The following is a 49921-nucleotide window of genomic DNA, read 5'->3' on the forward strand; positions in this document are numbered from 1 at the left end:
GGGTGGGGTCGGTGTCCTCGTCGAGCATGGTGGTTTCGTCGAAGGGGCGCTGGCCGGTGAGGACCGCGCGGGCCTGTTCGCGGTCGAACTCGCCGGTCCAGGTGCCGACCAGGACGGTGGCGACCGCGTTGCCGGCGAAGTTGGTCAGTGCCCGCGCCTCGGACATGAACCGGTCGATGCCGACGATCAGCCCGACCCCGTCGAGCAGGTCCGGTCGGTGCGACTGGAGGCCGCCGGCCAGGGTGGCGAGCCCGGCGCCGGTGACCCCGGCCGCCCCCTTGGACGCGATGATCATGAACAGCAGCAGGCCGACCTGCTCCCCGATCGACATCGGCTTGCCCATCGCGTCGGCCACGAACAGCGCCGCCATGGTCAGGTAGATCGCCGTGCCGTCCAAATTGAACGAGTAGCCGGTCGGCACGGTGATCCCGACGACCGGCTTGCTGATCCCGAAGTGCTCCATCTTGGCGATCAGCCGGGGCAGCGCCGACTCCGACGACGAGGTGGAGACGATGAGCAGGAACTCCCGCCCGAGGTAGCGGATGAGCGTGAAGATGTTCACCCGGGCGACGAGCCAGAGCAGCGCGCCGAGCACCACCACGACGAAGAGCAGGCAGGTGAGGTAGAAGCCGAGCATGATCTGGGCGAGGCTGGTCAACGCGTCGACGCCGGTCGCACCCACCACCGCCGCCATGGCCCCGAAGGCACCGATCGGGGCAACCCACATGATCATGGCGAGGACCTTGAAGACCAGCCGCTGGATGACGCCGATCGCGCGCAGCACCGGCTCACCTCGGGTACCGAGGCCCTGCACCGCGAAGCCGACCAGCAGCGCGACCAGCAGCGTCTGCAGCACCTCGCCCCCGGTGAGGGCAGAGAGCAGCGAGGTCGGGATGACACCGAGCAGGAAGTCGACCGTCCCGGCGCTCTCCCCACTGGCCGCGGCCTGGCCGGCACCGGCCGTGCCGGCGTCCAGGTTCAGGCCGGAACCGGGCTGGATGATGTTGCCGACCACCAGGCCGATGCCCAGCGCGACGGTCGACATGAGCAGGAAGTAGCCGAGCGCCAACCCGCCGACCTTGCCCACCTTCGCCGCCTGCCGGACGGAGCCGACACCGAGCACGATGGTGCAGAAGATCACCGGGCTGATCATCATCTTGATCAGGGCGATGAATCCGGTGCCGAGGGGCTTCAGCGTCGTACCGAACTCAGGGGCGGTGAGACCGACGACGACGCCGGCGATCGCGGCGCCGATCACCGCCAGGTAGAGGTAGCGGGTGGGGTCCCGACGCGCGGAGCGGGCCGGCGTCGCTGCGGTGGCGGGGGTGGTGGTGTCCATGCCGACAATGTGACCTGCGCCTCATCCAGCCACAGCCTTGTGGTCATACTGGTCATCCCCGCGACCCACGGGCGATACCGCTCCGACCCGCGCGCGACACTGGCCACCGACGCGGACGAGGAACGGGAGCGGTGGTGGCGGCGCGACGGCAGTGGAGCATTGCGGGGCAGCTCTTCGCCCTCCAGGCCACGGTGATCGTCCTGCTGGTGGCGGTGGCGGCGGGCGGAGCGTTCTGGCTGGCCCGTACGGACACCGAGCAGGCCGCCCGGGAGGAGGTGCTCGCGGTGGCGAAGACCGTGGCCGGCTCCCCCGACGTACGCGCCGCGCTGCGCTCGGCCGACCCGTCGGCCATCCTCCAGCCGTACGCCGAGGCGACCCGGGTGGAGACCGGCACGGACTTCGTGGTGGTGATGGCACCGGACCGGACCCGCTACTCCCATCCCAGCCCGGAACAGATCGGCCAGAAGTTCCTCGGCGAGATCGAACCCGCGTTGGCCGGCCGGGCCTTCACCACCACAAACGTCGGCACGCTCGGCGAGTCGGTGCGGGCGGTCGCCCCGATACGCGACGGCGACGGGCGGGTCGTCGGGCTGGTCTCGGTCGGCCTCACCACCCGGGTGATCAACCGGCGGTTGGAGAAGCAGGTGCCGCTGCTGCTCGGCGCCGCCGGACCGTCCCTCGCGGTCGCCGGCTTCGGGGCCTGGCTGCTCAACCGTCGCCTGCGCCGGCAGACCCGCGGCCTCGGACCGGCCCAGATGACCCGGATGTACGAGTACTACGACGCGGTCCTGCACTCGGTGCGGGAGGGGTTGGTGGTGCTCACCACCGATCGGCGGGTGGCGTTGGTCAACGACGAGGGCCGCCGGCTGCTCCGGCTGGGCGCGGAACCGGACCTGGTCGACCGGCCGGTGGCCGGGCTCGACCTGCCGCCCGCGGTGACCGACCTGCTGACCACCGGCCGGGACGCGTACGACGAGCCGGTGCTCGCCGGTGACCGGGTGCTGGTGGCCAACCAGCGCCAGGCACGCTTCGAGGGCGACCTCGTGGGTACCGTGTTGACCCTGCGGGACCAGACCGACCTGCGTGCCCTGACCAGCGAACTCGATTCGGTCCGGGCGTTGACCGACGCACTCCAGGCACAGATGCACGAGTCGGCGAATCGCCTGCACACGATGCTGACGCTGGTGGAACTGGGGCGTACCGCGGAGGCGGTGGAGCTGGCCACCCGCGACCTGGCGCTGGCGCAGCAGCTCACCGACCGGGTGGTCGGCGCGGTCGCCGATCCCGCGCTGGCGGCCCTGCTGCTCGGCAAGTCCGCCCAGGCCGCCGAACGCGGCGTCGACCTGGTGATCGAGCCGGAATGCCGGCTCGACAGCAGCCCGTTGCCCACCACCGACCTGCTCACCGTGGTCGGCAACCTGGTCGACAACGCCCTGGAGGCGGTCGCCGGTACCGCTCCGCCGCGCCGGGTCCAGGTCTTCGTCGGTGTGGTCGGCGGCGACCTGGTGGTCCGGGTCTCCGACAGCGGCCCGGGTTTGGCGGCTGACCGGGTGGCCGACGCGTTCCGCCGGGGCTGGTCGACCAAGAGCACCGGCCGCGGTCTCGGCCTGGCCCTGGTCGGTCAGGTGGTCGACCGCCACGGCGGTGACACCGAGGTGGGCCCCGCCGAGGGCGGCGGCACCCGGTTCGCCGTCCGGCTGCCGATCCCGGAGGAGGTCGGGTGACCGCGATCCGGGTGCTGGTGGTCGAGGACGAGCCGCTGCTGGCCGAGGCGCACCGGGCGTACGCCGAACGGGTGCCGGGCTTCGTGGTGGTCGACGTGGCGCACACCGCGCGGCAGGCGATGGCCGTGCTGCGCCGCAACGGCGGCGCGGACGTCGACCTGGTGCTGCTCGACTTCCGGCTGCCCGACCTGCCCGGGCTGGAGGTGTGCCGGGCGTTGCGGGCGGCCGGCAGCAACGTGGACGTGTTGGCCGTGACCTCCGCCCGCGACCTGGCCGCAGTCCGCACGGCGGTCGCTCTGGGGGTGACCCACTACCTGCTCAAGCCGTTCACCTTCGCGGCGTTCCGCGACAAACTGGAGCGGTACGCCGACTACCGGCGGCAGGCCCTCGCGGCCGGCGAGGTGGCCGCGCAGCACGAGGTGGACCGGATGTTCGCCACGCTGCGCGGCACCAGCGGGCAGACCCTGCCCAAGGGGCTGGACGAGCAGACGCTGCACTCGGTGCTCGGCGCGCTCACCACCGACGCGGGCCGCTCCGCGAACGAGGTGGCCCACCGGACCGGAGTTTCCCGGGTGACCGCCCGGCGGTATCTGGAGTACCTGGTGACGGTCGAGCGGGCCCGACGGACGCCGCGCTACGGTACGCCCGGCCGCCCGGAGATGGAGTACCGCGCGATCTGACCGGGCGCCGGGCGGTCCGACCGGCCGCCCGGATCAGCTGACGTTGGCCGGGCCGAAGACGCTCTTCAGGTCGGCCATCAGGGCGGTGGTCGCCGCCACCCGCACCGGACCGAGCCGCCAGGTGGTGGTCCGGCTGCCGTTGAGCAGCTTGACGTGCACCTCGGCGTCGCCCGGGTGCAGCACCAGGGTCTCCTTGAGCCGTTCCACCAGCGGCGGGGTGCACCGGGTCACCGGGATGGTGAGGGTGACCGGCTTGTTGGCCGCACTGGTGCTGACGTCGGGCAGCGACATGTCCATCGCCATGATGCGGGGGGTGTCGTCGCGCCGGTCGACCCGCCCCTTGACCACCACGATCGCGTCCTCGGCGATGTACTGCCCGATCACCTCGTAGGTGTTCGGGAAGAACAGGGTCTCCACCCCACCGGCCAGGTCCTCCAGGGTGGCCGAAGCCCACGCCCGGCCCTGCTTGGTGACCCGCCGCTGCACGCCGGAGAGGATGCCGGCGAGGGTGACCACCGCGCCGTCGGGCACGGTGCCCTCCTCGGACAGGGCGGCGATGGTGCAGTCGGCCGCCGCGCCGAGGACGTGTTCCAGGCCGAACAGCGGGTGGTCGGAGACGTACAGACCGAGCATCTCGCGTTCGAAGGCGAGCTTGTCCCGCTTGTCCCACTCCCCCTCGCCGATGGTCGGCATGACGGTGCTGTTGGACGCGGTCTCGGTCTCGCCGAAGCCCGCGCCGAACAGGTCGTACTGACCGACGGCCTCCTTGCGTTTGACGTCGGCGTACGCGTCGATGGCGTCGGCGTGCACCGCAAGCAGCCCCTTGCGGGGGTGTCGCATCACGTCGAAGGCGCCGGCCTTGATCAGGGATTCGATGGTCTTCTTGTTGCAGACCACCGCGTCCACCTTGGACAGGAAGTCGTAGAAGTCGGCGTACTCGCCCTTCTCGTCGCGGCACCGCATGATCGCGGCGACCACGTTCGCGCCGACGTTGCGGATCGCGCCGAGACCGAAGCGGATCTCCTTGCCGACCGGGGTGAACGGCCCGGCCGAGGTGTTCACGTCCGGCGGCAGCACCTGGATGCCCATCCGCCGGCACTCCGACAGGTACATGGCCATCTTGTCCTTGTCGTCGCCGACCGAGGTCAGCAGCGCCGCCATGTACTCGGCCGGGTAGTGCGCCTTCAGGTACGCCGTCCAGTACGACACCAGCCCGTACGCGGCCGAGTGCGCCTTGTTGAAGGCGTACCCGGCGAACGGGACCAGCACGTCCCAGACCTTCTGGATGGCCTCGTCGGAGTAGCCGTGTTCGCGGCAGCCGTCCCGGAACGGGCCGAACTCCTTGTCGAGGATCTCCTTCTTCTTCTTGCCCATCGCCCGGCGCAGCAGGTCGGCCTGGCCGAGCGTGTATCCGGCGAGGATCTGCGCGGCGCGCTGCACCTGCTCCTGGTAGACGATCAGGCCGTAGGTGGGGGCGAGGATCTCCCGCAGCGGTTCCTCCAGCTCCGGGTGGATCGGGGTGATCTCCTGGAGCTTGTTCTTGCGCAACGCGTAGTTGGTGTGCGAATCCACGCCCATCGGGCCGGGACGGTACAGAGCGAGGACGGCCGAGATGTCCTCGAAGTTGTCCGGCTTCATCATCCGCAGCAGGGACCGCATCGGCCCGCCGTCGAGCTGGAACACGCCCAGGGTGTCGCCCCGGGACAGCAGCTCGTACGCGGGCTTGTCGTCCAGCGGCAACGCCAGCAGGTCCAGCTCCTTGCCGTGGTTGAGCTGGATGTTCTTCACCGCGTCATCGATGATGGTCAGGTTGCGCAGGCCGAGGAAGTCCATCTTCAACAGCCCGAGCGACTCGCACGTCGGGTAGTCGAACTGGGTGATGATGACCCCGTCGGAGTCCCGGCGCATCAGCGGGATGTGCTCGATGATCGGCTCGGCGGACATGATCACGCCGGCGGCGTGCACACCGGTCTGCCGGATCAGCCCCTCGATGCCCCGGGCGGTGTCGATGACCTTCTTGACGTCGGCCTCGGACTCGTACATGCCCCGGATCTCGCCGGCCTCGGCGTACCGGGGGTGCTTCGGGTCGAAGATGCCTTCGAGGGGGATGTCCTTGCCCATCACGGCTGGCGGCATGGCCTTGGTGATCCGGTCGCCCACCGCGTACGGGTAGCCGAGCACCCGCGCCGAGTCCTTGATCGCGGCCTTCGCCTTGATGGTGCCGAAGGTGGCGATCTGCGCGACCTTGTCCTCGCCCCACTTGTCGGTGACGTATTTGATCACCTCACCGCGCCGACGCTCGTCGAAGTCGATGTCGACATCCGGCATGGAGACGCGCTCGGGGTTGAGGAACCGCTCGAAGATCAGCCCGTGCGGGATCGGGTCCAGGTCGGTGATGCCCAGGGCGTACGCGACCAGCGAACCGGCCGCCGAGCCACGGCCCGGACCGACCGCGATGCCCTGGTTCTTGGCCCACTGGATGAAGTCGGCGACCACGAGGAAGTACGACGGGAAGCCCATCTGGATGATGACGCCCAGTTCGTACTCGGCCTGCACCACGTGCCCCTCGGGGATGCCCTGCGGGTAGCGGCGGGCCAGGCCGGCGAAGGTCTCCTTGCGGAACCAGGACTCCTCGGTCTCCCCCTCGGGCACCGGGAAGCGCGGCATCAGGTTGTGGAACTCGAACATGCCGGCCGGGTCGACCCGCTCGGCCACCAGCAGCGTGTTGCGGCAGCCCTCCAGCCAGACGTCGGAGCCGTCCACGCCGCGCATCTCGTCGGCGGACTTGATGTAGTAGCCGCTGCCGCCGAACTTGAACCGGTTCGGATCGGCGACGTTGCTGCCGGTCTGCACGCACAGCAACACGTCGTGCGCCTCGGACTGCGCCTCGTGCGTGTAGTGCGAGTCGTTGGTGACCACCGGCCGGATGTCCAGCTTGCGGCCGATCTCCAGCAGCCCGTCCCGGACCCGCTTCTCGATGTCCAGGCCGTGGTCCATCAGCTCCAGGAAGTAGTTCTCCTTGCCGAAGATGTCCTGGTACTTCGCGGCGGCTTCGAGGGCCTGCGCGTCGTGGCCGAGCCGCAGCCGGGTCTGCACCTCGCCGGACGGGCAACCAGTGGTGGCCATCAGGCCGTCGGCGTACTCGGCGAGCAGTTCGGTGTCCATCCGGGGCCACTTGACGAAGTAGCCGTCGGTGTACGCCTTCGAGGTGAGCGTGAAGAGGTTGTGCAGACCGGTCTTGTTGCGCGCCCAGATCGTCTTGTGCGTGTAGCCACCGCTACCGGAGACGTCGTCGCTCTTCTGTTCCGGCCGACCCCAGCGCACCCGCTTCTTGTGGAACCGCGACTCCGGCGCCACGTACGCCTCGATGCCGAGGATCGGGGTGACGCCGGCCGCCATCGCCTGCTTGTAGAAGTCGTTCGCGCCGTGCATGTTGCCGTGGTCGGTCATCGCCACCGCCGGCATTCCCTGCCGCTTGACCTCGGCGAACAGGTCCTTGAGGCGGGCTGCTCCGTCGAGCATCGAATACTCCGTGTGCACGTGCAGATGCGCGAACGAATCGCCCATGCGGAGGCCCCCCGGGTCGGCTGATCGAGTCGGTCGACCCACCCTATCGCCGCCGCCGGAGCCGGCTCCAGCGTGCCGCGCGGCGACACCGACGAGGTGTCGCGGATCATGCGTACGCCGGCCGGAACGCGCGGCCGCCGGACGAACGTTCACTCGGCTTCACCACCTCCCGGCTGCCGGCGTGCCCGTACCGGCGGGAGATCCACCGCATGAAGCGGACATTCATCGCGGCCAGGTCGGGCGCGAGCCCAAGTTTGATCATGTCTTCTTCGGCTTCGCGCATCGCGGTCACCAGGTAGAAGATGAGGGCGAGAGTGTGGCCAGCGTACTCGCGGAGGAGCCCGAGCTTGGCGGGCTGGCACGGCCAGTGGGCACCGCACGCGCGACAGCGCCAGTGCGGTCGGCCCGGCAGGTGCGGGCGCGTCGTGCTCACCGCCGGCGCCGCCCTTCTGAATGTGCCGCGCGGGCCGCCTGGGCCGGCGTGAGGTTGCCAGCACGGCCCGGCCCTGGCACGAGAGGCGGCAGGATTACCCGACGCGGGTCGGGCATGATCGGGCGCAGGACGCGCGTCGGCTCGTTCCAGGCGAGCGGCACCTCCCCTGCCGATGCCTGCCGGGCGCTGCGCCAGAACCGGATCCGCACTGGCCGACCTCCTTCGCGGATGCTGGGAGGGGGCCGCCGCGGATGCTCGCCCAGAGCGGCCCCCAGTACGAACGCGGCCAGCGGGCTCCTGCACCTCCACCGGCTCACGCCGTCTACCAGCCACCATTCCGAGGGTTGCCGGACAATCACACAGCGTTGTCTAATCTCTTTCGGACAGTTGTTTTGTTCTGGGGAGGCGCAGGCATGAATCACGCATTTGTCGCCGCGCTCGCTGAGGCTGGTCACACCGCCGAGAGCCTGGCCGATCAGCTCCGTGTGCACCCGAAGACCGTGGCCCGATGGGCAAACCCCGGACACATCCCGCAGAGCCGCCATCGCGCCACCGTCGCAAACCTGCTCGGGAAAGATGTCGATGCTCTCTGGCCGGACACAATCAAGCGGCGAGAGCCGGTCTGGTTCCGGCCCTGGGTCGACATCGAACGCGAGGCGCTCACCCTGCGCGCCTTTCAGCTCGCCTGGATACCCGGCCTACTCCAGACCGATGCGTACGCGCGGGCGACGTTGGTGGGTGGAGTGCTTACGGCCAACGCAGTAGACGAGTTGGTCGCCGCACGAATCAGTCGACAGGCGATCCTCAGCCGCGAAGGCGGGCCGCTGCTTGTCGCCGTGCTGGACGAAGGCGTCCTCCGCAGGGCGGTGGGAGGGAGCCGAGCGCTCATGGCAGCCCAACTTGCGCACCTCCTCGCGTGCGCCGATCTGCCGAACGTGCAACTGCATGTCGTCCCGATCGACGCGCCTAGCTACCCGGGACTGGACGGGCCGTTCACCATCGCCGATATGCCCGGCGGCACTCGCGTCGCGCACGTCGACAGCCAGACGCAGGCGCAAATCGTGGACCAGGTATCGGAGATTGCTACGCTCGAACGGAGTTGGGAACGCATCCGGGGCGAGGCACTCCCTCGCGGGCGAACCCTGGACCTCCTGAAAGAAGCGGCACGATCATGGACCTGAGCGGCGCGCAGTGGCGGAAGAGCACCAGAAGTGGCGGCAATGGAGGTGACTGCGTCGAGGTCGCCGACAACCTGCCCGGCGTCGTCCTCGTCCGCGACACCAAGAACCGCGACGGTGGGACGCTGACCTTCGCGCCGACTTCCTGGGCGAACTTCGTCAGCTTGGCGAGGGTGATCGGTTCACGCCCCTGACCACGCAAAACAGAAGCCCCCGGCACAACTGGCCGGGGGCTTTCGCGTGCGCGTACGGCCGCCAGCTACGGACCCACGTGGACGGCCTGCAGCGTCGCCTCCTGGCGGGCCCACTCGTCGCCGCTGACGGTGTGCAGCACCTTCTCCCGGTGAACAACACCGCGACCAGAGCAAGGAACGCGATCGGCGCACCGCTCCAGGCGGGAGATCTTGGACAGTTACCGTTCTCGCGGAACGGAAACTGTCCAAGATCTGGACCAGGTGTAGTCGGAGATGCCGACAATCTGCCCAGCGTCGTCCTCGCTCCCCGCGACACAACGAGAACCGCGACGGCGGACGGCGACCTTCGCGCCGACTTCCTGGGCGGACTTCGTCAGCCTGACCAAGGAGACCGGCCCACGCGCCTGACCCACGCCATACGCACCACACCCGTCAAGGGCAGCCGTACACCCAGTATCTCGATGCCCCCGCTCCGAGCAGCCGCTCCATTTGATCGGTTAGCGCCGATCACCAGCGGCTTGCGTGCGGTCCTTGGGTTGTGCGGCACGCGGTGAGGACAGTCCGGGATCCTGGGTGGCTGCTGCGGCGGAACGCCGGCTGAGCAGGGCTGGTGCTGCGGCAAGGGTCGCCAGGACCGTGCCGAGGCCGGCCACCAGAAGGCTCGTGGCTCCGCCGAGGAGGACGACCGCCGGGCCGCCGAGCGCCGTACCCGAGAGATTGGCGCCGTTGAGGACTGCCGACGCGGACGCGAAGGCACGACCGCGTACCTCGGCGGGCACCTCGGCGTGGACGAGGTTCCTGATGGCCAGGCTCTGCATGGCGTTGGCGACCCCGGTGAGCACGAAGCCGACGAGCGCCACGGCCAGGACGGGGATGGTGGCGACCACCGTCAGCGCGAGGCCCATGAGGAGTCCGGCTCCCGCCAGTACGCGGGGCTGCGCGGCCACCGGCACGCGAGGTGCGAGGAGGACCGACGCCGCGACCATCCCGACGGCATGGGCCGTCACCACCAGCCCGTAGCCGATGTTCGTCGTGCCGAGGTCCTCGCGGGCGAAGAACACCCGGGCGACGCCCATGGTCGCGGTGAAGACGACGGCGGCGGCCAACGCCGAGATGGCGGTGGCCAGCAGGCGGTTGCGGCCGAGCACGGTGACGCCTTCCCGCACCTGCTGCGACCAGCGTGGGCGGGCGGCGGGGACTGGTTCCCGGCGTACCGCCACGACGGCGAGCACCACGGCCGTCAGCACGAACGTCCCCGCGTCGGCCAGCAGGGCGACCCGGCTGCCGAACGCTGCCACCAGCACCCCGGCCAGAGCCGGCCCGACGGCGTTCCCGACCGCCCGGAAGGCTTCCATGCGCCCGTACCCGTGGGCCACCCGCTCTTCGCCGGTGATTGCCGGCACCAGGAGCAACAGCGCCGGCGAGACGATGGCGAGCCCCGCACCCAGCGCCGCCACGAGCACCAGCGTGACGGCGACGTGGTCGGTGAGCGCGATCACCACCACGACGAGGGCCTGCGCCAGGGTGGCGACCATGATCAGGCGCCGGCTCTCCATGCGGTCGATCAGGGGCGCGGCGAGTGGACCGATCACCACGACCGGTAGCACCCCCGCCACGACCAGGGCGGATATCAGGATGCCCGAGGCGCCATGCTCGTAGAACCGCAGGGTCAACGCCACCAGCGCGATCTGGTCGCCCATCGAGGAGACCGCATAGGCGAGGGCGACCGCGGTGAGCGCTGGACCACCTCGACCCGACATACGGCGATGTTGGCACGGACGACGTCGGCAGTTCGCGGCGGCGGCGTTCGGCGTCAGGTGGAGCTATCCGCCTGCCTGCTGGGCGACGGGGGCAGGGCTCCTGGAACCGACGACGCGGGGCGCCCGGGTGGCCGGGTGCCCCGCGTCGGGTGCGGTCAGTGGGCGGAGGTCAGCGTGGCCTCCTGGCGGGCCCGCTCGTCGCCGCTGACGGTGTGCAGCGGCTTCTCCCGGATGAACAGCACCGTGAGCAGGGCGAGGAACGCGATCGGCGCGCCGATGAGGAACAGCTCCGAGGTGGCGGCGGCGTACGCGTCCTGCACGATCCGCAGCACCGGCTCGGGCAGCGCGGCCAGGTCGGGCACCTCGGTGGTACCGCCGTCGGTGGCTCCGGCGGCCGGTCCGAGCTGCTCGGTCATCAGTCTGGTGACCCGGTTGGCCAGCACGGCGCCGAGGGCGCTGACGCCGATCGCGCCGCCCATGCTGCGGAAGAAGGTCAGCACGGAGGTGGCCGCGCCCAGCTCGTGGGCGGGCACGTCGTTCTGTGCCGCCAGCACCAGGTTCTGCATGAGCATGCCGACGCCGATGCCGAGCACCGCCATGTAGCTGAACAGCAGCGGCATCGGGGTGCCGGCGTCGATGGTGCCCAGCAGCAGCATGCCGACGGTCATCACGGCGGCCCCGGCCACCAGGTACGCCTTCCACCGGCCGTACTTCGTGATGAGCTGGCCGGCGACCGTGGACGAGACCAGCAGGCCGAGGATCATCGGCAGGCTCATCAGGCCGGCGATGGTCGGCGACTTGCCCAGCGAGGTCTGGAAGTACTGGGACAGGAACACCGTGCCGCCGAAGAGGGCGACGCCGACCAGCACGCTGGCGATGGTGGTCAGCGCGACGGTGCGGCTGCGGAAGATCTTCAGCGGGATGATCGGCTCGGGCACCCGCGCCTCGACCCAGACGGCGGCCACCAGCAGCGCCAGGCCGCCGATGACCATCAGGGCGGTCCAGCCGGAGGCCCAGGCGAACTTGTGTCCGGCCAGCGACGACCAGACCAGCAGGGTGGACACCCCGGCGATGATCAGCGCCGCGCCGGCCCAGTCGATGCGTACCTTGCGGCGGATGACCGGCAGGTGCAGGGTGCGCTGGAGCAGGACGATCGACAGGATGCTGAACGGCACCCCGATCAGGAAGCACCAGCGCCAGCCCAGCCAGGAGGTGTCCACCAGGACGCCGCCGATGAGCGGGCCGGCGATGGTGCCGACGCCGAAGACGGCGCCGAAGATGCCGGCGTAGCGGCCCAGTTCGCGCGGCGGGATCATCGCCGCCATCACGATCATCGCCAGGGCGGTCATGCCGCCGGCGCCGATGCCCTGCACGACCCGGCTGAACAGCAGCACCTCGACGTTCGGGGTGAGCCCGGCGATCAGCGAGCCGACCACGAACAGGCCGAGGGAGAGCTGGATGAGCAGCTTCTTGCTGTAGAGGTCGGCCATCTTGCCCCACAGCGGCACGGTGGCGGTCATGGCCAGCAGTTCGGTGGTGACGATCCAGGTGTAGACGGTCTGGCTGCCGTGCAGGTCGGCGATGATGCGGGGCAGCGCGTTCGCCACCACGGTCGAGGCGAGAATCGCCACGAACATGCCCACCATCAGCCCCGAGAGGGCCTGGAGGACCTCCCGGCGGGACATCCGGTCGGCGGCCGCCTCGGGCGCGTCGATCGGCTCGGTCATTGCGGTCATGGAACGCATTCCTCACGGGTGGTTCTGCCCTCGGCGCGGTCGCGCCAGGGTTTGTGGGACGGAGTCGGTGGCGGTGGCGCGCGGCTCGGGTGGCCCCGAATCGCGCGGTGGTCAGCCGGTGCGGGGGTCGGGCAGGCCGGCGGCGACGGCGGCGAACGCCTCGTCGAGCAGCGCGCCGAGGGAGCGGCCGCCGTCGCTGGCCGCCCATCGGACCATCGCGGTACGCAGGGCCGCCCCGGCGACGGCCACGACGAGGGTGGGGTACGCGTCGTCGGGCGGCAGGCCGGTACGCGCGGCGACGGCCTCGACCAGCGCCTGTTCGGTGGCGGCGTTGCCGGAGACCAGGCGGGCCAGCAGCACGGGGTGCTGCATCACCACGCGCATCCGCAGCAGCCACAGCTCGGCGTCGCCCTGCACTTCGTCGACCACCTCGGCGAGGGCTCGCCGGAGCGCCTCCAGCGCGGGTTGCTCGGTGGGCACGGCGGCGAGGGCGCGCAGCACCCCGTCCCGGTCGGCCTCGGTGTCGCCCACCAGGGCGTCGTCCTTCGTCGGGAAGTAGTTGAAGAACGTCCGCGCGGAGACGTCGGCTGCCTCGCTGATCTCCTCGACCGTCACCTGGTCGAGGCCGCGTTCGGCGACCAGGCGCAGCGCGGCGGTGGCGAGGGCGGCGCGGGTCTGCCGCTTCTTCCGGTCCCGCCGGCCCAGCGTCGTGTCGTCCGAGGTCACGGAGGAACCCTAGGGCTAAAGGTGCAGTCTCTGCAAAGTTTTAGTCTGTGACGTGAAGCTCTGCGGCCGACACTATGTCGGGTGGCAGACACTATTGCGCGCTAGACAATAGTGTGTGGCGCACAGTATCGTGTGACACATGGGCAGCGACGACGTCCTCCGGACACACCTCCAGGAACTACGCCGCGGCACGGTGGTGGTGGCCAGCCTGGTCGCCCTGCGCCGACCCGACTACGGCTACGCACTGCTGCAACGGCTCACCGGGCACGGCTTCCCGGTCGACGCCAACACCCTCTACCCACTGCTGCGGCGGCTGGAGGAGCAAGGGCTCCTGACCAGTGAGTGGAACACCGAGGAGAGCCGGCCGCGCAAGTTCTACCGCACCAGCGAGGCCGGCGAGCAGGCACTCGACCGGATGCTCGACGACCTCGCCGCCGTACAGACCTCCCTGGCCACGTTGATCGAAGGAGCCCCCCGATGACGACCTCCCTGACCGATCGCTACCTCACCGCGACGCTGCGCTCCGTGCCGGCCCCCCGCCGCGAGGAGATCGCCACCGAGCTGCGCGCCTCGATCGCGGACATGATCGAGGGCCGGACCGCCGATGGGCAGGACGCCGCAGGGGCCGAACGCGAGGTGCTCAACGAGCTGGGCGACCCGGCCCAGCTCGCCGCCCGGTATGCCGACCGTCGTCTCCAGCTCATCGGCCCCGCCTACTACCTGGTCTGGCAGCGCCTGCTGATCGTGCTGCTCAGCATCGTCCCCGCCATCGTCGGCGTGGTGGTGGGGGTGGTCACCGCCACCACCAGCGACAACCCGGGCAATGCCATCGGCGCGGGCGTGAGCACGGCCTTCAACGTCGCGGTGCAGATCGCCTTCTGGGTGACGGCGGTCTTCGCGGTGATGGAACGGCTGGGCACCCCGCTGAACCTGCCTGAGTGGAACGTCGACCAACTCCCCGACGAGCCCGTCGAACGGGACATCAAGCTCATCGATGCCTGCGCCTCGATCGTGTTCCTGGTGCTGACCATCGCGTTCCTGCCGTGGCAACAGTTCCAGACGGTGATCGGCGACGGCGACCGGTTGCCGATCCTCGACCCGGCGCTCTGGGCGTCCTGGATTCCGGTGTTCCTCGCCGTCCTGGTCGCCAGCATCGGCCTGGAGATCGCCAAGTATCGGGCCCACCGGTGGACCTGGCCGCTGGTCGGTGTCAACGCCCTACTCAACCTGGCCTTCGCCGTGCCGGCGATCTGGCTGCTGCGGGACGACCGGCTGCTCAACCCCGCGTTCGTCGACCGGTTCGCCTGGCTGCGCGACGGCGGTCTCGACATCGTCGCCAGGATCAGCGTCGTAGTGATCATCGTGGTCACGGTCTGGGACGTGATCGACAGCGTGATCAAGGCGCGCCGGGCCGCGCGCTGACCGAGGCCGGCATCGTGGGCGGGACGCACGGGGGTCCCGCCCACGCCCCGCTGTCCGGCACCCCCGGCGGCGTACCCGACCTCGGGCGGCGTACCGAGGATGGGCAGGTCTGGACGGGTGAACGTACGATCGTCGGCGGCAGATCCGACGCCTAACGAGGGAGCGGCCGTGGAACTGATCATCGGATTGTTGTGTCTGGTGTTGATCGTCGTGGCGGTACTCGGCTTCGGCGTCTCGATCTACAACGGGCTGGTCCGGGCCCGCAACGGCTACCGCAACGCGTTCGCCCAGATCGACGTGCAACTGGTCCGCCGGCACGATCTCATCCCCAACCTGGTCGAGACCGCCAAGGGCTACCTCAAGCACGAGCGGGAGACGCTGGAGGCGGTGATCTCCGCCCGGACCGCCGCCGTCAACGCGCAGGCCGCCGCCGCGGCAGCCCCCGGCGACCCGGCCGCCATGCAGCAGCTCAGCGGCGCGGAGAACATGCTCACCGCCACGCTGGGCCGGCTGTTCGCGCTCTCCGAGGCGTACCCGGACCTCAAGGCCAACCAGAACATGATGCAGCTGTCGGAGGAACTGACCTCGACGGAGAACCGGGTCGCGTTCGCCCGGCAGGCGTACAACGACGCGGTGATGGCCTACAACAACAAGCGCGAGGTCTTCCCGTCCAGCATGGTCGCGGGGATGTTCTCGTTCGGGCCGGCGGCGCTGTTCCAGCCGGACGACCCGCAGCAGCGCCAGGCCCCGCAGGTCTCGTTCTGAGGCTCGAGCGCAGATGAACTTCTTCGAACGGCAGCGCCAGGTACGCCGGCTGTCGACCCGGCTGGTGCTGCTGTTCGTGCTGGCCGTGGTCGGCATCGTGGTGGTGGTGAACCTCGCGGCGGTGTTCGCGTTCAACGCCACCTCCGGCAACCCGCCACAGCTCGCCGGATTCGTGGCCCTGGTCACCGTGGCCACCGTCGTGGCGATCGGGCTGGCCGCGCTGGTGCGTACCCTGACGCTGCGCGGCGGGGGTGGGAAGGTGGCCCGTGAGCTGGGCGGGGTGCCGGTGCCGGCGGACACCACCGACCCGGAGCTGCGCCGGCTGCGCAACGTGGTCGAGGAGATGGCGCTGGCCTCCGGCGTACCCGTCCCCGAGGTCTACCTCCTGCCGGAGGAGACCGCGATCAACGCCTTCGCCGCCGGCTGGAGCCCGTCCGACGCCGCCGTCGCGGTCACCCGGGGCGCGTTGCAGCGGCTCAACCGCGACGAACTCCAGGGGGTCATCGCCCACGAGTTCGCCCACGTGGTGAACGGGGACATGCGACTCAACATTCGGCTGATGGGCCTGCTGTTCGGCATCCTGTTCCTGACCGTGATCGGCCGGGGGATGGCCCGCGTCGGCCTCCTCGGCGGCGGGCGGCAACGCAGCAACAACAACAGCGGCGGCGGCATCAACCCGCTGATGCTGGTGGGGCTGGCGCTGCTGGTGGCCGGGTACGTCGGGGTCCTCGCCGGGCGCCTCATCCAGGCCTCGGTGTCCCGCCAACGGGAGTACCTCGCCGACGCCTCGGCCGTGCAGTACACCCGCCAGACCCGGGGCATCGCCGGGGCGCTGAAGAAGATCGGCGGCCTGACCGACGGCTCCGAACTGAAGTCGCCGAAGCGCGACGAGGTGGGGCACATGCTCTTCGGCGAGGCGGCCCGGGCGTCCTGGTTCGCCACCCATCCCCCGCTGGCCGACCGGATCCGGGCACTGGAGCCGTCGTTCGATCCGGCCGAGCTGCAGCGACTGTCCCAGCAGTGGGCGGCGGCACCGCCGTCGGGCCGGCAGGAGGACGTCGCGCTCGGCCTGGCACCGCCCGCGCCCGGTCAGCCCGCGCCGCCGGTGTCCGGCCGGCCGGCGCTTCCGGAGCACGATGCCCGGGTACGCGTCGCGCCGACCGAGGTGCTGGGCCGGGTGGCCGCCCCGACCGAGACCGCCTACACCCACGCCGCGGCGATCCTCGACCGGATCCCGGACCCGCTGCTCGACCGGGCCCGCAACCGGGACGCGGCCGTACCGCTGCTGCTCGGCCTGCTGCTCAGCGCCGAACCGGAGATCCGGCAGCACCAGTACGCCGCGCTCGCCGACCGGCACGGCCGCGACCTGGCCGACGCCGCCCTGCGGGAGGCGGACGACCTGGCCGGGCTGCACCCCACGCTCCGGCTGCCGCTGGCCGAGCTGACCTTCCCGGCGCTGCGCGCCCGCCCGGGTCCGGAGCTGGAGTCGCTGATGGCGGCCGTGTTCACCCTGATCCACGCCGACGGCGCGATCGACGTGTCCGAGTACTGCCTCTCCCGGCTGCTGCTGGCCGAGCTTCAGGAGGCGCTACGGCCGGACTCCCGCTGGCGTACCGACCGGCGCTCGCTCACCGATGCCCGCTCGGCGGCGGCCTTCCTGCTGGCCACGCTCGCCCAGGTGGGTCACGCCGATCGGGCCGCCGCCGAACAGGCGTTCCAGGCCGGCATCGCCACGCTGCTGCCCGGCACCACCCTGCCGTACGCGCCGCCGGAGAACGGCGTGCTGGCCCTGGAGACCGCCTGGCCGGTGCTGGACGGGCTGCGCCCGGGCGACAAGGAACGGCTGGTGGCGGCCACCGTGGCGGTGATCAGCCACGACGGGATGATGACCGTGCCCGAGATCGAGCTGCTGCGGACGATCTGCGGTCTGCTGCACTGCCCGCTGCCGCCGATGGCCGGCCACGGCATCGGCTGACCACCGCCCGCCACGACTCGATCGCCGTGCCCGCCCGGTCGCCCCGGGCGGGCACCGGACGGTCAGCGGGCGGGCACCGGACGGTCAGCGGGCGGTCAGCGGGCCCGCCAGTCCCGGGCCAGCATCGCGTAGATCACCTCGTCGGCCCATTCGCCCTTGACGAACTCGTTCTCCCGCAGGTGTGCCTCGCGCCGCATCCCCAACCGTTCCAGGACCCGGGCCGAGGCGGTGTTCCGGGCGTCCAGCCGGCCGACCACGCGGTGCAGGTCGAACCGGTCGAAGGCGAGCGCCAGCATTGCCGTCGCCGCCTCGGTGGCGTACCCGTGCCCCCGGTGGTCGGGGTGCAGCAGGTAGCCGATCTCGCCCTGCCGGTGCTCCGGTTCGGCCCAGGCCAGCACCACGTCGCCGACGAGTTGCCCGGTCCGCCGCAGCACCGCCGCCAGTTGGATCGCGTCGCCCTTGTCCCGCAGGGCGGTCCGCTCCTGCCGCCGGGCCAGCACCGCCCGGGTGCCGTCGAGATCCGCCGGGGCCTCGCTGTAGAGGTAGCGGTGCGCGGCGGGATCGGCGAAGTAGCCGTGCAGGTCGGCCAGGTCCGACGGCCGGAACGGCCGCAGCTCCAGCCGCTCGGTCTTGAGCGGGAGGTCGGGCGTCAACACCAGGGCAGGGTACCCAGCACGGCCCACCAGCCGGACCGGGCCACGATGCGGGACTCCCCTGTGTCACTGGACACGTCGGGACGCCGCCACCCCGAGTTGCCGTTAGGGCACCGAGCAACGGGATGACATCGTAGCCAGGGTGACCACCGAGACCCCCGACGACTGGCGGCGGACCGGGCCCACACCCGAACAGCAGCGCCTGGACCTCTACGCCGGGCTCGCCGCGACGGCGCTGGCCCTGCTCAGCCTCACGCTGGCCCGCAGCACCGGGACGTTCCTGCTGGGGCCACCGCCGTCCGGCCTCGAACAGGTCCTCTGGACCGTCGCGGTGCCCCTGCCGCTGATCTGGCGGCGCCGCTTCCCCGCCGCCACCGCGTTGGTCGTGTCGGCCGCGTTCATCGGGTCGCAGGCACGTGCCGTCCCCGAGTGGCAGCTCTCCCAGTGGGCCTTGTTCGCCGCCATCTACACCCTGGGCGCCTGGGGTCGGGACCGCCGGCTGTCCCGGCGGCTGCGGATCGGCCTGATCGCCGGCATGTTCGTCTGGCTCGGGGTCTCCTACGTGATCAGCTTCGGCACCCTCACCGCGGACGCCTTCGCGGACGCGATCGGGCCGGTGCCGCCGCTGCTCGCCGCGATCGTCACCGGCGTACTGATCAACACGCTGTTCTTCGGGTTCGCGTACTTCTTCGGGGAGACCGCGTGGATCGCCGCCCGCCGGCAGCACGAGCTGGCGGAGCAGGCAGAGCGGCTGCGCCGGTCGCAGGCCGAGGTCCGGGAGCACGCGGTGGTCGGCGAGCGGGTCCGGATCGCCCGGGAACTGCACGACGTGGTCGCCCACCACGTGTCGGTGATGGGGGTGCAGGCGTCGGCCTGCCGCCGGGTCTTCGACAAGGACCCGGCGAAGGCCCGGGTGGCGTTGACCGCGATCGAGGAGACCGCCCGCACCGCGGTCGACGAGCTGCGCCGGATGCTCGGCGTGCTGCGCGCCCGCGACGGCGCCCCGGACCACGCGGAGCAGCCCGCCGGGATCGACCAGGTGGACGCCGTGGTCGACCGGGCCCGCGAGGCCGGGCTGCGGGCGACCCTCGGGGTGTACGGGGACCCCACGCCGCTGCCGGAGTCGCTCTCCCAGGCCGCGTACCGGGTGGTGCAGGAGGCCGCCACGAACGTGTTGAAGCACGCCACCGGGGCGACCGTGATCGACGTGCGAATTCGCTATCTGGAACACGAGGTGGAGGTCGACGTGACCGATGACGGCCGGGCCACCCGACCGGCGAACGCCGACGGGCTGGGGCTGATCGGGATGCGCGAACGGATCGCCGCGCACGGCGGCGCCCTGGAGGTCGGCCGGCGGACCGGCGGCGGCTGGCGGGTGCGGGCCCGCTTCCCGCTGCCGCTGACCGTGGGGACTCCGGCATGAGTGAGTCGGTGCCGCCGATCCGGGTGCTGCTCGCCGACGACCAGCATCTGGTCCGTACCGGCTTTCGGGTCATCCTCGAGGTGGAGGACGACATCGAGGTGGTCGGCGAGGCCGCGGACGGCGAGCGGGCGGTCGGCATGGCTCGGGCGCTGCGCCCGGACGTGGTGCTGATGGACGTGGAGATGCCGGGGGTCGACGGGCTGGCGGCCACCCGGCGAATCACCTCGGAAGCGGCCGAGCCCGGCGACCCGGCCGTGCTGATCCTGACCACCTTCGACCGGGACGACTACCTGTTCGCCGCGCTGGCGGCCGGGGCCAGCGGCTTCCTGCTCAAGAACGGCACGCCGGAGGCGCTGGTCGAGGCGATCCGGGTGATGGCCCGCGGCGAGGGACTGCTCGCCCCGGAACTCACCCGGCGGGTGATCGCCACCTTCGCCCGGCCCGGCGCCCCGACGACCGGCGCTGGCACCGCACCGGAGGTGGCGCTGCGCGACCTCACACCCCGGGAGCGGGAGGTCCTGGAGCTGGTGGCCCGGGGCGCCAGCAATGCCGAGATCGCCGCCGCGCTGCACCTGGGCGAGGCGACCGTGAAGTCGCATGTCAGCCGGATGCTGGCCAAGCTCGGCCTGCGCGACCGGGTGCAGACGGTGATCTTCGCGTACGAGCACGGGGTGGTCCGGCCCGGCGGATGAGCGCCTCCGCCGCAGGGCGGAGCCCGGATCTCCGCCGCCGGACGGAAGGCAACGGATGATCGGCGATCTAGCGTGAACGCCGTGACCTCGGTACTCCGCCTCGACGGCGTCGACCGCAGCTTCGGCGACCGTCAGGTGCTCAAGAACGTGTCCTTCGATGTCGTCGCCGGCCGGATGACCGGCTTCGTCGGCGGCAACGGCGCCGGCAAGACCACCACCATGCGGATCATCCTCGGGGTGCTCGCCCCCGATGCCGGCCAGGTGCGGTGGCAGGGCACGCCGCTGAGCCGCGAGGCCCGGCGGCGGTTCGGCTACATGCCCGAGGAACGCGGCCTCTATCCGAAGATGAGCGTCCGCGAGCAGGTGACCTACCTGGGCCGGCTGCACGGGCTGACCGCGGATGCGGCCCGGCGCGGCACCGACGAACTGCTGGAGCGGGTCGGGCTCGCCGAGCGCGGCGACGACCTGCTGGAGACGCTGTCGCTGGGCAACCAGCAGCGGGCCCAGATCGCCGCCGCGCTGGTGCACGAACCCGAGGTGCTGGTGCTCGACGAGCCGTTCTCCGGCCTGGACCCGCTGGCCGTGGACACGGTCGTCGGCGTGCTGCGCGAGCGGGCCGCCGCCGGCGTACCGGTGCTCTTCTCCAGCCACCAGCTGGATGTCGTCGAGCGGCTCTGCGACGACCTGGTGATCATCGCGGACGGCACGATCCGGGCCGCCGGCGGCCGCGAGCAGCTGCGCCAGACGTACACCACGCCCCGGTTCGAGCTGGTGGTGGAGACGGATGCGGGCTGGCTGCGGGACCAGCCCGGGGTGTCCCTGGTCGATCTGGACGGTGCCCGCGCCGTGTTCGACCTCGCGCCCGGCGCGGACGAGCAGCCGGTGCTGCACGCGGCGTTGGCCCGCGGCCCGGTCCGCGCGTTCCGCCCGGTCAGCCCCTCCCTCGCCGAGATCTTCCGAGAGGTCGCCGCCCAGTGAACATCATGCAGGCCACCCGCCTGGTCGCCGCTCGGGAGATCCGGGTCAAGCTGCGCGACCGTACCTTCCTGATCAGCACTGTGTTCTTCCTGCTGATCGCCGCGGCGGCGACCATCCTGCCGCCGCTGCTCTCCGGCGGACCGTCCACCGTGGCGGTGACCGAGGCGGCGGCCGGTCCGCTGCGCGCGGCGGGGCTGGAGGTGCACACGGTGCCCGACGACGCCGCCGCCGAGCAGGCGGTCCGCGACGGCGACGTGGACGCCGCGGTCGTCACCGGCCCGGCCGTGCTCGCCATGAACGAGGCCCCCGACGACGTGGTCTCGGCGCTGAGCAGTGCGCCCCCGGTCCGGCTGCTGAATCCGGACGCGGTGGACCCGGTGGTGGCCTTCCTGGTGCCGTTCGCCTTCGCCTTCATCTTCTTCATCACCTCGCAGACCTTCGGCGTGCAGATCGCGCAGAGCATCATCGAGGAGAAGCAGACCCGGATCGTGGAGATCCTGGTCGCCGCGGTGCCGGTCCGCGCGTTGCTCGCCGGCAAGATGCTCGCCGGCACCATCCTGGCGCTCGGGCAGATCGGGCTGGTCGCCCTGGTCGCGGTGGCCGGGATGGCGTTCGGCGACAACAACGGACTGCTCACGCTGCTCGGGCCGGCGATCGGATGGTTCGTGCCGTACTTCCTGCTGGGCTTCGTGCTGATCGCAGCGATGTGGGCGGCGGCCGGTGCGCTGGTCAACCGGCTGGAGGACATCGGCGGCGTGTCGATGCCGGTGCAGCTCGCGGTGATGCTGCCGTTCTTCGCGGTGATCTTCCTGAACGACAACGCCACCGCCATGCGGATGCTCTCCTACCTGCCGTTCTCGGCGCCCACGGCGATGCCGCTGCGGCTGTTCACCGGGGACGCGGCCGGCTGGGAACTGCCGTTGTCGCTGCTGCTGCTCCTGGTGGCGGCCGCCGGGTTCCTGGCCGCCGGGGCCCGGGTGTACGAAGGGTCGCTGCTGCGCACCAACGGCCGCACCTCGATCCGTACCGCCTGGCGGGAGCGCGAGACGGCGGCCTGACCGCCGCCGCCTGCTTGTTGCCGGGTGTCCTCAGCAGGGGACGGTGGCCCAGCCGGCGGGCAGGCGCGGGACCGGCCAGGCCGGGTCGGGCTTCCAGGAGGCCCAGGACTCGTCCCACCAGCGCTCGCCGACGTCGAGCCGGGCGGCGATCCGGTCACCCTCGGCGCGGATCGCCTCGCCCATCCCCGGGTAGCGCCCCTCCACCAGCCGCTGGGCGAACATCTCGACGTCCTTGAAGACGTACCGGTCGGCGTCCGCCGCCCACCACAGGTCCAGTTCGTGGTCGAGGGTGTCCACCCCGACCGGCGTACGCCGGAACGGGTCCTGGAGGTTGAAGTACCAGCCGGCGAAGGTCCGGTCCGGGCCGGACCAGAACACGTCGACCGAGTGCGCCTCGCCGGGGCGCTGGAGCGTCAGCTTGCCGTGGCCGGTCCAAGCGGTGTGGCCCGCCGCCTGCCAGGGGTGGCGACCGCATGGGAAGGTCCCGTCGTCGGGAAAGCCGAACTCGGCCCCCGGCGGCAGGTAGAGCGCGAGCAGATCGGGCGAGTCCTCGACACAGATCGTCGGGCAGCCGAACCAGACCTCGCCGCGCAGGATCTCCCGCCGCACGACCACGTCCCCGGGCGTGAACCGTTTACCTGCCGTCACCGCTCCCCCGGGTTCCCGATCAGTCTTCCGCCAGCTCCGGCCGATGCTCCCTGATCCACGCCTCGACGTCGACTTCCGCCACACCTGCCCCCGCATCAGGTCCGCTACCGGCTCGGCGAAGTTCTGGTGGATTTCGGCCACCCGCCGGCCTCTTCACCTGACCCGCCGAGCGGGGTCGGCCGGGCAGAGACCGCGGCGGGAGGTCACCCCTCGGGCAGCTTGCGCATGGTGCGCAGCGGGGAGAAGACGACCCAGAACACCCCGAGCAGGGCCGCGAGGCTGGCGATCCAGAGGGCGGGACGTACCCCGATCGCGGCACCGAGTGCCCCACCGATCAGGGCGCCGATCGGCCGGATGCCGTAGTTGACGGTGCGTCTGAAGCCGGAGACCACGGCGAGCATCGCCACCGGCGTGGCGGCGATCTGCACCGATCCGACCGCGATGTCGAGGACCATGACGCCCAGCGCGGAGACGAACTCGGCGGCGAACAGCAGCGCGAGCACCAGCGGCTGCGGTCCCACGGCCAGCGGCACGAGGACCAGTGGGGCCGGGAAGAGGACGAACCCGAGGAGCACCGCGGGGCCGATGCCGATCCGGCGGCTGACCGGGCCGGTGACCGCCGCGCCGAGCAGTCCGCCGAACGCACCGGCCCCGATGATCAGGCCCAGCAGGCCCGGGGAGACGCCCAGTTCGGTGGTCACGTACAGCACGAAGAGCGCGGCGAACATGTAGTTGAACAGGTTGAGCGTGGTGGTGCCGAGCAACGTCGCCCGGAGGACCGCGGAGCGGGCCACGTACCGCACGCCGGCGGCCATGCCCTGGCCGGAGCCGCTCGCCAGGGGATGCTCGGTGACCTGTGTCCGGGCCAGGAAGACCGCCGAGGTCAGGTAGGTGAGCACGCCGGAGAACAGCGCGACCGGGGCGGTGAGCGCCTGCACGAGCAGGCCACCGATGCTCGGGCCGGCCACGTGCGACAGGGCTCTGCTGCCGTTGACCAGACTGTTGGCGTCCACATAGTCGGGCCGCTGGACCAGGGCGGCGAACAGGCTGCTGTGCGCCACCTCGAAGAACACCGAGAGGAGCCCGATGAGGAAGACCATGGCGCACAGCAGCAGCAGGTTCAACGCGTCCGCCCACCACAGCAGCGGCACGGCCAGCAGAAGGCCCGCCCGGCCGAGATCGGTGATGATCATTACTTGGCGCCGACGTGGCCGCCGGTCCACCCAGGCACCGGCCGGCAGCGAGAAGAACAGGTTCGGCAGTAGCGCGGCGGCGGTCAGGTAGCCCATCTCGGCGGGCCCGGCGCCGACCGCGAGCAGGGCCAGCAGCGGCACGGCGAGCATGGTGATCTGGTCGCCGAAGAGCGAGACGGTCTGCGCGGACCAGTAGCGGCGGAAGGCGGTCTGCTGGAGCAGCCGTGGGACGCGCGGCCGGCGAGACGGTGCCGGGTCGGCCCGGACGACGGTTTCAGTCATGGTCGGATCCAGCTCGCTGGCCCTCGGTGGGTACGGCTCCACGCGGCAGCGCCATCTGGATGATCATCACCGGGCGGGATCCGGGCGGACGTTTCGCCGGGTCGGCGATCCGCTCGTCGTACCGGGCCAGCAGTGCGTCGATCCCCTCCGTGACCTCGCGCAGCTCAGCGGCGGTGACGTGCAGCAACGCGTCGCCGAAGCCGGCGGCGGCCCGCCACTCGACGGGCTCGTCGGCGCGGACGGCGAGGTAGCCCTGCGCGCGTTGCACGTATTGGGCGAGCATCAAGCTGTTGAGCTGGTCGGCGGCGGACTTCATCGCCGGATCGTCGGAGTCGTCGTCCCAGGAGGTGTACTGCGTGGTGGCCCGCCAGGGCCGTTCCCGCCCGTCCGCCCCGGGGACGCGTTCGGCGAACCCGTACTTGGCGAGTTGCCGCAGGTGGAACGAGCAGTTCGGCACGTTGTCGTCGAGCCGGGCGGCAGCCTGAGTCGCGGTCATCGGGCCCTCGCCGCGCAACAGCCCGATCAGGCGCATCCGCAGCGGGTGCGCGTACGCCCGCAGGGCGCGTGGGTCAGTGACTTTGATCGAACGTTCGGGCACCTCGTCAGCCATAGGTAGAGAATGCTTTAGAAAGATATCTTTAGCAAGTGTCCGCCGTCCGACAACCAACAGGACGCCGTCACACCTTCCGAGTCCTGACACTCCGGGTCCTGACACACAGACAGGGCGCGCACCCAAGCCCGAGGCTCGCGTGCGCGCCCTGCTGTCGCGCCAGTCGTCGGGGCCGGCTCAGCCGACCGCCTCCATCACGTCGTCGCTGACGTCGAAGTTGGCGAAGACGTTCTGCACGTCGTCGCAGTCCTCCAGGACGTCGATCAGCTTGAAGATCTTGCGCGCGCCCTCCTCGTCCAGCGGCACGTTTACGCTGGGGATCAGCGAGGACTCGGCCGACTCGTACTCGATGCCGGCATCCTGCAGCGAGGTCCGCACGGCGAGCAGGTCACCCGGCTCGGAGACCACCTCGAACGCCTCGCCCAGGTCGTTGACCTCCTCGGCACCCGCGTCGAGGACCGCCATCATCACGTCGTCCTCGGTGGTGCCCGCCTTCGGCACGATCACCACGCCCTTGCGGGAGAACATGTACGACACCGAGCCGGCGTCGGCGAACGAGCCGCCGTTGCGGGTCAGCGCGGTGCGCACCTCGGTGGCCGCCCGGTTGCGGTTGTCGGTCAGGCACTCGATCAGCAGCGCGACGCCGTTGGGGCCATAGCCCTCATACATGATCGTCTGGTAGTCGGCACCGCCGGCCTCCAGGCCGGAGCCGCGCTTGACCGCACGATCGATGTTGTCGTTGGGGACCGAGTTCTTCTTGGCCTTCTGGATCGCGTCGTAGAGCGTCGGGTTGCCGGCCGGATCGCCACCGCCGGTTCGCGCCGCGACCTCCACGTTCTTGATCAGCTTGGCGAACATCTTGCCGCGCTTGGCGTCGATGACCGCCTTCTTGTGCTTGGTCGTCGCCCACTTTGAGTGGCCGGACATCTGTTACCTCCGTTGCTACCCGCCGCCTGCATCGACCGCACCGCACGCGCCCCGCTCCGCACCGGCGCACACGGGTGGTGCCGGTCAGCTCTGGTGGAAGCCGTGGCGGCCAGATGGCCCTGCCGAATCTCGACAATCCTACCGACGGACCACGAGTGGTCGTCACCCGCCGCACGTCAGCGGCCGACCCGATCAGTGCGATCAACGCATAGCGGACAAAAGCTATTCCCCCATGCCGTACGACCCCAGCACGGTGAACCCAGCTGTGCTCCGCTGCTCGCAGCGCTCCTCCAGGCCGGCCCGGTAACGCCGGAACGACTCCAGCTCCGGCAGCGGCCCCGGCAGATCCGGGCCCATGGCGACATCGACAAAGCGGTGCCCGTCGTCGAGTCGCAGAGTCAGGTAGCGGAACCCGGGCGGCCCGAGCCGGACCAGTTCCTCGTGCACGGCGCCGAGCAGGGTCAGGTGCTCGGCGAGGCGATCGGGGCGGACCTGGTACGTGATCAGGATGGTCTCCATGCTCACCGCCCCGCCACCGGGGCCACGGCCCAACCCGCCACCTCGCCGACACCACCGCCGGCCCGCTCCGGCTCCGGCCGATCGCCGGAGCCACGTCCCCCGGCGGCAGCAAGGAGGTCGGTGAGCATCGCCGTCAACGCCGCCGCCCGGCCCTCGCCAGGCGCGATCCGTGCGATGGCGGTCGGGTCGGACAAGTCATCGCCGGGCCACTCGAAGTCGGTGAAGAGTCCCAGCTCGACGTGGTTCGGCACGACCGTCATCCCCACCTCGGCGAGGATCGTCCGCAGATGCTCGACCGCCTGCCCGCCTCCGTTCACGCCGTAGCAGAGCACCCCAGCCGACTTGCCGCGCCACTCGGCGTCCAGATAGTCGATGCCGTTCTTGAGCACGGCCGGGACCGACCGGTTGTACTCCGGGGTGACGATGATGAAGGCATCGCACGCCGCCACCACCGCCGACCAGCGGCGGGTGTGGTCGTGGCGGTAGTCGCCGAACCTCGCCGGCACCGGTTCGTCCAGCATCGGCAGCCGCTGCTCCGCGAGGTCGATCAGCTCGACGATCGCGGCGCCGGTCCGTACCGCCGGGTGCCCGGCGGCCACCTCGGCCACCCATCCGGCCACCGCCGGTCCTCGTCGGCCCGGACGACTGCTGCCCACGACCAGGCCCACGACGACCGGTCCGTTCTTCTGCGCACTGTTCATGGCTCGATTCCACCCGCGGTCCGGCACCACCGGGAGGCCGGCGCGAGGGTAGCCCTGGCGGGGACACCCTCGCGCCCGGCGACACCGGCAGACTGGACCCGTGATGGACGGGGAGTTGGGCGCGTTCCTCCGCAGCCGCCGGGAGGCCCTGCGGCCCGGCCAGGTGGGGTTGCCCGAAGGTGTCCGGCGACGCACTCCAGGGCTGCGCCGGGCGGAGTTGGCCACGCTGGCCCAGGTCAGCGTGGAGTACCTGACCCGCCTCGAACAGGGCCGGGACACCCGGCCCTCGCCGGAGATCCTCGCCGCGCTGGCAGACGCCTTGCGGCTGGACGACGCCGACCGGCAACACCTACAGGAACTCGCGTCGGTCAACCATCGCCAGCAGCTGTGCGCCGGCGAGCGGTCGGCGGTCTCGCGTACCGTCCGTCCGGAGGTTCGGGCGCTGCTGGAGGCGCTGCGGGACCGGCCGGCGTACCTGCTCAACCGGCTCGGTGACGTGCTGGCCTGGAACGAGACGTTCGACCGGCTGGCCCGACCGCTGGGGCTGCTCGACGGTGCTCACCCCAACCTGGTGTGGTTCGTCTTCACCGACGAACGGGCCCGCGAGTATTTCCCCGACTGGGCGGAGCTGGCCGACCAGCAGGTCACCGAGTTGCACGGGCTGCGCCGCGGTGACCCGGCCACCGACGCGTTCGCCGAGCGACTCGGCCGCACCGTCGGAGCGCCGTTCATGTCCCGGTGGCAGCGCCGGCCAGTCGCGGTGAGGTCCACCGGCGTCCGCTGGTTGCGGCATCCGGAGGTCGGGCCGCTGCGGCTGGCGTACGAGACGCTGGACGTCGCCGACGACCAGCAGCGGCTGGTCGTGCAGCTACCCGCCGACGCTGCCAGCGCGGAGGCGCTGGACCGGTTGCTGGGCCGGCGGCCGGGTGGGCTGCGCTCGGTGGCCGGCTGAGGTCCGGCCCGGCAGTCGCCACGCTACGCGGACCGACTCAGCTCGCGCCGCGCGCCGGCCAGCCCAGCTCGCGCCGCACGCCGGCCGGCTCAGCTCGCGCCGCGCGCCGGCCGGCTCAGCTCGTGGTCCGGACCAGGTCCACGAAGTAGCCGTGCAGCCGCAGGTCGCCGGTGAGTTCCGGGTGGAACGAGGTGGCCAGCAGGTTGCCCTGCCGCACCGCCACGATCCGGCCGGCCGCCGGGCCGTCGGTCACCGTGCCCAGCACCTCGACGCCGTCGCCGACCCGCTCGACCCAAGGCGCTCGAATGAAGATCGCGTGCAGCGGCCCGCCGCCGATGCCGTCGACCTCCACCGGTGCCTCGAACGAGTCGACCTGCCGGCCGAACGCGTTGCGCCGGACGGTCATCGCGATCCCGTCGAAGCCGCGCTGGTCCGGCCGGCCGTCGAGGACCTCGGTGGCCAGCATGATCATGCCGGCGCACGAGCCGTAGACCGGCATGCCGGCGGCGATCCGCTTGTCGATCGGGTCGCGCAGCTCGAAGATGTCGACCAGCTTGCTGATCGTGGTGGACTCCCCGCCCGGGATGACCAGGCCGTCGACCGCGTCCAGCTCCTCCGGCCGGCGTACCGGGCGGGCCTGTGCGCCCGCTCCGGTCAGCGCGGTGAGGTGTTCGCGGACGTCACCCTGCAGGGCGAGGACACCGATCACGGGTGCCGTCACGTGCGTTCCTTCCGAGTGTTAAGAAGGGACCCTTCCTCTACAGGAGGCGTTAACAAGGGCCCTTCCTTCACGTCACCAGCCGCGTTCGGCGAGGCGGTGCGGCTGCGGGATCTCGTCGACGTTGATGCCGACCATCGCCTCGCCGAGCCCCCGGGAGACCTTGGCCAGCACGTCCGGGTCGTCGTGGAAGGTGGTCGCCTTGACGATCGCGGCGGCCCGCTGGGCCGGGTTGCCGGACTTGAAGATGCCGGAGCCGACGAAGACGCCTTCCGCGCCGAGCTGCATCATCATGGCGGCGTCGGCCGGAGTGGCGATGCCACCGGCGGTGAACAGCACCACCGGCAGCTTGCCGGTCTCGGCGATCTCCTTGACCAGCTCGTACGGCGCCTGCAGCTCCTTCGCCGCGACGAACAGCTCGTCGGTCGGCAGCGACTGGAGCCGGCGGATCTCCTGGCGGATCTTGCGCATGTGGGTGGTGGCGTTGGAGACGTCACCGGTGCCGGCCTCGCCCTTGGAGCGGATCATGGCAGCGCCCTCGGTGATCCGGCGCAGCGCCTCGCCCAGGTTGGTCGCACCACAGACGAACGGGACGGTGAAGGCCCACTTGTCGATGTGGTTGGCGTAGTCGGCCGGGGTGAGCACCTCGGACTCGTCGACGTAGTCGACGCCGAGGGACTGCAGGATCTGCGCCTCGACGAAGTGGCCGATGCGGGCCTTGGCCATCACCGGGATGGAGACCGCGTTGATGATGCCGTCGATCATGTCGGGGTCGCTCATCCGCGACACCCCGCCCTGCGCGCGGATGTCGGCCGGAACCCGCTCCAGCGCCATCACCGCGACCGCGCCGGCGTCCTCAGCGATCTTGGCTTGCTCGGCGTTGACCACATCCATGATCACACCGCCCTTGAGCATCTCGGCCATGCCACGCTTCACGCGGGCGGTGCCGACGACCGGGGTGGCGCTGGCGTTCGGGGAAGTCGTCTCGGACACGAATCATCGCTCCTCAGGCGTACTCGGGGAGGTGGCAGCGGAGATGCTACGCCCGGGTCAACGCCGTACCGACAGCCAATCAGACCCGTGGTGGCCTGCTCTGTGGCCGCCGTCACCCTCGCCCGGCAGCCGCGACCGACGCCCCGATCACCTGGTCGGGACGTCGGCGGCGGGGACGGCGAGGGTCGGGTCGTCGATGTCGAAGTAGCGGGGCCAGGTGTGCCCGCGCCCCATCCGGAACAGGCGTACCACCGGTCGGCCGCGCGCCGTACGGGCGTCGCGGACCAGGTCGGTGTGCACCTGCCGGGCCAGGGCGAGCCGCCGGCTGGCCGCGATGACGGCCTCACAGTCCGGGTCGGTGGGGTCGAGCCGGACCGTGCGCAGCTGCCGGGTCAGGTCGTTCTCGGCCGCCTCCCGCTCGTCCGGGCGGGCGTCCAGCGCGATGCGCGCTGCCGCGTACAGCTCGACGCCGTAGCGGCGTTCGGCCAGCACCGCCGCGGCGGCGGCCCGGCGCAGCAGGTGGGCGTCCAGGGCGCGGGCGGCCAGCTGGGCGCGGCCCTGCAGCCGCTCGACCCGGCCGGCGGTCCAGATCAGGTACGCCACGACCAGGGCGGCGACCACCGTCGCGCCCACCACCCACCACATGCCCGGCATCGTAGTGCTGCTCCCGTTCCTCCCGATCAGTCCGGCCCCACCCACTCCTGGTCGATCACCCGCCCGTCGGTTGCCTCGATCGCCGCTGCGTATACCTCCAGAACCCGCCGGGCAACCACGGGCCAGTCGAAATTTGCCACCACCTGGTCACCGCAGGCGGTCAACTCCGCCCGCTGGGCCGGGTCGTCCAGCAGCTCCGCCAGGGTCTCACGCAGCGCCACCGGGTCGCCGGTGGGGAACAGCCGCCCGGCCCGCCCGCCGTCGAGCACCCGACGGAAGGCGTCGAGGTCGCTGGCGACGACGGTGGTGCTCGCGGCCAACGCCTCGGTGAGGATCATGCCGAAGGATTCGCCACCCGTGTTCGGTGCGACGTAGAGGTGCACGCTGCGCAGCATCCGCGCCTTCTCCTCCTCGGGCACCAACCCGAGGAAGGTCACCCGTTCCCGAAGGTCGGGCGGAAACTGGTCGAACAGGTCGTCCGGGTCACCGGGGCCGGCGACCAGCAGGCGCAGCCCGGGGCGCTGGCGGGCCAGCTCGACGAAGGCGTCCCGCAGGATCGGGAAGCCCTTGCGGGGCTCGGTGAACCGACCCAGGAAGCCGAGCGTGCCGCCGGTACCCGGCGCGCACTCCCCGGGCCACCCGGGCAGCGGCTCGACCCCGGCGAACTTGGCCACCGCGACCCCGTTGGGAATCTCCACCGCGCCGCCGTCCAGGTGCTCGACCTGCACCTTGCGGGCCAGGGCGCTGACCGCTATCCGCGCGGTGATCCGCTCCAGCACGATCTGAAGTGCGCCCTGGGCGGCGGAGAGCACCCGGGAGCGGGTCATCGCGGTGTGGAAGGTGGCCACCACCGGCCCCCGGGCGGAGAGCACGGCGAGCATGGACAGGCTCAGCGCCAACGGCTCGTGCACGTGCAGCACGTCGAAGTCGCCTCGGGTGATCCACCGGCGTACCCGGGCGGTGGAGACCGGGCCGAAGGCGATCCGGGCCACCGAGCCGTTGTACGGCAGCGGCACCGACCGGCCGGCCGGCACCACGTACGGCGGCAGCGGCGAGTCCTCGTCCGCCGGGGCGAGGACGCTCACCTCGTGCCCGAGCCCGATCAGCGCCTCCGCGAGGTCCATGACGTGGTTCTGGACCCCGCCGGGCACGTCGAAGGAGTACGGGCAGACGATGCCGATCCGCATTGCGCCCGTCCCCCTCAGTCCAGCCACATCCGCTGCAACATGTGCCAGTCTTGCGGATTCCGGGCGATGCCCGCCGCGAGACGGTCGGCGATCAACTGGGTCAGCGACCGGACCCGGGCGTCCAGCGTGCCCTCCTCAGGCCCCGGCACCGGCAGTGGGCCGTCGAGCAGAGCACACGCCGCATCCGGTTCGTACCACATCGACGCCACGTACAACGGCGCCCCGGAGCGTAGCGCGAGCAGGGCCGGGCCGGCCGGCATCCGAGTCCGGCCGCCGAAGAAGTCCACCTCGACCCCGCGGGTGGACAGGTCCCGGTCGGCGAGCAGCGGCACCACCGCCCCGGCGGCGAGCCGGTCGGTCAGCACGTCGATCGCCGGGCGTTCACCGCCGGTGGTGGGCAGGATCTCCATGCCCAGGCTCTGCCGGAACGCGAGGAAGCGCTGGTAGACGCCCTCCTGCTTGAGTCGCTCGGCGACGGTGGACAACGGCCAGCCGTTGGCCGCGACCCATGCCCCGGCCGCGTCCCAGTTGCCGGCGTGCGGCAGCGCCACCACCGCGCCGCGCCCGGCCGCCACGTCGGCGGCGAGCAGCTCGGCGCGCCCCAGCCGGAACCCGGCGAGGATCTGCTGGCGGCTCAGCGACGGCAGCCGGAACGCCTCCATCCAGTAGCGGGCGTACGAGCGCAGGCCCTGGCGGACCAGCTCGTCCAGCTCGGCCTCGGGCAGCTCTGGGCCGACCACCCGACGCAGGTTGGTGGCGAGCCGGGTGGCGCCGGCACCGCGGCGACGGTGGGCCCGGTCGGCCACGGCGTTGAACCCCGCGGCGGCGACCGGCCGGGGCAGCGCGCGGATCAGCCGCCAGCCGGCGGCGAAGCCGAGTTCGGTGGGGTTCACCGGGGTGGGCCTCCCGCCCGGGCGTGTGTCGAGGTCCCGGCGGGAGTCCTCGACCCACGCCTCCGTGTGCCGCTCACCCGTGGCCGCCGGGCGCGCCGACCTGCTGGGCCTGCCGGTACACGTGCCGCATCCGCTGGCCGACGGTGAACAGCGACACCGCCGCGAGCAGCCACAGCGCGATCGGCAGCGCCTTGGTGACGCCGAGCCCGGTGAGCAGGCCGCCGACGCCGACGATCAGCAGCCGCTCGGTGCGCTCGGCGATGCCGACGTTGGCGCTCATCCCGAGCCCCTCGGCGCGGGCCTTCACGTACGACACGAGCCCACCCGCGGCCAGGCAGATCAGCGCGGCGGCCATCCCCGCGCGATCCCCCCTGCCGGCCAGGTAGAAGGCGACCGCGCCGAAGACCGCACTGTCGGCGACCCGATCCATGCTGGAGTCGAGAAACGCGCCGAATTTGGTGGAGCCGCCGCTCATCCGGGCCATCGTCCCGTCGAGCAGGTCGGTGAGCGCGAAGACCGTCACGATCAGCGCACCGGCGACCAGATGCCCGCGGGCGCCGAAGCCGAGCGCGCCGACGAGCACCCCGAGGGTGCCCGCGACGGTAACCGCGTTGGGGGACACGCCCGCGCGCAGCAGGCGGCGGGCAATCGGCTCCACGACGCGGGTCATCCCCGCGCGAGCCGACACTTGGAAGATCTTCGCCATGGCGGTCCCACGATAACGGTCGTCGCCCGACCAGCGACACCGCCGGTCTGACCTGGCAGGGTTGTGCCGGTCCCGCCATCGGGTGTGAGATCGAGCCGGGAGGGTGAGCCGGCTCACCTGACCGCCCGTTGACTGCCCGGTTCGGAGCGATCCACCGGAGGATATCGCCGCAGTACCCGCCCGGGCCGCATCTCCGTCGCGCGCGGCGGTCGCCACCCACCACCACCGGCTGAGGGAGGTGCGCCCGATGGCGCAGAAGAGTCAGGACAAGGGGGTTACCGCCGGCGTTCCGGCGGTCACCGATCCTGCGAGGATCCGCAACGTGGTGCTCGTCGGGCACTCCGGAGCGGGCAAGACGACCCTGGTCGAGGCGCTGCTCGCGGCGACCGGCACGATCGCCCGGGCCGGCTCGGTCACCGACGGGAACACCGTCTGCGACCACGACCCGGCGGCCGTACGCCAGCAGCGTTCGGTGGCGCTGGCCTGCGCGCCCCTGGTGCACGACGGCATCAAGGTCAACCTGCTGGACAGCCCCGGCTACGCCGACTTCGTCGGTGAGCTGCGCGCCGGCCTGCGCGCCGCCGACGCCGCGCTGTTCGTGGTCTCCGCCGTCGACGGGATGGACGCCGCCACCGCGGCGCTGTGGGAGGAGTGCGCCGCGGTCGACATGCCCCGGGCGGTCGCGGTCTCCCGGCTGGATCATCCGCGCGCCGACTTCGACGAGGCGGTGGCGCTCTGCCAGCGGGTCTTCGGCGACAACGTGCTCCCGCTCTACCTGCCGATGCTGGGCGACGACGGGGTCTCCACCGTCGGCCTGCTGGGGCTGATCACCCGGCGGGTCTTCGACTACACCGACGGCCTGCCGCCGCAGGTCCGCGAACCCGACCCGGAGCACCTGCCGGCCATCGCCGAGTCCCGCAACGAGCTGATCGAGGGGATCATCGCGGAGAGCGAGGACGAGACCCTGATGGACCGGTACCTCGGTGGCGAGGAGATCGGCGCCGACATCCTGATCGAGGACCTCGAGAAGGCCGTCGCCCGCGGTCACTTCTACCCGGTGGTGCCGGTCTGCGCGACGACCGGGGTCGGGTTGGACGCGCTGCTGGAGGTGCTCACCGCCGGCTTCCCGTCGCCGCCGGAGCACGCCCTGCCGGCGGTCACCGGGGTGGACGGCTCGCCCCGCCCGCCACTGACCTGCGACCCGGCCGGTCCCCTGGTCGCCGAGGTGGTCAAGACCACCATCGACCGGCACGTCGGGCGGGTCTGCGTGGTCCGGGTCTTCTCCGGCACGCTGCGTCCCGAGCAGACGGTGCACGTCTCCGGGCACGGCCTGGCCGAGCGCGGCCACCCCGACCACGACGCCGACGAGCGGATCGCCCACCTCTACAGCCCGCTGGGAGCCACCCTGCGGGAGGTCGGGGTCGCCGTGGCCGGCGACATCTGCGCGATCACCAAGTCGGGCAGCGCGGAGACCGGCGACACCATCTCCGCCAAGGACGAGCCGCTGCTGATCGCCCCGTGGGAGATGCCCGAGCCGCTGCTGCCGGTGGCCATCGTGGCGAAGTCCCGCTCGGACGAGGACGCCCTGGCCCGCAACCTGGCCCGGCTGGTGGCCGGCGACCCGACGATGCGCCTGGAGCGCAACCCGGAGACCCACCAGCTGGTGTTGTGGTGCATGGGCGAGGCGCACGCCGACGTGGTCCTCGACCGGCTGCGCGCCGGCGGGGTCGAGCTGGAGACCGAGCCGGTGAAGGTGGCGCTGCGGGAGACGCTGACGACGGCCGCACGCGGGCACGGCCGGCACGTCAAGCAGTCCGGCGGGCACGGCCAGTACGCCGTCTGCGACATCGAGGTGGAGCCGCTGCCGCGCGGCGCCGGTTTCGAGTTCGTCGACCGGGTGGTCGGCGGCGCGGTGCCGCACAACTACATCCCGTCGGTGGAGAAGGGGGTACGCGCCCAGATGGAGCGCGGCCTGGTCGCCGGCCACCGGGTGGTGGACCTGCGGGTGACCCTGGTCGACGGCAAGGCGCACAGCGTGGACTCCTCCGACGCGGCGTTCCAGACCGCCGGAGCCCTGGCGCTGCGCGCCGCCGCCGACGGCGGGCAGCCGACGCTGCTGGAGCCGATCGACGAGGTGAGCATCCGGGTGCCCGACGGCAACGTGGGCACCGTGATGGGCGACCTGTCCGGTCGGCGCGGCCGGGTGCTCGGCACCGAGCCGGACCCGGACTCGGAGGGGCGCACCCTGGTCCGCGCCGAGGTGCCCGCCACGGAACTGCTGCGCTACGCCGTCGAGCTGCGCGCGATGACCGCGGGGGCCGGCACTTTCCGCCGCCACTTCGTCCGTCACGACCCGATGCCGACCCACCTCGCCGACCAGATCCGCAAGGAACACACCTGACCGTGGTCCGCCCCGGTCAGGGGCGGGCGGTGGGCAGCATGGGGCTGGGCCAGTAGGGGCGGTCGACCTCGCGCAGGGCGGCGGCTCGCAGGGCAGCGAGCTGCCGCTCCACCTCGGCGAACTGGTCGGGGCTGAGCGGTCCCCGGGCCAGCGCCGCGGCGTTCTCCTCGACCTGGGCGACGCTGCGGCAGCCCGGGATCGGAATCGTCCGGTCGCTGCGGGCCCAGATCCACCCCAGGGCGCCCTGGGCCAGGGTGCGCCCGTCGGCGGTCAGCGCCGCCCGGACCGCGTGCACCCGGCGCAGCCACTCCGGGGCGGGTCGCCCACCCCGGAACCACTCCAGCCAGCCCGAGGTCATGCCCCGCACGTCGTCGCGGGGCAGCCTCGAGGCGGGGTGGTACTTGCCGGTGAGCAGCCCCATCCCGAGCGGCCCCCGGTTGATGCTGGCCAGGTCGTACTTGGCGCAGACGGCGAGCAGGTCGGGGGCGTCGCGCAGCACCGACAGGCTGTGCTGCACGGCGGCGGCGTGCCGGGCGTCCTGCCCGAAGGCCGCGGCCCGGTCGGCCCGGTCGGTGCTCCAGCCGTACGCCCGGATCAGGCCGTCGGCAACCAGATCCTCCAGGGCGCCGATCAGCGCCTGCGCCCGGGCCACCGGCAGGTCGGCCAGGTGCAGCTGGTAGAGGTCGATCCGGTCGGTGTCGAGCCGGCGCAGCGAGTCCTGCACGGCCTGCCGGAGGTACGCCGGCGAGGCGTCGGTCCCGGTGGCCTGTCGGGCCCGCTCGTCGAACGTGTAGCCCCACTTGGTGGCGATGACCGCCGCGTCGCGCCGGCCCGCCAGGGCCCGCCCGAGGACCCGCTCACCGTGCCCGGCGCCGTAGGTGTCGGCGGTGTCGAACAGCGTCACGCCGAGGTCCAGGGCCCGGCGGATCGCCCGGATCGACTCCTCGTCGTCGACCGCTCCCCAGCCCAGCGGGGTGCGTCCCTCGGCCCAGGGACCGGCGATCGCCCAGCAGCCCATGCCCAGGGCGCTGACCTCGATGCCGCTGCGGCCCAGCGTCCGCGTCGACTCCGCCATCGGCGCATCGTGCCATCTTCCGGACAGGCTTTGACAGACATCCACCACGGTCATCCGTACGGGCGACCGGGGTTCGTGGATCACTCCGGCGCGGGCCGTTTCCCGCCCGCCCCGGCGTGCCGTGCCGCGGTGGCCCGCCCACGCAGCTCAACGGCCGGACACGCCGACGCGCCGGCGTGTCGCACCGGTGACGCTGCGCGGTCAGGAGGGCCAGGCGCGGGTGAGGAGGTCGCGGGTGTCGCCGAGCAGTTGCGGCAGCACCTTGGTGCGCCCGATCACCGCCATGAAGTTGGCGTCGCCGCCCCACCGGGGCACCACGTGCTGGTGCAGGTGGGCGGCGATGCCGGCGCCGGCCACCCCGCCCTGGTTCATCCCCAGGTTGAAGCCGTGCGCGTTGCTGACCTTGCGGATCACCCGCATCGCGGTCTGGGTGAACGACGCCAGCTCGGCCGTCTCCGGCCCGTCCAGGTCGGTGTAGTCGGCCACGTGCCGGTACGGGCAGACCAGCAGGTGGCCCGCGTTGTACGGGTACAGGTTGAGCACCGCGAACACGTGCTCACCCCGCGCCACCACCAGGCTCTCCTGCGGTGGCCGGCTCGGGGCCAGGCAGAACGGGCAACCGGCGGGCTTGTCGTAGCCGCCCTCGGGCCGATCCTCACCGGCGATGTACGTCATCCGGTGCGGCGTCCAGAGCCGCTCCAGGCCGCCGGCCAGGTCCCTGTCGGTGTTCGCCTCCGCCCCAGTCACATCGGCGATCCTACGTACCGCGCGGCGACCACTCACCACCCGCACCGCGGCACCGCTCGCGGGACGGCAGACGCTGACGCCCCGTTGCAAAGCCAATCAAGGATTTCTTGACTCTTGCATTGACATACGTAAAACTTCCAATCCATCTTGCGTCGAAGATCGTCGATTGGAGCTGATCGTGGAACGACGTAAACTCCGACAACGCCTGGCACAGGCCGTCACCGCCGGTGTGATGGCCGTGGCAGCGAGCCTGGTGGCGGTGACCGCCACCGGCACCGCCGCCCAGGCCGACGGCTGCTACACCTGGGGCCGCATGCTGTCCTCCGGAATGACCGGCGAGGACGTACGCCAGCTGCAGATCCGGGTCTCCGGCTACCCCGGCTACGGTGCGGTGCTCGGCCTCGACGGCGCGTACGGTCCGGCTACCCGGGCCGCGGTGATCCGTTTCCAGCAGGCGTACGGCCTGGCCGCCGACGGGGTGGCCGGCCCACAGACGTTCAACCAGATATACGCGCTCCAGGACCCCGACTGCACGCCGGTCAGCTTCAGCTACGCCGAGTGGAACCGGTGCAACAGCGACTGGTCCGGCGGCGCGGTCTCGGCGAGCACCGCACGGTTCAACGCGCTGGTCTCGATGTGGAAACTCCAGGCCATGCGCCGCGCCATGGGCAACGCGCCCATCTACCTCAGCAGCGGGTTCCGCAGCTACTCCTGCAACAATGCGGTCGGCGGGGCCAGCAACAGCCGGCACCTCTACGGCGACGGGATCGACCTGGTCGGGTCGCACTCCTTCTGCGCGCTCGCCCAGCAGGCCCGCAACCACGGTTTCAGCAACATCCTCGGCCCCGGCTACCCGGGCCACAACGACCACACCCACCTGGGTAACTCGCCCAGCCGCTCCTGGTCGGCGCCGAGCTGCGGCATCTGACGACGACCGGCACACGCCTAGACGGCGGCCCCTGCGCCCGGCAGGAGCCGCCGTCGCGGCAGGTCAGGCGGCCGAAGGGCCGATGTTGGTACGGGACGAGACCACGTCGAGGACGTGGGCGACCGCCTCGGCGAGCGGCACCCCGTTGCGCTGGGAGCCGTCCCGGTAGCGGAACGAGACGGTGCCGGCGGCCACGTCGTCGTCCCCGGCGATCACCATGAACGGGATCTTCTGCTGCTGGGCGTTGCGGATCTTCTTCTGCATCCGCTCGTCACCGGCGTCCACCTGGGCACGGATGCCCTCGGCGCGCAGCGCGGCGACGAAGCCGTGCAGGTAGTCGGTGTGGTCCTCGCGGATCGGGATGCCGACCACCTGCACCGGGGCCAGCCACGCCGGGAACGCCCCCGCGTAGTGCTCGGTGAGCACACCGAAGAACCGCTCGATCGAGCCGAACAGCGCCCGGTGGATCATGACCGGCCGCTGCCGGGTGCCGTCGGCGGCCTGGTACTCCAGGCCGAACCGCTCCGGCTGGTTGAAGTCGACCTGGATGGTGGACATCTGCCAGGTCCGACCGATGGCGTCCTTGGCCTGCACCGAGATCTTCGGGCCGTAGAAGGCCGCGCCACCCGGGTCGGGCACCAGGTCCAGCCCGGAGGTCTCGGCCGCGGTGCGCAGCGCCTCGGTCGCCTCCGCCCAGTCGGCGTCCGACCCGATGAACTTCGGCGAGTCGTCCCGGGTGGACAGCTCCAGGTAGAAGTCGTCCAGGCCGTAGTCGCGCAGCAGGTCCAGCACGAACGACAGCAGCGTGGTCAGCTCGCCGGCCATCTGCTCCCGGGTGCAGTAGATGTGCGAGTCGTCCTGGGTCAGGCCCCGCACCCGGGTCAGGCCGTGCACCACGCCCGACTTCTCGTACCGGTAGACCGTGCCGAACTCGAACAGCCGCAGCGGCAGCTCACGGTAGGACCGCCCGCGCGCCCTGAAGATCAGGTTGTGCATCGGGCAGTTCATCGCCTTGAGGTAGTACTCCGCGCCCTCCAACTGCATGGGCGGGAACATGGTGTCGGCGTAGTACGGCAGGTGGCCCGAGGTCTCGAAGAGCTGCGCCTTGGTGATGTGCGGGCTGTTGACGAACTCGTACCCCGCCTCCTCGTGCCGGCGACGCGAGTAGTTCTCCAGCTCGCGGCGGATGATGCCACCCTTGGGGTGGAACACCGCGAGACCGGAGCCGATCTCGTCGGGGAAGCTGAACAGGTCGAGGTCGGCACCGAGCTTGCGGTGGTCGCGCCGGGCGGCCTCCTCCAGCAGCTTCAGGTACGCCTTCAACCCGTCCCGGGTCGGCCAGGCGGTGCCGTACACCCGCTGCAGCTGCGGGTTCTTCTCCGACCCGCGCCAGTACGCGGCGGCCGAGCGCATCAGCTTGAACGCGCCGATCAGCCGGGTGTTCGGCAGGTGCGGGCCGCGGCACAGGTCCGACCAGCAGACCTTGTCCCCGTCGGCGGCGAGGTTGTCGTAGATGGTCAGCTCGCCCCCACCGACCTCCATCACCTCGGAGGAGTCCAGCCCCTCGCCCTTGACGTCGATGAGTTCCAGCTTGAACGGCTCGGCGGCCAACTCGGCCTTGGCCTGGTCCAGGCTGTCGAAGCGACGGCGACGGAACCGCTGCCCGGACTTGACGATCTCCTGCATCCGCTTCTCGAGCCGGGCCAGGTCGTCGGGCTGGAACGGCTTGTCCACCGCGAAGTCGTAGTAGAAGCCGTTGTCGATCGGCGGGCCGATGCCGAGCTTGGCCTCCGGGAAGACGTCCTGCACGGCCTGGGCGAGCACGTGCGCCGTCGAGTGGCGCAGCACGTTCAGCCCGTCCGGCGAGTCGAGGGCGACCGGCTCGACCGCGGTCTCCTCGGCCGGCTTCCAGTCCAGGTCGCGCAGCATCCCCTGCGGGTCGCGGACCACCACGATCGCCTTCGGGCCGGTGGTGGGCAGCCCGGCCGCGGCCACCGCGTCGGCCGCCGTCGTCCCGGCGGCGACGACGACGGGGTCGGCCACGGCGGGGGTACGGGGTGCGGACACGGGTGACTCCTCACAGCAGGTGAAATTGACGATGCCGAGGTTGGCTCACTGCGATGCTATCGGTCGCGCCGCCGGCCACCACCGCCGACACCGCCAGCACCGGACCGGGCCCACCGTTGAACCTTCCCGGCCCGGGATCCGTACCAGCCGGTGTGGCCGCACGGCCGCGTCGACACGGATGGGAACCCAACATGGCGATGACGCGCGGCGGGAGCCGTCGACGCCGGGGCGGGCCGGTGGCCGTCCTGGCCACGGCCGCGGTGCTGCTCTGGCCCGCCACGGCCCAGGCGGCCGACGCGGGCTTCACCCCGACCGAGGCCCGGCAGGGCGAGGCGGTGAAGCTGGAGTTCGTGGTACCCGACGAACGGCCCGGGGTCCGTACCGAGCGGATCGAGATCCGGTTGCCGGCGGACACCCCGATCGCCGAGGTCTACCCGCTGTCCATCGACGGCTGGGCGCCGCTGATCACCACCCGCAAACTCGACACGCCGGTGGCGGGGATCCACGCGCCCGCCACCGACATCGTCACCGCGTCGGTGACCTGGTCCCGGACACCCGCCTCAGGTGACGGCCCGGCCCGGCTGCCGCTGTCGATGGGCCCGCTGCCGCAGACCGACCGGCTCACCTTCGAGCTGTTGCAGACGTACGCCGACGGCATGGTGGTGCGGTGGGGCGACGGCCCCGGGCAGCGCCTGCTGCCCGCGCTCACGCTGCTGCCGGCGGATCCGGCCGTGGCCGGCGGGCACGGCGGACATGGCGCGGCACCGGGCGGCCAGCCCGGCGACGCCCCGGCCGAGGCCGCGCCGGACACCGGCCCGAACGCCAACAGCCTGCTCGTCGCCGGGCTGCTCGCCGGCCTCGGCGGCGGCGCGGTGGTGGGCTGGCTGATCAGCCGCCGGCGCCGGGCCCCGGCCGACCAGATCGACCGCTCGGTGCTCGACCAGGAGCCGGCCGCCGTGCCGAACGGCGCGACCGGCGAGGTGGTCGAGGCGGGTGCGGTGCGCTGAGGTCAGCCGACCCAGTCGGGCAGCGGCTCCCGGGCCGCCAGCCAGTCGTCGGGCACCCCGCCGGGGGTGCCCACCCCGGCGTACGCGGCCACCACCGCGCCGACGATCGCGGCGGTGGTGTCCACGTCGCCGCCCGCCTCGACGCAGGCCCGGATCGCCGCCGGGTAGTCGTCCAGGTGGGTGGCGGCCACCCAGCAGGTGAAGGCGACGGTGTCCTGCGCGGTGACCCGGGAACCGTTGCCGACCGCGTCCACGACCTCGGCCAGTTGGCGACCGAGCAGACCGGCGACCCGGCGGACCCCCCGGTGCACCTCGGTCGCCGGGTCCAGCGCCGCCGCGACGCCGGCGAGCAGGCGGGCCGGGTCGGGCCGGTACCCGTCCAGGCGGGCGCGGGCGGCCAGGGCGGCGGCCACGGCCACCGCGACCGCCCCGGCGACCCCCTCCGGGTGGGCGTGGGTCACCTCGGCCGACGCCCGGGCCTGCGCGGCGGCCCGGCTGGTCGAGTCGGCGAAGTACGCACCCAACGGCCCGACCCGCATCGCCGCGCCGTTGCCGCAGGAGCCCTGCCCGTCGAACGCGGCGGCGGCGGCGACCGGCCACGGGGTGCCGGTGCGGATCAGCCGCAGGATGCGCACCGCACCGGGCCCGTAGCCCCGGTACGGCTCGCAGCGCTCGGCGAAGGAGAGCGCCAGCGCGTCCCGGTCGATCCGGCCCGCCTCGGCGAGCGCCGCCAGCACCGAGCAGGCCATCTCGGTGTCGTCGGTCCACTGCCATGGCGGCGGGGGCAGCCGGCCGTCGGCCAGGTCGGCCGGCTGCCGGCCGGGAACGAAGTACTGGGATCCGAGGGCGTCGCCGACCGACAGGCCGGCCAGGGCGTCCCGAGCCAGCGCCAGCCGGGTGTCCGGGTAGAGGGTGAAGGCCATGGTTCGACAAGCTTGGCGGGTTCCGGGGTGGGCCGCAACGACGGGCCGGTTGCCGTGGCGAGTACCGTGCTGGGGTGGCCACCGTCCTGCTGGTCGAAGACGATCACGTCGTACGCGGCGCGATGCTCCGCTCCCTCACCGACCGGGGCCATGCCGTGCACGCGGTGGGCACCGCGCTGGACGCGTTGCGCCGGGTCGCCGCGGAAACACCCGACCTGGTCGTGCTCGACCTCGGCCTGCCGGACCTGGACGGGTCGGACGCCCTGCGCATGCTGCGCGGCATCACCGACGTGCCGATCATCATCGCCACCGCCCGCGACGACGAGCAGTCCGTGGTCAAGCTGCTGCGCGCCGGGGCCGACGACTACATGGTCAAGCCGTTCACCGGCGCGCACCTGGACGCCCGGATCACCACCGTGCTGCGCCGGGTGGGGCGGGCCAGCCGCGCCGTGCAGCCGGCCGTGCACAGCGTGGGCGGCCTCCGGGTCGACGTCGGCGAGCGCAGTGCCCTCCTGGACGGGGAGGCGCTGGCGCTGACCCGCAAGGAATTCGACCTGCTGGCGTATCTCGCCGCCCGTCCTGGCCGGGTAGTGTCCCGGCGGGAGCTCTTGGAGGAGGTATGGCGGCAGCCATCGGTCGGCGAGGATCAGACCATCGACGTTCACCTGTACTGGCTACGGCGCAAAATGGGCGAGTCCGCGGCGAAGCCGCGCTACCTGCGCACCGTGCGGGGGGTGGGCTTCCGACTGGTGGCGCCGGACTGAGAAGGTCGCTGGCCCTGTTGACGGCCGGCACCGGCGCCCTGTTGGCGCTGGCCTTCCTGATCCCGCTCGGGCTGAGCCTGGGCGGGCAGACCCGCGAAGAGGCGATCGCGGACGCGGCCCGCCGCAGCGCGCTGGTGACCGGGGCGCTCGCGGTGAGCACCAAGCCGGACGTGGTCACCCGCGCGATCGAGGCCAGCGGTGCCGACCCGGCGACCCGCCCGGTCGTGCACGGGCTGGGCGTGGACTCCACCGCCGGGCGGGCCGACCCGACACAGCTGGACCGGGCCCGCTCCGAGGGGCGGTCCCTGGTAATCGACGTCGACGGCGGAGTGCTGCGGCTGGACCCGGTGGTGCTCGGCGACCGGACGGCCGTGGTGGAGGTCTTCGTCCCGGACACCGCGCTCGACGCCGGCGGCGGGGGCCGGTGGCTGCTGCTGGCCGGGGTGGCCGTCGCCCTGGTCGGCGCGGCGGTGCTGGTGGTGGACCGGGTCGCGGCCCGCACGGTGGACGCCACCCGGGGACTGGTCGAGGCGGCGCTCGCGGTGGGCGACGGCGACCTGGGCGTGCACGTCGAGCCGAGCGGCCCGCGCGAACTGGCCGAGGCCGGCCATGCCTTCAACCGGATGACGGAACGACTCGTCGCCGCCCGCACCGACGAGCGGGAACTGGTGGCGGACATGTCGCACCGGCTACGGACGCCGCTTACCGTGCTGCGGCTGGACGCCGAGGCGCTGGAGTCCGACGACACCAGCGTGGGCTCGTTCAGCCAGGCGGAGCTGGACCACCGGCGCGGCATCCGGCGGATCCGGCAGGCGATCGTCACCCTGGAGGGTGAGATCGACGTGCTGATCAAGACCACCCGCAAGGCGGTCGCCACGGAGGCTGCCCCGGCGATGTGCGACGTCAGCGAGGTCGTCCGCGACCGGATGGTGTTCTGGGCGGCCCTCGCGGGCGACCAGAACCGCCCGCACCGGGTGAGCGGCGCCCAGCTGCGCATCCCCGCGCCGGTGCCCCGGGCCGAGTTGGCCGCCGCGCTGGACGCGGTGATCGGCAACGTGTTCCGCTACACCCCGCAGGGCGCCGCGTTCGAGGTGGCGGTCTCCCGGCGCGACGGGTACGTGGCGATCCGGATCGACGACGCCGGCCCCGGCATCGCCAACCCGGACCGCGCCCTGCGCCGCGGTGCCAGTGACCAGGGCTCCACCGGCCTCGGGCTGGACATCGCCAAGCGGGTGGCGTTGCAGGCCAACGGCTCGGTCAGCATCGACCGGGCCCGGCTGGGCGGGGCCAGCGTGGTGATGCTGCTCGCCGATCCGGAGGCGACGCCGCGTCAGATCAGCCGGTTCGGCCTGGTGGGTCGGATGGCCCGGGAGCAGAAGAGCAGCGGGCGCCGCTGGCCCCGGCAGCGCCCGGCCGACAGCTGAGCGCTGTCCGTGCGGTGCCCGCCGCGGGCCCGGTCGCGAGCTGGTGGTCCGGGCTGTGGCGCGGCACAAGTCTTCCTTAGATCCGGATTAACGCCGGCCCACCAGCCCGGTCCGGCTGCCAGGATCAGCTTCGAACCCAGCAGTTCCACCGGCTCTCCGCTCCCAGCGCACTTTGCCGGTGGAGCCGTGCGCGCGGCGGGAGACACGGTCCCCCCACACCTCCTCCCGCCGCGCGCCACTCCGCCCCAGCCTCGGCCCGCACAACGGGACCCGTGCGAGCCGGCGAGGTCAGCCGGCCGGGGCCGCCAGGTAGGCGTCGATCTCCGCGCTGATCCGCTGCTTTCCGGCGGGGTCGAGGAACGAGGCGGTCACCGCGTTGCGGGCCAGCTCGGCCAGCTGCGCCGGGCCGGCGTCGAGCAGTTGGGCGGCCACCGCGTACTCGTCGTTGAGGGTGGTGCCGAACATCGGCGGATCGTCGGAGTTGATGGTGACCAGCAGCCCGGCCTCGATCAGGCGGGCCAGCGGGTGCTCCTCGATCCGGGCCACCGCCCGGGTCCGCACGTTGGAGGTCGGGCACACCTCCATCCCGATCTGCCGCTCGGCGAGGTACGCGAGCAGCTGCGGGTCTTCGGCGGCGGAGATGCCGTGGCCGATCCGCTCGGCGCCCAGCTCGCGCAGCGCGTCCCAGACAGTCTGCGGGCCGGTGGTCTCCCCGGCGTGCGGCACGGAGCGCAGTCCCGCCGCCCGGGCCTGGTCGAAGTAGGGCTTGAACTGTGGCCGGGGCACGCCGATCTCCGGGCCGCCCAGGCCGAAGCTGACCAGCCCGTCGGGCCGCTCGTCGAGGCTGATCCGCAGCGTCTCCTCGGCCGCCGGCAGGCCCGCCTCACCGGGGATGTCGAAGCACCAGCGCAGCTCGATGCCGAAGTCGGCGGCGGCGCGCTTGCGGGCGTCCTCGATCGCCTCGCAGAACGCCGGTGCGGGGATGCCCCGCTTGACGTGCGAGTACGGCGTCACCGTCAGCTCGGCGTAGCGGACCTGCTGGCGGGCCAGTTCCCGGGCCACCTCGTGGGTGAGGATCCAGACGTCCTCCTGGTCGCGGATGAGGTCGACGACGCTCAGGTAGACCTCGATGAAGTGGGCGAAGTCGCGGAAGGCGAAGTAGTCGGCCAGCAGCTGCGGGTCGGCCGGGACGGGGCTGCGCCCTTCGTGGCGGGCGGCCAGCTCGGCCACGATCCGGGGCGAGGCGGAGCCGACGTGGTGCACGTGCAGTTCCACCTTGGGCAGTCCGGCGATGAAGGTACGCAGATCGGTCACGAGCTCTCCTGGGCGCGGGCGCCAACGCGGGCGACGACGAAGATCCGTCGGAACGGGAAGTACACCTGCCCCTGCCGCACCGGGTACAGCTCGGTGAGGCGTACCCCCAGGGCGGCCCGGAACGCGGACCAGCCGGCGGCGTCCAGCGCGGCCCGGACCGGGCGGAGCGCGGTGCCCTCCAGCCAGGTCAACACCGGGTGGTCCGCGTCGGGACGGGCGGGGAGCAGGTGCACGTAGGTAGTCTCCCAGGCGTCGACGGCGCAGCCGGCGGTGGCCAGGGACTCGGCGTAGTCGACCGGGTCGGCGACCGGCGCGGCGCGCAGCAGCGGGGCCAGCTCCGCCTGCCACGGCGGGCGCCCGGCGACCTCGCGCAGCGCGCGGTGCGAGGGGGCGTCGAAGTTGCCGGGCACCTGCATCGCCAGCCAGGCCCCGGTGGGCAGTTCACCGGCCCAGCGGGTGAGCAGCTCGCGGTGGCCGGGCACCCACTGCAGGACCGCGTTGCTGACCACCACGTCGGTGCTCGGCTCGGGGTGCCAGTCGCGGACATCGGCCAGGCCGAAGGTGACCGGGGCGTCCAGCGCGGCGGCCCGCGCGATCATCTCCGGTGCGGAGTCCAGCCCGACGATCCGGCTGTCGGGCCAGCGGTCGGCGAGGGTGGCGGTCAGGGTGCCGGGGCCGCAGCCGAGGTCGACCACCGTCCGGGGCCGGTCGGCGGCCACCCGGGCGAGCAGGTCGTGGAACGGCCGGGAGCGCTCGTCGCCGTAGCGCAGGTACGTCGTCGGATCCCACATCACGCCTCCCCATCAACAAACCGTACGTCCGTCTTGTTTACCGTACGGGCCGCCCCTGGACTGGGCAAGGAAGGTCACTAGGCTCACACGCATGGAGCAACGCACCTTCCCCCGCCTGGACCGACAGGCCGGCGTGGTCGGCCTCGGCGCCTGGCAGCTCGGCGCCGACTGGGGCACGGTCACCGAGGACGACGCCATGGCGGTGCTGACCGCCGCCGTCGAGGCCGGCATCACCTTCCTGGACACCGCCGACGTGTACGGCGACGGACGCAGCGAGCGGCTGATCGGGCGCTTCCTGGCGGCCCACCCCGCCGCCGGGCTGACCGTGGCGACCAAGATGGGCCGCCGCGTCCCGCAGACGCCGGAGGCGTACACCCTGGACAACTTCCGCCAGTGGACCGACCGGTCGCGGGCGAACCTCGGGGTGGACACACTGGACCTCGTGCAGTTGCACTGCCCGCCGACGGTGGTCTTCGCCGACGACGCGGTCTTCGACGCCCTCGACACGCTGGTCGCCGAGAAGCGCATCGCCGCGTACGGCGTCAGCGTGGAGACCTGCGACGAGGCGCTCACCGCGATCGCCCGGCCCGGGGTGGCCAGCGTCCAGATCATCCTCAACGCGCTGCGCCACAAGCCGCTCGACCGGGTGCTGCCGGCCGCCTCGGCCGCCGGGGTCGGCATCATCGCCCGCGTCCCGCTGGCCAGCGGCCTGCTCTCTGGCCGGTACGACGAGCGGACCACCTTCGCCGCCGACGACCACCGCCAGTACAACCGGCACGGTGAGGCGTTCGACGTCGGCGAGACGTTCTCCGGCGTCGACTACGACCTGGGGCTGTCCGCCGTCCGTCGGCTCGCGCCGCTGGTCGGCGACGACCGGACGATGGCCCAGTTCGCGCTGCGCTGGGTGCTCGACCAGCCGGGAGTCACCGTGGTCATCCCCGGGGCGCGCGACGCGGCGCAGGCGCGAAGCAACGCCGCCGTCGGCGGCCAGCCACCACTGTCGACAGAGGAACTGGCCGAGGTGACGGCGGTCTACGACGAGCTGATCCGCCCACAGGTCCACCACCGGTGGTGAACGGCGCGCCGGCCGGTGGGCCACAGGAGAGGGAGGTCGCGATGAACGGCTGGTTCCGCCTCACCCTCGGCCTGCTGGCCGTGGTCGTCGGCGCGGTGTGGACGGTGCAGGGCCTCGGCTATGTCGACGGCAGCGTGATGACCGACCAGCGGATCTGGGCGCTGCTCGGCCCGGTGCTGGCGCTGGTCGGCCTGGCCCTGCTCTGGCTCGGCGTCCGCGCCCGCAACCGACGCTGATCCGGGCCGCCGGGGTTGTCCCGGCGGCCCGGGTCCGTACCGGCGCGACCACCGGCCCGGGCCGGGATGCGGAAAAGCCCCGCGTCCGGTCGGAACGCGGGGCTTCACACCGATTCGGGGGACTGCCTTGCAATGGGCCGGCAGTCGCCGACCGATGCGCTCAGAGGGGGCGGACCTGCTCGGCCTGCGGACCCTTCTGGCCCTGGGCGATCTCGAACTCCACCCGCTGGTTCTCCTCCAGCGTGCGGTAGCCGCTGGACTGGATGGCCGAGAAGTGGACGAACACGTCAGCACCCCCGCCGTCGACGGTGATGAAGCCGAAGCCCTTGTCAGCGTTGAACCACTTCACGGTTCCCTGCGCCATGTGTATCTCCTTCTAAAACTGGCGGCCGAGCACGCCGTGCGGCCGATTGGCCGTTTTCGAGCAGCGGCGCCTGAGGCGGCCCCCGGTGAAGGAGACTTCTCTCAACCCACGCCATCTCGCAACAGCGTGGAACAGCAAACCACGTACGCAAAAACTCTGCACAGCCTACCCGACGAAATTCTCCGACATGTGACCTGACGGATGCGTCAGATCCGCTGGGTGGAGGCGGGAGCCAAGGCGAAAGGCCACCTCGCCGGGCAACGCGGGCGTGCGTGCCGGAACCGTTTCGGCCGTGACTAGTCCGGCCAGCGACCGGTAAGTCGGCGTACGCCGAGGGCTCCGCCCCGGTCCACGGCGGCCCGGACCACGGCGAAGATGGCACCGTGCAACGCCGCCGCCGCAAGGATTTCGGCCCAGCGGCGGTTCTCGTCGGTCGCGCTCGGGGCCTCGCCGTCACCGGCGGCCACCTTCCACACCTGGCGGAAGATGGCGCCCGCGACCGCACCGGCGGCGATGCCCATGACCACGCCGACCGGCTTGTAGGCGGCCTTACCGATCCCCCTGTTCACCCACGCCTCCCTCGGATGATCACCAGCACCACCGCGGCAACGACCGCGCCGGCCGCGAGGGCGACGAAGGGCGCCGGTCCCCGCCGCGTCCCGGCGGCCCGTCCCCGCATCGGACCGTGGGTGAGGCTGGCCTGCCCACGGACCCGGGCGACGGTCAGCACGGCCTGCTCCCGCATCCGTTCCCGGGCCTGATCCGCCGAGGACTTCAGCCGCTTCTTGACGTCGGCCTTCGCGGCCAGCGCCTCCATCGTCTCGCCCAGTTCGACCCGGGTACGCCGGATCTCCTCCCGCAGTGCCTCGGTGTCGCCGGTGCCGTTGCGCGTCATGCCCGTCTCCCGTCCTTGACCGCCGCGCTGACCACGTCGACGTCGGCCCGCAGGCTGCGCACGGTCGCCTGTGGCACCGGTGGGACCGCCCGGGCGACCTGCTGCTTGCCGACCAGGGCGAACACGCCGGCGAGCAGGAACACTCCCGCCGCCACGATCAGGGCGGCCGCCCACGCCGGCAGCACCAGGGCCAGCAGCAGGATCGCGGCGGTGATCAGCGCGCCGAGACCGAAGAACGCGAGCGCGCCGCCGCCGGCGAGCAGGCCGATGCCGATGCCGGCGTGCTTGCCCTTCTGCGTCAACTCGGCGCGGGCCAGCATGAGCTCGTCCCGGACCAGACGGGATACCTGCTCGGCCGCCCGCTGGACCAACTCGGTGGTGGACGGCTCGCTCCCGTTACGGGAGGTACGTACGTTCGTCACGTCGGCCATCCTGTCCCCCTCTCCTCATCACCGCGCTGTATGCCCGAATTCGCCGCCGGCCAATCCGGTGCGCGGTAACCGACCCGGATTCGGACCGCCGCGCGTCCTCCGTATTGGTGACGGCCACGGCGAGAAGGAGCAGAAGCGTCCCGCAGCAGGTCCCCACCAAACGCCGCCCCAAACGTGCCGCACGCCCCCACCC

The 49921-nt window shown here is 72.0% G+C and carries 49 protein-coding genes; 20 read left to right on the forward strand and 29 right to left on the reverse strand.

Features of this window, described 5'->3' with window-relative positions; translation table 11 throughout:
- Nucleotides 1–1339 (reverse strand): cation:dicarboxylate symporter family transporter (locus tag C1I95_RS03960; RefSeq protein WP_111212388.1); only part of this gene is annotated, 1339 nt, incomplete at its 3' end.
- 134 nt (nucleotides 1340–1473) lie between these two features.
- Between C1I95_RS03960 and C1I95_RS03965 the strand changes: the two genes are divergently transcribed.
- Both C1I95_RS03965 and C1I95_RS03970 read left to right on the forward strand, forming a co-directional pair.
- On the forward strand, nucleotides 1474–3063 hold the full coding sequence (locus tag C1I95_RS03965) for an ATP-binding protein (RefSeq protein WP_111212428.1): 1590 nt from the start codon (nucleotides 1474–1476) through the stop codon (nucleotides 3061–3063).
- Entirely contained in the window at nucleotides 3060–3743 is a 684-nt protein-coding gene (locus C1I95_RS03970; RefSeq protein WP_111212389.1) for a response regulator, read from the forward strand. Before C1I95_RS03965 ends, C1I95_RS03970 begins: the two co-directional genes overlap by 4 nt.
- 33 nt (nucleotides 3744–3776) lie before the next feature.
- Here C1I95_RS03970 and dnaE read toward each other — a convergent pair whose 3' ends face one another.
- Nucleotides 3777–7310 carry a DNA polymerase III subunit alpha gene (gene dnaE, locus C1I95_RS03975; RefSeq protein WP_111212390.1) on the reverse strand — a complete coding sequence of 1178 codons (3534 nt, stop codon included), beginning with the start codon at nucleotides 7308–7310 and terminating at the stop codon, nucleotides 3777–3779.
- Nucleotides 7311–7416: 106 nt separating this feature from the next.
- Nucleotides 7417–7602 carry a hypothetical protein gene (locus tag C1I95_RS35675; protein ID WP_199523595.1) on the reverse strand — a complete coding sequence of 62 codons (186 nt, stop codon included), beginning with the start codon at nucleotides 7600–7602 and terminating at the stop codon, nucleotides 7417–7419.
- 554 nt (nucleotides 7603–8156) lie between these two features.
- On the opposite strand from C1I95_RS35675, the gene C1I95_RS03985 reads away from it, so the two are divergent.
- The gene (locus C1I95_RS03985) at nucleotides 8157–8924 is read left to right on the forward strand and encodes a DUF5753 domain-containing protein (RefSeq protein WP_111212391.1); all 768 of its coding nucleotides are present in this window, start codon (nucleotides 8157–8159) and stop codon (nucleotides 8922–8924) included.
- Nucleotides 8915–9115: a DUF397 domain-containing protein gene (locus C1I95_RS03990; RefSeq protein ID WP_111212392.1), complete on the forward strand. Its 201-nt coding sequence runs from the start codon at nucleotides 8915–8917 to the stop codon at nucleotides 9113–9115. The genes C1I95_RS03985 and C1I95_RS03990 overlap by 10 nt, the downstream gene beginning before the upstream one ends.
- 497 nt (nucleotides 9116–9612) lie before the next feature.
- Here C1I95_RS03990 and C1I95_RS03995 read toward each other — a convergent pair whose 3' ends face one another.
- From C1I95_RS03995 to C1I95_RS04005, 3 genes are all read right to left on the reverse strand, one after another.
- Nucleotides 9613–10875 (reverse strand): MFS transporter, encoded by a 1263-nt coding sequence (locus tag C1I95_RS03995; RefSeq protein ID WP_111212393.1) that lies wholly within the window; start codon nucleotides 10873–10875, stop codon nucleotides 9613–9615.
- Nucleotides 10876–11030: 155 nt separating this feature from the next.
- Nucleotides 11031–12611, reverse strand: coding sequence for an MDR family MFS transporter (locus tag C1I95_RS04000; RefSeq protein WP_438941280.1), 1581 nt, complete (start codon nucleotides 12609–12611; stop codon nucleotides 11031–11033).
- A gap of 111 nt (nucleotides 12612–12722) precedes the next feature.
- Nucleotides 12723–13337, reverse strand: a complete 615-nt coding sequence (locus C1I95_RS04005) for an acyl-CoA-like ligand-binding transcription factor (protein WP_111212395.1) — start codon at nucleotides 13335–13337, stop codon at nucleotides 12723–12725.
- Nucleotides 13338–13476: 139 nt separating this feature from the next.
- Between C1I95_RS04005 and C1I95_RS04010 the strand changes: the two genes are divergently transcribed.
- The 4 genes from C1I95_RS04010 to C1I95_RS04025 all read left to right on the forward strand — a co-directional run bounded on the left by C1I95_RS04010 (nucleotide 13477) and on the right by C1I95_RS04025 (nucleotide 17499).
- Nucleotides 13477–13818 carry a PadR family transcriptional regulator gene (locus C1I95_RS04010; protein WP_111212396.1) on the forward strand — a complete coding sequence of 114 codons (342 nt, stop codon included), beginning with the start codon at nucleotides 13477–13479 and terminating at the stop codon, nucleotides 13816–13818.
- Nucleotides 13815–14759 (forward strand): HAAS signaling domain-containing protein, encoded by a 945-nt coding sequence (locus C1I95_RS04015; protein WP_111212397.1) that lies wholly within the window; start codon nucleotides 13815–13817, stop codon nucleotides 14757–14759. The genes C1I95_RS04010 and C1I95_RS04015 overlap by 4 nt, the downstream gene beginning before the upstream one ends.
- Nucleotides 14760–14927: 168 nt before the next feature.
- On the forward strand, nucleotides 14928–15524 hold the full coding sequence (locus tag C1I95_RS04020; protein WP_199523596.1) for a LemA family protein: 597 nt from the start codon (nucleotides 14928–14930) through the stop codon (nucleotides 15522–15524).
- 13 nt (nucleotides 15525–15537) lie between these two features.
- The gene (locus tag C1I95_RS04025) at nucleotides 15538–17499 is read left to right on the forward strand and encodes a M48 family metallopeptidase (RefSeq protein ID WP_111212398.1); all 1962 of its coding nucleotides are present in this window, start codon (nucleotides 15538–15540) and stop codon (nucleotides 17497–17499) included.
- A gap of 95 nt (nucleotides 17500–17594) precedes the next feature.
- Here the strand turns inward: C1I95_RS04025 and C1I95_RS04030 are convergent, their stop codons facing one another.
- On the reverse strand, nucleotides 17595–18155 hold the full coding sequence (locus C1I95_RS04030) for a GNAT family N-acetyltransferase (RefSeq protein ID WP_111212399.1): 561 nt from the start codon (nucleotides 18153–18155) through the stop codon (nucleotides 17595–17597).
- 139 nt (nucleotides 18156–18294) lie between these two features.
- Here C1I95_RS04030 and C1I95_RS04035 point away from each other — a divergent pair, with 139 nt between their 5' ends.
- From C1I95_RS04035 to C1I95_RS04050, 4 genes are all read left to right on the forward strand, one after another.
- The gene (locus tag C1I95_RS04035) at nucleotides 18295–19575 is read left to right on the forward strand and encodes a sensor histidine kinase (protein WP_111212400.1); all 1281 of its coding nucleotides are present in this window, start codon (nucleotides 18295–18297) and stop codon (nucleotides 19573–19575) included.
- Complete coding sequence (locus C1I95_RS04040) at nucleotides 19572–20267, forward strand: response regulator (protein ID WP_111212401.1); 696 nt, start codon at nucleotides 19572–19574, stop codon at nucleotides 20265–20267. The genes C1I95_RS04035 and C1I95_RS04040 overlap by 4 nt, the downstream gene beginning before the upstream one ends.
- A gap of 81 nt (nucleotides 20268–20348) precedes the next feature.
- A complete protein-coding gene (locus tag C1I95_RS04045; RefSeq protein WP_111212430.1) occupies nucleotides 20349–21245 on the forward strand; it encodes an ABC transporter ATP-binding protein in 897 nt (298 codons plus the stop codon).
- A complete protein-coding gene (locus tag C1I95_RS04050; protein WP_111212402.1) occupies nucleotides 21242–22303 on the forward strand; it encodes an ABC transporter permease in 1062 nt (353 codons plus the stop codon). Before C1I95_RS04045 ends, C1I95_RS04050 begins: the two co-directional genes overlap by 4 nt.
- A gap of 30 nt (nucleotides 22304–22333) precedes the next feature.
- Here the strand turns inward: C1I95_RS04050 and C1I95_RS04055 are convergent, their stop codons facing one another.
- From C1I95_RS04055 to C1I95_RS04080, 6 genes are all read right to left on the reverse strand, one after another.
- On the reverse strand, nucleotides 22334–22951 hold the full coding sequence (locus C1I95_RS04055; protein WP_233513353.1) for a ribonuclease FAU-1 family protein: 618 nt from the start codon (nucleotides 22949–22951) through the stop codon (nucleotides 22334–22336).
- A 203-nt stretch (nucleotides 22952–23154) separates the two neighbouring features.
- Nucleotides 23155–24426, reverse strand: a complete 1272-nt coding sequence (locus C1I95_RS04060) for an MFS transporter (RefSeq protein ID WP_111212404.1) — start codon at nucleotides 24424–24426, stop codon at nucleotides 23155–23157.
- Nucleotides 24419–25036 carry a winged helix-turn-helix domain-containing protein gene (locus C1I95_RS04065; RefSeq protein ID WP_111212405.1) on the reverse strand — a complete coding sequence of 206 codons (618 nt, stop codon included), beginning with the start codon at nucleotides 25034–25036 and terminating at the stop codon, nucleotides 24419–24421. The genes C1I95_RS04060 and C1I95_RS04065 overlap by 8 nt, the downstream gene beginning before the upstream one ends.
- A gap of 177 nt (nucleotides 25037–25213) precedes the next feature.
- On the reverse strand, nucleotides 25214–25963 hold the full coding sequence (locus tag C1I95_RS04070; RefSeq protein WP_111212406.1) for a YebC/PmpR family DNA-binding transcriptional regulator: 750 nt from the start codon (nucleotides 25961–25963) through the stop codon (nucleotides 25214–25216).
- A gap of 222 nt (nucleotides 25964–26185) precedes the next feature.
- Nucleotides 26186–26482: a hypothetical protein gene (locus C1I95_RS04075; protein ID WP_111212407.1), complete on the reverse strand. Its 297-nt coding sequence runs from the start codon at nucleotides 26480–26482 to the stop codon at nucleotides 26186–26188.
- 2 nt (nucleotides 26483–26484) lie between these two features.
- Nucleotides 26485–27183, reverse strand: a complete 699-nt coding sequence (locus C1I95_RS04080) for an NADPH-dependent FMN reductase (protein ID WP_111212408.1) — start codon at nucleotides 27181–27183, stop codon at nucleotides 26485–26487.
- Nucleotides 27184–27286: 103 nt separating this feature from the next.
- Between C1I95_RS04080 and C1I95_RS04085 the strand changes: the two genes are divergently transcribed.
- Nucleotides 27287–28135, forward strand: a complete 849-nt coding sequence (locus tag C1I95_RS04085) for a helix-turn-helix transcriptional regulator (protein WP_233513355.1) — start codon at nucleotides 27287–27289, stop codon at nucleotides 28133–28135.
- Nucleotides 28136–28250: 115 nt separating this feature from the next.
- Here the strand turns inward: C1I95_RS04085 and pdxT are convergent, their stop codons facing one another.
- From pdxT to pgsA, 6 genes are all read right to left on the reverse strand, one after another.
- Complete coding sequence (pdxT, locus tag C1I95_RS04090) at nucleotides 28251–28856, reverse strand: pyridoxal 5'-phosphate synthase glutaminase subunit PdxT (protein WP_111212410.1); 606 nt, start codon at nucleotides 28854–28856, stop codon at nucleotides 28251–28253.
- Between the two features lie 72 nt (nucleotides 28857–28928).
- Nucleotides 28929–29846, reverse strand: a complete 918-nt coding sequence (gene pdxS, locus C1I95_RS04095; RefSeq protein ID WP_111212411.1) for a pyridoxal 5'-phosphate synthase lyase subunit PdxS — start codon at nucleotides 29844–29846, stop codon at nucleotides 28929–28931.
- Between the two features lie 147 nt (nucleotides 29847–29993).
- Nucleotides 29994–30500 (reverse strand): hypothetical protein, encoded by a 507-nt coding sequence (locus tag C1I95_RS04100; protein ID WP_111212412.1) that lies wholly within the window; start codon nucleotides 30498–30500, stop codon nucleotides 29994–29996.
- Nucleotides 30501–30526: 26 nt separating this feature from the next.
- Nucleotides 30527–31687 carry a glycosyltransferase family 4 protein gene (locus C1I95_RS04105; protein ID WP_111212413.1) on the reverse strand — a complete coding sequence of 387 codons (1161 nt, stop codon included), beginning with the start codon at nucleotides 31685–31687 and terminating at the stop codon, nucleotides 30527–30529.
- Between the two features lie 14 nt (nucleotides 31688–31701).
- Entirely contained in the window at nucleotides 31702–32580 is an 879-nt protein-coding gene (locus tag C1I95_RS04110; protein ID WP_111212414.1) for a phosphatidylinositol mannoside acyltransferase, read from the reverse strand.
- A 73-nt stretch (nucleotides 32581–32653) separates the two neighbouring features.
- Nucleotides 32654–33286, reverse strand: a complete 633-nt coding sequence (gene pgsA / locus C1I95_RS04115; RefSeq protein WP_111212415.1) for a phosphatidylinositol phosphate synthase — start codon at nucleotides 33284–33286, stop codon at nucleotides 32654–32656.
- A gap of 247 nt (nucleotides 33287–33533) precedes the next feature.
- Between pgsA and C1I95_RS04120 the strand changes: the two genes are divergently transcribed.
- Nucleotides 33534–35687, forward strand: a complete 2154-nt coding sequence (locus tag C1I95_RS04120) for an elongation factor G-like protein EF-G2 (RefSeq protein WP_111212416.1) — start codon at nucleotides 33534–33536, stop codon at nucleotides 35685–35687.
- Nucleotides 35688–35703: 16 nt separating this feature from the next.
- Here C1I95_RS04120 and C1I95_RS04125 read toward each other — a convergent pair whose 3' ends face one another.
- Both C1I95_RS04125 and C1I95_RS04130 read right to left on the reverse strand, forming a co-directional pair.
- Complete coding sequence (locus C1I95_RS04125) at nucleotides 35704–36762, reverse strand: aldo/keto reductase (protein ID WP_111212417.1); 1059 nt, start codon at nucleotides 36760–36762, stop codon at nucleotides 35704–35706.
- Nucleotides 36763–36963: 201 nt separating this feature from the next.
- Nucleotides 36964–37509 carry an HIT family protein gene (locus C1I95_RS04130; RefSeq protein ID WP_233513354.1) on the reverse strand — a complete coding sequence of 182 codons (546 nt, stop codon included), beginning with the start codon at nucleotides 37507–37509 and terminating at the stop codon, nucleotides 36964–36966.
- 178 nt (nucleotides 37510–37687) lie between these two features.
- Between C1I95_RS04130 and C1I95_RS37070 the strand changes: the two genes are divergently transcribed.
- Nucleotides 37688–38437, forward strand: a complete 750-nt coding sequence (locus C1I95_RS37070) for a D-Ala-D-Ala carboxypeptidase family metallohydrolase (protein WP_199523597.1) — start codon at nucleotides 37688–37690, stop codon at nucleotides 38435–38437.
- A 63-nt stretch (nucleotides 38438–38500) separates the two neighbouring features.
- Here the strand turns inward: C1I95_RS37070 and thrS are convergent, their stop codons facing one another.
- Nucleotides 38501–40504, reverse strand: a complete 2004-nt coding sequence (gene thrS, locus C1I95_RS04140) for a threonine--tRNA ligase (protein WP_111212418.1) — start codon at nucleotides 40502–40504, stop codon at nucleotides 38501–38503.
- 191 nt (nucleotides 40505–40695) lie between these two features.
- Here thrS and C1I95_RS04145 point away from each other — a divergent pair, with 191 nt between their 5' ends.
- The gene (locus C1I95_RS04145; protein ID WP_158566282.1) at nucleotides 40696–41511 is read left to right on the forward strand and encodes a DUF1775 domain-containing protein; all 816 of its coding nucleotides are present in this window, start codon (nucleotides 40696–40698) and stop codon (nucleotides 41509–41511) included.
- 2 nt (nucleotides 41512–41513) lie between these two features.
- Here the strand turns inward: C1I95_RS04145 and C1I95_RS04150 are convergent, their stop codons facing one another.
- Nucleotides 41514–42434, reverse strand: coding sequence for an ADP-ribosylglycohydrolase family protein (locus C1I95_RS04150; RefSeq protein ID WP_111212420.1), 921 nt, complete (start codon nucleotides 42432–42434; stop codon nucleotides 41514–41516).
- Between the two features lie 74 nt (nucleotides 42435–42508).
- Here C1I95_RS04150 and C1I95_RS04155 point away from each other — a divergent pair, with 74 nt between their 5' ends.
- Both C1I95_RS04155 and C1I95_RS04160 read left to right on the forward strand, forming a co-directional pair.
- Nucleotides 42509–43198 carry a response regulator transcription factor gene (locus C1I95_RS04155; protein WP_111212421.1) on the forward strand — a complete coding sequence of 230 codons (690 nt, stop codon included), beginning with the start codon at nucleotides 42509–42511 and terminating at the stop codon, nucleotides 43196–43198.
- Between the two features lie 17 nt (nucleotides 43199–43215).
- On the forward strand, nucleotides 43216–44622 hold the full coding sequence (locus tag C1I95_RS04160) for a HAMP domain-containing sensor histidine kinase (protein WP_199523598.1): 1407 nt from the start codon (nucleotides 43216–43218) through the stop codon (nucleotides 44620–44622).
- Nucleotides 44623–44910: 288 nt separating this feature from the next.
- On the opposite strand, the gene C1I95_RS04165 is transcribed toward C1I95_RS04160, so the two are convergent.
- Complete coding sequence (locus C1I95_RS04165) at nucleotides 44911–45936, reverse strand: adenosine deaminase (protein ID WP_111212422.1); 1026 nt, start codon at nucleotides 45934–45936, stop codon at nucleotides 44911–44913.
- Nucleotides 45933–46727: a trans-aconitate 2-methyltransferase gene (locus C1I95_RS04170; protein WP_111212423.1), complete on the reverse strand. Its 795-nt coding sequence runs from the start codon at nucleotides 46725–46727 to the stop codon at nucleotides 45933–45935. Before C1I95_RS04170 ends, C1I95_RS04165 begins: the two co-directional genes overlap by 4 nt.
- A 91-nt stretch (nucleotides 46728–46818) precedes the next feature.
- Here C1I95_RS04170 and C1I95_RS04175 point away from each other — a divergent pair, with 91 nt between their 5' ends.
- Nucleotides 46819–47802 carry an aldo/keto reductase gene (locus tag C1I95_RS04175; protein WP_111212424.1) on the forward strand — a complete coding sequence of 328 codons (984 nt, stop codon included), beginning with the start codon at nucleotides 46819–46821 and terminating at the stop codon, nucleotides 47800–47802.
- The gene (locus C1I95_RS04180) at nucleotides 47796–48038 is read left to right on the forward strand and encodes a hypothetical protein (protein ID WP_199523599.1); all 243 of its coding nucleotides are present in this window, start codon (nucleotides 47796–47798) and stop codon (nucleotides 48036–48038) included. The genes C1I95_RS04175 and C1I95_RS04180 overlap by 7 nt, the downstream gene beginning before the upstream one ends.
- A gap of 160 nt (nucleotides 48039–48198) precedes the next feature.
- On the opposite strand, the gene C1I95_RS04185 is transcribed toward C1I95_RS04180, so the two are convergent.
- The 4 genes from C1I95_RS04185 to C1I95_RS04200 form a co-directional block, all read right to left on the reverse strand.
- Nucleotides 48199–48402 (reverse strand): cold-shock protein, encoded by a 204-nt coding sequence (locus tag C1I95_RS04185; RefSeq protein WP_013732668.1) that lies wholly within the window; start codon nucleotides 48400–48402, stop codon nucleotides 48199–48201.
- A gap of 296 nt (nucleotides 48403–48698) precedes the next feature.
- Nucleotides 48699–48971 carry a DUF4235 domain-containing protein gene (locus C1I95_RS04190; protein ID WP_111212425.1) on the reverse strand — a complete coding sequence of 91 codons (273 nt, stop codon included), beginning with the start codon at nucleotides 48969–48971 and terminating at the stop codon, nucleotides 48699–48701.
- Nucleotides 48968–49297 carry a DUF3618 domain-containing protein gene (locus tag C1I95_RS04195; RefSeq protein WP_111212426.1) on the reverse strand — a complete coding sequence of 110 codons (330 nt, stop codon included), beginning with the start codon at nucleotides 49295–49297 and terminating at the stop codon, nucleotides 48968–48970. Before C1I95_RS04195 ends, C1I95_RS04190 begins: the two co-directional genes overlap by 4 nt.
- A complete protein-coding gene (locus C1I95_RS04200) occupies nucleotides 49294–49728 on the reverse strand; it encodes a phage holin family protein (protein ID WP_111212427.1) in 435 nt (144 codons plus the stop codon). The genes C1I95_RS04195 and C1I95_RS04200 overlap by 4 nt, the downstream gene beginning before the upstream one ends.
- Nucleotides 49729–49921 lie beyond the last annotated feature (193 nt).

It is taken from the genome of Micromonospora craterilacus, from assembly GCF_003236315.1.
GTDB lineage: Bacteria > Actinomycetota > Actinomycetes > Mycobacteriales > Micromonosporaceae > Micromonospora > Micromonospora craterilacus.

What these genes read in the sequence shown, in the direction of transcription:
- C1I95_RS04075 (WP_111212407.1), bottom strand. Translation starts at nt 26,482, where the DNA reads ATGGAGACCATCCTGATCACGTACCAGGTCCGCCCCGATCGCCTCGCC.
- C1I95_RS04150 (WP_111212420.1), bottom strand. Translation starts at nt 42,434, where the DNA reads ATGGCCTTCACCCTCTACCCGGACACCCGGCTGGCGCTGGCTCGGGAC.
- C1I95_RS03990 (WP_111212392.1), top strand. Translation starts at nt 8,915, where the DNA reads ATGGACCTGAGCGGCGCGCAGTGGCGGAAGAGCACCAGAAGTGGCGGC.
- C1I95_RS04070 (WP_111212406.1), bottom strand. Translation starts at nt 25,963, where the DNA reads ATGTCCGGCCACTCAAAGTGGGCGACGACCAAGCACAAGAAGGCGGTC.
- C1I95_RS04170 (WP_111212423.1), bottom strand. Translation starts at nt 46,727, where the DNA reads ATGTGGGATCCGACGACGTACCTGCGCTACGGCGACGAGCGCTCCCGG.
- C1I95_RS04125 (WP_111212417.1), bottom strand. Translation starts at nt 36,762, where the DNA reads ATGGCGGAGTCGACGCGGACGCTGGGCCGCAGCGGCATCGAGGTCAGC.
- pgsA (WP_111212415.1), bottom strand. Translation starts at nt 33,286, where the DNA reads ATGGCGAAGATCTTCCAAGTGTCGGCTCGCGCGGGGATGACCCGCGTC.
- C1I95_RS04100 (WP_111212412.1), bottom strand. Translation starts at nt 30,500, where the DNA reads ATGCCGGGCATGTGGTGGGTGGTGGGCGCGACGGTGGTCGCCGCCCTG.
- dnaE (WP_111212390.1), bottom strand. Translation starts at nt 7,310, where the DNA reads ATGGGCGATTCGTTCGCGCATCTGCACGTGCACACGGAGTATTCGATG.
- C1I95_RS04000 (WP_438941280.1), bottom strand. Translation starts at nt 12,611, where the DNA reads ATGACCGCAATGACCGAGCCGATCGACGCGCCCGAGGCGGCCGCCGAC.
- C1I95_RS04015 (WP_111212397.1), top strand. Translation starts at nt 13,815, where the DNA reads ATGACGACCTCCCTGACCGATCGCTACCTCACCGCGACGCTGCGCTCC.
- C1I95_RS04085 (WP_233513355.1), top strand. Translation starts at nt 27,287, where the DNA reads ATGGACGGGGAGTTGGGCGCGTTCCTCCGCAGCCGCCGGGAGGCCCTG.
- C1I95_RS04105 (WP_111212413.1), bottom strand. Translation starts at nt 31,687, where the DNA reads ATGCGGATCGGCATCGTCTGCCCGTACTCCTTCGACGTGCCCGGCGGG.
- C1I95_RS03995 (WP_111212393.1), bottom strand. Translation starts at nt 10,875, where the DNA reads ATGTCGGGTCGAGGTGGTCCAGCGCTCACCGCGGTCGCCCTCGCCTAT.
- C1I95_RS04080 (WP_111212408.1), bottom strand. Translation starts at nt 27,183, where the DNA reads ATGAACAGTGCGCAGAAGAACGGACCGGTCGTCGTGGGCCTGGTCGTG.
- C1I95_RS04060 (WP_111212404.1), bottom strand. Translation starts at nt 24,426, where the DNA reads ATGACTGAAACCGTCGTCCGGGCCGACCCGGCACCGTCTCGCCGGCCG.
- C1I95_RS03985 (WP_111212391.1), top strand. Translation starts at nt 8,157, where the DNA reads ATGAATCACGCATTTGTCGCCGCGCTCGCTGAGGCTGGTCACACCGCC.
- C1I95_RS04145 (WP_158566282.1), top strand. Translation starts at nt 40,696, where the DNA reads ATGGCGATGACGCGCGGCGGGAGCCGTCGACGCCGGGGCGGGCCGGTG.
- C1I95_RS04200 (WP_111212427.1), bottom strand. Translation starts at nt 49,728, where the DNA reads ATGGCCGACGTGACGAACGTACGTACCTCCCGTAACGGGAGCGAGCCG.
- C1I95_RS04040 (WP_111212401.1), top strand. Translation starts at nt 19,572, where the DNA reads ATGAGTGAGTCGGTGCCGCCGATCCGGGTGCTGCTCGCCGACGACCAG.
- C1I95_RS04120 (WP_111212416.1), top strand. Translation starts at nt 33,534, where the DNA reads ATGGCGCAGAAGAGTCAGGACAAGGGGGTTACCGCCGGCGTTCCGGCG.
- C1I95_RS04025 (WP_111212398.1), top strand. Translation starts at nt 15,538, where the DNA reads ATGAACTTCTTCGAACGGCAGCGCCAGGTACGCCGGCTGTCGACCCGG.
- C1I95_RS04195 (WP_111212426.1), bottom strand. Translation starts at nt 49,297, where the DNA reads ATGACGCGCAACGGCACCGGCGACACCGAGGCACTGCGGGAGGAGATC.
- C1I95_RS04065 (WP_111212405.1), bottom strand. Translation starts at nt 25,036, where the DNA reads ATGGCTGACGAGGTGCCCGAACGTTCGATCAAAGTCACTGACCCACGC.
- C1I95_RS04185 (WP_013732668.1), bottom strand. Translation starts at nt 48,402, where the DNA reads ATGGCGCAGGGAACCGTGAAGTGGTTCAACGCTGACAAGGGCTTCGGC.
- C1I95_RS04175 (WP_111212424.1), top strand. Translation starts at nt 46,819, where the DNA reads ATGGAGCAACGCACCTTCCCCCGCCTGGACCGACAGGCCGGCGTGGTC.
- C1I95_RS04010 (WP_111212396.1), top strand. Translation starts at nt 13,477, where the DNA reads ATGGGCAGCGACGACGTCCTCCGGACACACCTCCAGGAACTACGCCGC.